44 protein-coding genes and 2 pseudogenes are annotated in these 41,557 nt (G+C 61.0%); 14 read left to right on the top strand and 32 right to left on the bottom strand.

Annotation, left to right across the window (positions count from 1 at the left end):
• The first annotated feature begins 70 nt into the window (after positions 1 to 70).
• From lspA to istB, 3 genes and pseudogenes are all read left to right on the top strand, one after another.
• The gene (lspA, locus tag CK944_RS16665) at positions 71 to 550 is read left to right on the top strand and encodes a signal peptidase II (RefSeq protein WP_103174200.1); all 480 of its coding nucleotides are present in this window, start codon (positions 71 to 73) and stop codon (positions 548 to 550) included.
• 228 nt (positions 551 to 778) lie between these two features.
• Positions 779 to 1,618 (top strand): annotated as a pseudogene (gene istA / locus CK944_RS16660) (IS21 family transposase); the annotation flags it as partial.
• Positions 1,618 to 2,418, top strand: coding sequence for an IS21-like element helper ATPase IstB (gene istB, locus CK944_RS16655; RefSeq protein WP_103174199.1), 801 nt, complete (start codon positions 1,618 to 1,620; stop codon positions 2,416 to 2,418). The pseudogene istA and the gene istB, both read left to right, overlap by 1 nt.
• Positions 2,419 to 2,631: 213 nt before the next feature.
• Here istB and CK944_RS16650 read toward each other — a convergent pair whose 3' ends face one another.
• From CK944_RS16650 to CK944_RS16625, 6 genes are all read right to left on the bottom strand, one after another.
• Complete coding sequence (locus tag CK944_RS16650) at positions 2,632 to 3,066, bottom strand: YqaA family protein (RefSeq protein WP_103174198.1); 435 nt, start codon at positions 3,064 to 3,066, stop codon at positions 2,632 to 2,634.
• Positions 3,059 to 3,340, bottom strand: coding sequence for a chromate resistance protein ChrB domain-containing protein (locus CK944_RS16645; protein WP_239986120.1), 282 nt, complete (start codon positions 3,338 to 3,340; stop codon positions 3,059 to 3,061). The genes CK944_RS16650 and CK944_RS16645 overlap by 8 nt, the downstream gene beginning before the upstream one ends.
• Positions 3,341 to 3,402: 62 nt before the next feature.
• Entirely contained in the window at positions 3,403 to 4,368 is a 966-nt protein-coding gene (dmeF, locus tag CK944_RS16640; RefSeq protein ID WP_103174197.1) for a CDF family Co(II)/Ni(II) efflux transporter DmeF, read from the bottom strand.
• Positions 4,365 to 4,643, bottom strand: coding sequence for a metal/formaldehyde-sensitive transcriptional repressor (locus tag CK944_RS16635; RefSeq protein ID WP_103174196.1), 279 nt, complete (start codon positions 4,641 to 4,643; stop codon positions 4,365 to 4,367). The genes dmeF (CK944_RS16640) and CK944_RS16635 overlap by 4 nt, the downstream gene beginning before the upstream one ends.
• A 296-nt stretch (positions 4,644 to 4,939) precedes the next feature.
• Positions 4,940 to 5,326 carry a four-helix bundle copper-binding protein gene (locus CK944_RS16630; RefSeq protein ID WP_205049079.1) on the bottom strand — a complete coding sequence of 129 codons (387 nt, stop codon included), beginning with the start codon at positions 5,324 to 5,326 and terminating at the stop codon, positions 4,940 to 4,942.
• A gap of 103 nt (positions 5,327 to 5,429) precedes the next feature.
• A complete protein-coding gene (locus CK944_RS16625; RefSeq protein WP_103174205.1) occupies positions 5,430 to 5,702 on the bottom strand; it encodes a metal-sensitive transcriptional regulator in 273 nt (90 codons plus the stop codon).
• 172 nt (positions 5,703 to 5,874) lie between these two features.
• Between CK944_RS16625 and CK944_RS16620 the strand changes: the two genes are divergently transcribed.
• Positions 5,875 to 6,432, top strand: a complete 558-nt coding sequence (locus CK944_RS16620; RefSeq protein ID WP_158248033.1) for a cytochrome c — start codon at positions 5,875 to 5,877, stop codon at positions 6,430 to 6,432.
• A 22-nt stretch (positions 6,433 to 6,454) separates the two neighbouring features.
• Positions 6,455 to 7,318: a DUF305 domain-containing protein gene (locus CK944_RS16615; RefSeq protein ID WP_103174193.1), complete on the top strand. Its 864-nt coding sequence runs from the start codon at positions 6,455 to 6,457 to the stop codon at positions 7,316 to 7,318.
• 111 nt (positions 7,319 to 7,429) lie between these two features.
• Here the strand turns inward: CK944_RS16615 and CK944_RS16610 are convergent, their stop codons facing one another.
• The 3 genes from CK944_RS16610 to CK944_RS16600 all read right to left on the bottom strand — a co-directional run bounded on the left by CK944_RS16610 (position 7,430) and on the right by CK944_RS16600 (position 9,792).
• Positions 7,430 to 8,194, bottom strand: a complete 765-nt coding sequence (locus CK944_RS16610) for a DsbA family protein (protein ID WP_103174192.1) — start codon at positions 8,192 to 8,194, stop codon at positions 7,430 to 7,432.
• 309 nt (positions 8,195 to 8,503) lie between these two features.
• The gene (locus CK944_RS16605) at positions 8,504 to 9,061 is read right to left on the bottom strand and encodes a cytochrome c (protein WP_239986119.1); all 558 of its coding nucleotides are present in this window, start codon (positions 9,059 to 9,061) and stop codon (positions 8,504 to 8,506) included.
• A 71-nt stretch (positions 9,062 to 9,132) separates the two neighbouring features.
• Entirely contained in the window at positions 9,133 to 9,792 is a 660-nt protein-coding gene (locus CK944_RS16600) for a L,D-transpeptidase (RefSeq protein WP_103174190.1), read from the bottom strand.
• 210 nt (positions 9,793 to 10,002) lie between these two features.
• On the opposite strand from CK944_RS16600, the gene CK944_RS16595 reads away from it, so the two are divergent.
• Positions 10,003 to 10,266, top strand: coding sequence for a hypothetical protein (locus CK944_RS16595; RefSeq protein WP_103174189.1), 264 nt, complete (start codon positions 10,003 to 10,005; stop codon positions 10,264 to 10,266).
• A 45-nt stretch (positions 10,267 to 10,311) separates the two neighbouring features.
• On the opposite strand, the gene CK944_RS16590 is transcribed toward CK944_RS16595, so the two are convergent.
• From CK944_RS16590 to CK944_RS22945, 11 genes are all read right to left on the bottom strand, one after another.
• Complete coding sequence (locus tag CK944_RS16590; protein ID WP_103174188.1) at positions 10,312 to 10,977, bottom strand: L,D-transpeptidase; 666 nt, start codon at positions 10,975 to 10,977, stop codon at positions 10,312 to 10,314.
• A gap of 328 nt (positions 10,978 to 11,305) precedes the next feature.
• Positions 11,306 to 11,845, bottom strand: a complete 540-nt coding sequence (locus tag CK944_RS16585) for a murein L,D-transpeptidase family protein (protein ID WP_103174187.1) — start codon at positions 11,843 to 11,845, stop codon at positions 11,306 to 11,308.
• 30 nt (positions 11,846 to 11,875) lie between these two features.
• Complete coding sequence (locus CK944_RS16580) at positions 11,876 to 12,355, bottom strand: DUF411 domain-containing protein (protein ID WP_103174186.1); 480 nt, start codon at positions 12,353 to 12,355, stop codon at positions 11,876 to 11,878.
• Positions 12,356 to 12,385: 30 nt separating this feature from the next.
• Positions 12,386 to 14,716, bottom strand: coding sequence for a heavy metal translocating P-type ATPase (locus CK944_RS16575; RefSeq protein WP_103174185.1), 2,331 nt, complete (start codon positions 14,714 to 14,716; stop codon positions 12,386 to 12,388).
• 143 nt (positions 14,717 to 14,859) lie between these two features.
• Positions 14,860 to 15,348 (bottom strand): DUF305 domain-containing protein, encoded by a 489-nt coding sequence (locus CK944_RS16570; protein ID WP_103174184.1) that lies wholly within the window; start codon positions 15,346 to 15,348, stop codon positions 14,860 to 14,862.
• 46 nt (positions 15,349 to 15,394) lie between these two features.
• On the bottom strand, positions 15,395 to 15,676 hold the full coding sequence (locus CK944_RS22950) for a hypothetical protein (RefSeq protein WP_146038687.1): 282 nt from the start codon (positions 15,674 to 15,676) through the stop codon (positions 15,395 to 15,397).
• A gap of 26 nt (positions 15,677 to 15,702) precedes the next feature.
• Positions 15,703 to 15,984 (bottom strand): copper-binding protein, encoded by a 282-nt coding sequence (locus CK944_RS24295; RefSeq protein WP_103174183.1) that lies wholly within the window; start codon positions 15,982 to 15,984, stop codon positions 15,703 to 15,705.
• An 18-nt stretch (positions 15,985 to 16,002) separates the two neighbouring features.
• Positions 16,003 to 16,530 (bottom strand): cupredoxin family protein, encoded by a 528-nt coding sequence (locus CK944_RS24290; protein ID WP_305790800.1) that lies wholly within the window; start codon positions 16,528 to 16,530, stop codon positions 16,003 to 16,005.
• Positions 16,508 to 17,875 carry a multicopper oxidase family protein gene (locus tag CK944_RS16555; protein WP_103174181.1) on the bottom strand — a complete coding sequence of 456 codons (1,368 nt, stop codon included), beginning with the start codon at positions 17,873 to 17,875 and terminating at the stop codon, positions 16,508 to 16,510. Before CK944_RS16555 ends, CK944_RS24290 begins: the two co-directional genes overlap by 23 nt.
• On the bottom strand, positions 17,872 to 19,290 hold the full coding sequence (locus CK944_RS16550; RefSeq protein WP_103174180.1) for a TolC family protein: 1,419 nt from the start codon (positions 19,288 to 19,290) through the stop codon (positions 17,872 to 17,874). The genes CK944_RS16555 and CK944_RS16550 overlap by 4 nt, the downstream gene beginning before the upstream one ends.
• Before the next feature lie 283 nt (positions 19,291 to 19,573).
• Positions 19,574 to 19,990 carry a hypothetical protein gene (locus CK944_RS22945; RefSeq protein WP_146038686.1) on the bottom strand — a complete coding sequence of 139 codons (417 nt, stop codon included), beginning with the start codon at positions 19,988 to 19,990 and terminating at the stop codon, positions 19,574 to 19,576.
• A 392-nt stretch (positions 19,991 to 20,382) separates the two neighbouring features.
• Here CK944_RS22945 and CK944_RS16540 point away from each other — a divergent pair, with 392 nt between their 5' ends.
• The 3 genes from CK944_RS16540 to CK944_RS16530 all read left to right on the top strand — a co-directional run bounded on the left by CK944_RS16540 (position 20,383) and on the right by CK944_RS16530 (position 22,873).
• Complete coding sequence (locus tag CK944_RS16540) at positions 20,383 to 20,736, top strand: hypothetical protein (RefSeq protein ID WP_158248032.1); 354 nt, start codon at positions 20,383 to 20,385, stop codon at positions 20,734 to 20,736.
• A gap of 134 nt (positions 20,737 to 20,870) precedes the next feature.
• The gene (locus CK944_RS16535; RefSeq protein WP_205049078.1) at positions 20,871 to 22,379 is read left to right on the top strand and encodes a DUF305 domain-containing protein; all 1,509 of its coding nucleotides are present in this window, start codon (positions 20,871 to 20,873) and stop codon (positions 22,377 to 22,379) included.
• Positions 22,380 to 22,453: 74 nt separating this feature from the next.
• Positions 22,454 to 22,873 (top strand): cytochrome c, encoded by a 420-nt coding sequence (locus CK944_RS16530; protein ID WP_103174176.1) that lies wholly within the window; start codon positions 22,454 to 22,456, stop codon positions 22,871 to 22,873.
• 53 nt (positions 22,874 to 22,926) lie between these two features.
• On the opposite strand, the gene CK944_RS16525 is transcribed toward CK944_RS16530, so the two are convergent.
• The gene (locus tag CK944_RS16525; RefSeq protein WP_103174175.1) at positions 22,927 to 23,382 is read right to left on the bottom strand and encodes a cytochrome c; all 456 of its coding nucleotides are present in this window, start codon (positions 23,380 to 23,382) and stop codon (positions 22,927 to 22,929) included.
• A gap of 252 nt (positions 23,383 to 23,634) precedes the next feature.
• On the opposite strand from CK944_RS16525, the gene CK944_RS16520 reads away from it, so the two are divergent.
• Together CK944_RS16520 and dmeF (CK944_RS16515) are read left to right on the top strand one after the other, a co-directional pair.
• Complete coding sequence (locus CK944_RS16520; protein ID WP_103174204.1) at positions 23,635 to 23,913, top strand: metal/formaldehyde-sensitive transcriptional repressor; 279 nt, start codon at positions 23,635 to 23,637, stop codon at positions 23,911 to 23,913.
• Positions 23,910 to 24,893 (top strand): annotated as a pseudogene (gene dmeF / locus CK944_RS16515) (CDF family Co(II)/Ni(II) efflux transporter DmeF). Before CK944_RS16520 ends, dmeF (CK944_RS16515) begins: the two are co-directional and overlap by 4 nt.
• Before the next feature lie 239 nt (positions 24,894 to 25,132).
• On the opposite strand, the gene CK944_RS16510 reads toward dmeF (CK944_RS16515), so the two are convergent.
• From CK944_RS16510 to CK944_RS16460, 11 genes are all read right to left on the bottom strand, one after another.
• Positions 25,133 to 26,662 (bottom strand): thymidine phosphorylase family protein, encoded by a 1,530-nt coding sequence (locus CK944_RS16510; RefSeq protein ID WP_103174174.1) that lies wholly within the window; start codon positions 26,660 to 26,662, stop codon positions 25,133 to 25,135.
• Entirely contained in the window at positions 26,659 to 28,017 is a 1,359-nt protein-coding gene (locus tag CK944_RS16505) for an MBL fold metallo-hydrolase RNA specificity domain-containing protein (protein ID WP_103174173.1), read from the bottom strand. Before CK944_RS16505 ends, CK944_RS16510 begins: the two co-directional genes overlap by 4 nt.
• A 7-nt stretch (positions 28,018 to 28,024) precedes the next feature.
• Positions 28,025 to 30,409 carry a xylulose 5-phosphate 3-epimerase gene (locus CK944_RS16500; protein ID WP_103174172.1) on the bottom strand — a complete coding sequence of 795 codons (2,385 nt, stop codon included), beginning with the start codon at positions 30,407 to 30,409 and terminating at the stop codon, positions 28,025 to 28,027.
• A gap of 85 nt (positions 30,410 to 30,494) precedes the next feature.
• Entirely contained in the window at positions 30,495 to 30,800 is a 306-nt protein-coding gene (locus CK944_RS16495) for a hypothetical protein (RefSeq protein WP_103174171.1), read from the bottom strand.
• Positions 30,801 to 30,877: 77 nt separating this feature from the next.
• On the bottom strand, positions 30,878 to 31,852 hold the full coding sequence (locus CK944_RS16490) for a ribose-phosphate pyrophosphokinase (RefSeq protein ID WP_239986117.1): 975 nt from the start codon (positions 31,850 to 31,852) through the stop codon (positions 30,878 to 30,880).
• Positions 31,849 to 33,963 (bottom strand): heavy metal translocating P-type ATPase, encoded by a 2,115-nt coding sequence (locus CK944_RS16485; RefSeq protein ID WP_103174169.1) that lies wholly within the window; start codon positions 33,961 to 33,963, stop codon positions 31,849 to 31,851. The genes CK944_RS16490 and CK944_RS16485 overlap by 4 nt, the downstream gene beginning before the upstream one ends.
• A 209-nt stretch (positions 33,964 to 34,172) precedes the next feature.
• The gene (locus tag CK944_RS16480) at positions 34,173 to 35,228 is read right to left on the bottom strand and encodes a type II glyceraldehyde-3-phosphate dehydrogenase (protein WP_103174168.1); all 1,056 of its coding nucleotides are present in this window, start codon (positions 35,226 to 35,228) and stop codon (positions 34,173 to 34,175) included.
• A 246-nt stretch (positions 35,229 to 35,474) separates the two neighbouring features.
• Complete coding sequence (locus CK944_RS16475; protein WP_103174167.1) at positions 35,475 to 36,122, bottom strand: isoprenylcysteine carboxylmethyltransferase family protein; 648 nt, start codon at positions 36,120 to 36,122, stop codon at positions 35,475 to 35,477.
• Positions 36,119 to 36,364 (bottom strand): DUF2933 domain-containing protein, encoded by a 246-nt coding sequence (locus tag CK944_RS16470; RefSeq protein WP_103174203.1) that lies wholly within the window; start codon positions 36,362 to 36,364, stop codon positions 36,119 to 36,121. The genes CK944_RS16475 and CK944_RS16470 overlap by 4 nt, the downstream gene beginning before the upstream one ends.
• A 177-nt stretch (positions 36,365 to 36,541) precedes the next feature.
• A complete protein-coding gene (locus tag CK944_RS16465; protein WP_103174166.1) occupies positions 36,542 to 38,017 on the bottom strand; it encodes a multicopper oxidase family protein in 1,476 nt (491 codons plus the stop codon).
• Positions 38,018 to 38,091: 74 nt separating this feature from the next.
• Positions 38,092 to 38,487: a hypothetical protein gene (locus CK944_RS16460; RefSeq protein ID WP_239986116.1), complete on the bottom strand. Its 396-nt coding sequence runs from the start codon at positions 38,485 to 38,487 to the stop codon at positions 38,092 to 38,094.
• A gap of 199 nt (positions 38,488 to 38,686) precedes the next feature.
• On the opposite strand from CK944_RS16460, the gene CK944_RS16455 reads away from it, so the two are divergent.
• The 3 genes from CK944_RS16455 to CK944_RS16445 all read left to right on the top strand — a co-directional run bounded on the left by CK944_RS16455 (position 38,687) and on the right by CK944_RS16445 (position 41,073).
• Positions 38,687 to 39,025: a cytochrome c gene (locus tag CK944_RS16455; RefSeq protein ID WP_103174165.1), complete on the top strand. Its 339-nt coding sequence runs from the start codon at positions 38,687 to 38,689 to the stop codon at positions 39,023 to 39,025.
• A gap of 339 nt (positions 39,026 to 39,364) precedes the next feature.
• Positions 39,365 to 39,538, top strand: a complete 174-nt coding sequence (locus tag CK944_RS16450; RefSeq protein ID WP_239986115.1) for a DUF305 domain-containing protein — start codon at positions 39,365 to 39,367, stop codon at positions 39,536 to 39,538.
• A 338-nt stretch (positions 39,539 to 39,876) separates the two neighbouring features.
• A complete protein-coding gene (locus tag CK944_RS16445) occupies positions 39,877 to 41,073 on the top strand; it encodes a hypothetical protein (RefSeq protein ID WP_205049076.1) in 1,197 nt (398 codons plus the stop codon).
• Positions 41,074 to 41,557: the final 484 nt, after the last annotated feature.

The following is a 41,557-nucleotide window of genomic DNA, read 5'->3' as shown; positions in this document are numbered from 1 at the left end:
GCCTGTTCCTGCAATCGGCGTGGGCGATCATCCGGGATGCGCGCTCTGACCTCAAACAGGCGGGCCGTGCATGAAAATGGTTTGGCCTATACTCATCATTGCCTTTGGAGCCGCGCTTGATCTTGCAGCAAAGCTATGGGCGCGCGCCTCCCTCGAACCCTATGGCGCAGCGACCGAATTTCTGCCCTTTGTCGCGCTGCGTCTGACCTTCAACCATGGGGTTTCGTTCAGCCTGCTTTCGTTCGAGGGTGAAGCTGCGCGACTCACAGTGCTGCTCGCTACGGCCGCGCTGACAGCGGCTTTCGCGCTCTGGGCTTTTAGATCGGAAGGCTTAGAGCGCATCGCCGGCTCTTTCGTCGTGGCAGGGGCGCTTGCCAATGTCATTGACCGTGCAGTGTATGGAACAGTGACCGACTATCTCGATCTGCACTTTGGGGCATGGCACCCCTTTGTGTTCAATCTTGCAGATGTATGGATCACGGCCGGGGCCATCTTGCTGTTTTTCTGCCAATTCGGCCGGAAGCAAAGCAGCGTTGCCGTGAGGAACTGATCTAAAACCACGTAAATCGTGCCCTTAATGCTCTCGCCGTGCGGCCCGCTCCAACTCCCATTCGCGCGCTTATGCGGGACGTCGGCTAGCAAGATGTTCCATCATATGCAGTCTACCAGTGCTGCGGAATAGACTCATGCTCCTCAGGGGAACGTAGACAAGCGTCTGAGCTTTGGTCCAGGCCGCGAAGATCATCAGCAGTAGCAATGCAAGAGGGGTTAATCACAGCGCTTGTGGATTGCTGAGGAGCGGCTCCGCGTGCATTTGTTTGTCGGCACCCTCGGCTACTCGCGCCGAATGCATATCCGTCCGTCGCTCCGCGAGCGGCAGATGGACTGGTTCGAGGGTATGGAGGAGACCTTTCTGCGCTTTGGAGGTGTGCCGACCCAGATCCTGTTTGACAACGCCAAGGCCTTGGTTGAGCACCATGACGCGGCGACACGCGAGGTCCGGTTCAACGGCCGGCTTCACGCTTTTGCCCGCTACTGGGGCTTCAAGCCGAAGGCCTGCGCTCCCTATCGAGCCCGCACAAAGGGTAAGGATGAACGTGGCGTTGGTTATGTGAAGCACAATGCGATCGCCGGCCGGCGCTTCCCGTCCTGGGGCGCGTTTGTTGCCCATCTCGACCGGTGGAATCGAGAGGTTGCCGATCAGCGTGTGCATGGCACAACCGGCGAATTGCCGATCGTGCGGTTTGCCGATGAGGCCGGTGCGCTTCGCCCCTTGGGCGGCCGTGCTCCGTTCGGTCAGTTGCGCGACCTGATCCGCAAGGTTCGTCCCGACTGCGCAATCGACCTTGATACCAACAGCTACTCGGTGCCCTGGCGCCTGGTTGGCGAGACCGTGCAGGTCATGGTCCTTGCGGGCCGTGTGATCGTGCGCCACGCCGGCGATGTGGTGGCCGATCATCCGGTCTGCGAGAGCCGCCACCAGCGGATCACCGACAAGGCGCATCTGATCGGGCTGATTGGTGGCGGGCCAATCCAGGAGGAAGCGCCGAGTGTCCAGACACCTGCCTTGCTGCGCCCGCTTGCCGAATATGAAGCGGTTGTCGGAGGAGGCTGGTGATGACAGCGGTCGATCACGAAACGCTGGTGGCAATGCTCGACCGGCTCAAGCTCACGGCAATCCGGGACCAGCTTGATACCCTGCTGGATGAAGCTGCACGGTCTGACATGACCTTGCGTGAGGCCCTGGCCTTTCTGGTTCAGCGCGAGATCGCCCGGCGCGACGAGCGGCGCATCTCCATGGCAAGCAAGCTCGCCCAGTTTCCGTTCGTGCGTGAACTCGCGGGCTTTGAGTTTGAAGCGCAGCCTTCCTTGGATCCGGGACAGATCCGCGAACTCGCAACTTGCCGGTGGATCGCGCATGGCGACACGACACTGCTTCTGGGGCCACCGGGGACCGGGAAAACGCATCTGGCGGTCGCCCTGGGACGAGAAGCAATCCGGCAGAACCATTCGGTGCAGTTTGTGACTGCGGCCACCCTCGTGGCAATGTTGGCCAAGGGTCATGACGACGGCCTTCTTGAAAAGCAGCTGACGCAACTCAGCCGGCCCAAGCTCCTGATCATTGACGAGTTGGGCTATCTGCCCTTCGAGGCCAACGCCGCCCATCTGTTCTTCCAACTGGTATCGCGCCGTTACGAGAAAGGCTCGATCCTGATCACGTCGAACCGTTCCGTCGGCGAGTGGGGCAGTGTGTTTGGCGACCCTGTGGTTGCAACGGCAATCCTTGACAGGCTGCTGCATCATTCAACGGTGATCACCATCCGCGGTGACAGCTACCGACTTCGCGAAAAGCGCAGGTCTGGTCTCCTGCAGAAGGCCGGGCCTGCGTTTGAAACCGACAAGGCCAACTATTCATGAAAGGGGGTCAATTCTTCATTTCGCCAAAGGGGTCAAATCTTCAGTTCGTTTGACAGGCGGAATGCGTTTGCCGTGTGATGGCTAGTCTATGCACTGGTGGGAGTTCGCCCTGTCCCGAGTTGGGCCTTAGCCGCCACTCAAGTCTGCCTGGATAAAGCGTACCCGGTCACCTTTCTGACGTTGGGCAGTGCCTGCGGTTCAATTGAACCCCGGTCAGGCAAACCCCAATGTTGCTGCCGACAGAACAAGGTAGCGCCCAATCTTTGCCACGCTGACGAGGAGCAGGAACGCCAAGAAGGGCTCGCGCAGCACTCCTGCAACGATCGTTAGCGGGTCGCCGATAATCGGCATCCAAGCCAGCAGTAGCGACCATCTGCCGTAGTGGCGATACCAGCCCTCTGCTCGTGTCAAAGAGGCCGGGCTCACCGGAAACCAGCGTCGGGATCGCAACCGTTCGATCCCTCGTCCAAGAAACCAGTTGACTATAGAGCCCAGCACATTGCCGACGCTCGCAACGGTCAACACCAGCCATGGCGGGTGGTCGGTCAGCAGAAGGCCAACTACCAGGATTTCGGATTGCGCGGGGAGCAATGTTGCTGCGGTGAAGGCTGCCACAAACAGGCCACCATAAACGGCAAGATCAATCATGATCCCCCATCAGGCGCGCCGGGCCGACCACTGCCGATGCAGGTCGTCGATGGGGAGGCCGAACTCCATCGACATCACGTCGAAGCTGCACAGCTTGACGCATTGACTGAAGACCCCCCAATGTCGAAAGGGATCCCGTTGTAACGCTCCGCCATGCCCTCCACCTTGGAGGGGCAACGAACAGGATCACCGCCCGCAGATCGACAAGGCGGCGGATGAGCCAGGGACAGGCAATGCGGTCGATCTTTAGCCGGGTGCGCGTGACCCAGACCATGCGTCCCTGCGCATCTCTGGTTGGCAGGGTCACAGGCAGCCCCTTCTATCGTTCTTCCCCACTCAGGCGGCTCGCTCGACTTCGATCGTCAGATGTGAGAGGTCGTGGATATGCGAGAGCTTGGCGCGATAAGCAGCGGGCTCCAACGGCTCACTAGACCGGATTGCGACGATTGCGCCTTGGTGACCCGGGCCAAGTTGCCAGACATGCAGATCGGTCACCTGATCCGAGCCTGTTTCCAATGCCGAGCGGATTTCTTCTGGTAAATCCTCTTCCTCCGGCACGTAGTCAAGCAGGACCCGGCCTGTGTCGCGGATCAGCCCCCAGGACCAGCGTGCGATCACTGCCGCGCCGACAATGCCCATCATGGGGTCCAGCCAGTTCCATCCATACATGCTGCCAAGTGTCAGTGCCGCGATCGCCAGCACAGAGGTCAAAGCATCGGCCAAGACGTGCAGATAGGCGGCACGCAGATTGTTGTCGGTCGCGTGACCATGGTGATGGCCATGCCCATGCTCATGATGCCCATGTCCATGATGGTGCCCGTGGCCATGATGGTGATGGCCGTGATCATCGCGCAGCAGCCAAGCGCAAAGAAGATTAACGAACAACCCAATCACCGCCACGGCAATGGCCTGCTGGAAGCTGATGGCAATCGGGCTGTAGAACCGCATCAGGCTTTCCCAGCCGATCAGCAGGGCGATCAGCGCCAGCACGACCGCACTCGCGAACCCCGCCAGATCCCCCATCTTGCCCGTGCCGAAGGTGAAGCGGGCATTGCGGGCGTTGCGCCGAGCATAGCGGTAAGCGAGCGCGGCAATCAGCATCGCTCCGGCATGGGTCGACATGTGCCAGCCGTCGGCAATCAGCGCCATCGAGCCAAAGATGCTGCCGGCGGTAATCTCGACCACCATCATCGCGGCCGTGATGGCAATGACCAGCCAGGTCCGGCGTTCGTTCCGCTCGTGATTGTCGCCGAGGTAGACATGCTCGTGCGGACTGTCCAGGCGCGATGGATGGATGTTCATTTGAGATAGGTCCTGATGATGTCGATCAATTCGCCTGCGGCCTCTCCGCGCACGGCATCCTCGTCCCGGTCCGGGTTCGAGACATGTTCGCGAATATGGTCCTCGATCAGCTCCGCCGTCAGGCCGCCGACCGCACCGCGGATGGAAGCAACCAGGTTCAGGACCTCGCCACAGGGCGCATCAGCCTCCAGGGATCGCTCGACAGCCTCAATTTGCCCTTTGAGGCGGCGGACGCGAGCCAGGAGTTTGGCTTTATGCTTTGCTGTATGACTCATACAATAGGGGGATACCCTATTTCAGGATGAGCGCAAGACTGTTTTCTGGGTTGCAGAAAGGCTTGGCGGTGTCGCAACGGCGAAACCTGGAGAGCGGATGGAATTTCCCCTGAGAAATCCTCTTTCGGACAGACCAACACCTCTACCAGTTGACGCGCCCATTCTTCCGGTGTCGGCGGGACTCGTTGAACCACCGCTTCTCGCTTGCCGATCATGAGGATCACGCTTTACCAGAAGGGCGATCTTCTTAAGCTTGGGAGAGCAGGCTGAAAAAGGTCAGCCCGCTTTCGTAAGACTTACTGCACTTCGTTTAGTGCGGCCTGGCAGGACTCGGCGCAGCGATTGCAGGACTTGGCACAGATGCGGCAGTGCTCGTGCATTTCCGCGTGCTGTTCGCACTCCTGAGCACATTTCTGACAAGCCAGCGCGCAGGCTTGGATGGCTGCCCGAAGAACCTCCACATTCGAGCCCGTGCGGCGCGAGGCCATGGCGCCGGTTGCGGCGCAGATATCGGCACAGTCAAGGTTCAGTCGAATGCACTGGCGAAGCTGATCGACCATCGGCTCGGCAAGGCAGGCGTCGGCGCAGGCTATGCAGGTCTGGGCGCAGCTGTAGCATTCCTCGATGCATTTCAGCAGGTTTTCCGCCGTGTTCCCCTGAACGTCAGGATGGGTACTGATCATGTCTCGAACATGCATGGTCTTTCTCCTTGCGGGTGGCAGGACCCTCCCAACATACAGGTGGGGGGTATTGTTCCCAGCTATTAGCGCGGCCGCGTAGCTACTCTTACCGACAAACCTTTCCGAAAACCTCGACAAGCTCTCGGAACTTCTGCCGCTGCACTTCCGTGTCTTGAGACATGATGGCTTCGTCTACACAGCCGTCTGCATGGTCCTGAAGGATCAGCAGTTCCACTTGCGAGAGCGCTGATCGGACCGCCATTGCCTGGTTCAAGATGTCGATGCAGTAGCGGTCTTCTTCAATCATGCGGGCTATGCCGCGAACCTGGCCTTCAAGACGAGCGAGCCGGTTGAGGGCTGCCTGCTTCCGATCCTTCATTCTCTCGCCATCCTTGCTGCTCTCACCCTGAACCTCAGGAATTTGGGAGAAGTTCCGACGGAACAATGGCCACAGCTTTTGGTTGGGGGGGCACAACCATACCCCCCAAGGGTACCTCTCGAAGCCACTCGTCGCCCTCATGACCAGCAGAGCATGCACGAGGAGGACGCACATGAAGAAGCCGCTCGTTATCGGCCTGATCAGCGGGATCATCGGGACGATACTGCTGGCCATTATTGTCTGGCTGATCGTCGTTTACACGGGCACCTACAACGTGGCGGCCACAGATCCTCATCAGGATGCAGTCCGATGGAGCTTTGAGACGACGCTTCACCGCTCGGTGGCCCAGCGGGCTGAGGCCGTGGTGCTGCCCGAGGAAGTTTCGGAGGATCTCCTTTCTCAAGGTGCAAGCCACTATGCAGAAAGCTGTGCGCACTGCCATGGGGATCTCGGCCAGGAGCCTGCGGTCTGGTCTCAGGGAATGCGGCCCGAGCCGCCGCATTTGGTCGAGGCGGCAACCGAGTGGAGCACCGAAGAAATCCACTGGATCGTGACGAACGGCATCAAGATGTCCGGGATGCCGGCCTTTGGACCTCATCACACCCTGCAGGAGATCGCCGGCATCGCAGCCATCGTCAGCATGCTCCCCGGCCTGTCGGCGCAGGACTACCAGTCGCTAACCGGCAACCAGACGTCCGCCGACGAAGCTGCCGGCTCCGGACACCATTGACTTCAACAAGCAGGAGACGAACTTGTCCTATATTCGCTTCGGCCTGATGATCCTCACCTCGACGGTGGTGATGTTCATCCTGATGTATCTGAACACATACGCTTGGGAGCACGTCTTCTTTTCGGAAACGCGCACCTACATGGCGATTATGATGGGTGCCGCGATGGCGATCATCATGCTGGCCTACATGCTGGGGATGTATTCCAACAGGGCGCTCAACATCGCGATCTTCGCCGGATCGGTGATTGTCTTTGCGCTTTCCCTCTGGCTCGTTCGCAGCCAGGTCACCGTGTTGGGCACAAGCTACATGCGTGCAATGATCCCGCACCATTCGATCGCCATCATGACGTCGGAGCGCGCGCAGATCCGCGATCCGCGCGTCCGCAAGCTTGCCGATGAGATCATCGAGGCGCAGCGGCGCGAAATCGCGGAGATGCGGTACCTCATCGGGGAAGTGTCAGAGGGCAACACCGTGGAGAACATCTACCGCGACCCGCCGGCCGAGCCGGGCACCGTGGAGGATGCGCTGGCCAACACGCTGATCTCCACCCTTGATCTTGCGCCCATGCCGGAAGCCGAAGCCGACCGGGTGCTTACAGCCGCTGACCGCTGCACCTTCAACCGCAGTCCGGAAGCCGATCCCGTCCTATGGGCTGCCGAGGACGGCAGCGGGGCGGCCATGAAGCTGAACGGCGTGCTTGTCAGTCTGGAAGCAAACGGCGACCCGCAGTCCGGCGCTGTAGAATTCTCGGCACCGGGCACAACCATCTCGGTGCTGTCGCTCGGCAACGAGGCGGACTGGCGCCAGAATGCCGAACTCGTCTTCCGGCTCGATCAGGGGTTCGAGGTCGGCTACCGCGGCTTTTACAGGTGCGGAGCAAGCTGACGACTGGAAAACCCGAATAGTACAGGAACGACGCTCACCTTGGTATTGGACACGATAGACCGGGCGAGAAGGGAACACCTAATCAACAAAAGAGCGGGTGTTTTTGTCCTATCAACATGGGAGCGGTAGGATTTTCTCGTCCTTCGCAATCTGACGTAGCACCGAAAGAGGGATTGCACCATTCAAGACGGTCCGACCAATCACAAGGCCAGGTGTGCCGAGAAAGCCGAAGAGATCGGCCAAAGCACGCGTTTGATCAAGTTCGGCCTGAACCTCGGGTGAGGCCATATCCGTCGCAAGCTGTTCGACATCCAGGCCAAGGTCAGACGCCACACGCAATATCGAAGACTGGTTGGCGACGAGCGGCGTTCGCATGAAGCGGCGCCGTAGGTCCTGCTGCTTGCCTTGCCGTGCGGCCGCGACCGAAGCGCGGGCGGCAAGTTCAGATGCCGGCCCAAAAATTGGAAGCTCATGCTGCACCAGTCGATAGGCGGCGCGGTCATCAGCCAGTAAGTCATCCAGATCCTGTTCAAGCGCACGGCAGAAGGGGCAGCGAAACTCGCTGAAATAAGCAATCGGAACGACACCGCTCGGAAGGTCGGTGCCAAAGAGGGCGGGGCAGGGGTCTGCGCGCATGGCCTCCATCCGCGCATGGCGCGCCTCAGCATCATCCGAGGGTCCGTCAAGGCCAATCAGCGCAATGGATGCGGAGGACGTTTGCCCCTCGGACTTCAGGCGCCGGAAGGGCGGCACGTCTTCGATCTCGACATAAGCAAGGCCGCGGCCTGTCAACTGCTCCCAGGGAAGCGCACGCAATCCATAGATTGCAGCGACAATGCCCCCAAAAACGAATACATCACGTCGCCGGATCGTCATGTCACAGCCACCTGAACTCCGGGCAGGACCCGCTCGTCGATCCGGATAGCACAGTCGTTCAGCACCTCCATGCCGCCGTTATGCACCGGTCGCCTAATCGTCCAAGGCTCAAGCCCGCCATGGACGGGGCAATAGGAAACCCTTCCCGTCACGGCAGAGGCAAAGCGCCTGCGCCCCGAGCGGTTTTCCGGGACCAACGGGCACGTCATCGCTGAGCTGCCCATGGCGTTGAAGTCGACACCGGAACAGGTTGTGATGCGAAAGCATTCTATGATCCGCAGAAAATAACTATTCTGAGTCCCGCGTCGCCTAGCCATCATTTTTACTGGCTTGAATAGCCTGAATTCGCCTGGGCCAAGTTGACTTGATGAACGCAAGTATGGTGCCAATGTCGTCATCGCTCAGGATCGAGCCAAAAGCAGGCATGCCGGATGTCATGCTCACCCCCATGTCATCTATGACTGCCTGACCTCCCCGGCGGATATAATCTTCCAGCATAGCGTCGTCGTGATGCCAGGTATGGCCATACCTGTCGTGCGGCGGGGCAGGAAGAATGCCGTTTTCATCCGCAATCTGCCAGTCGGGCTGCCCTTCGAGCTGGGCACCGTGGCATACTGCACAGTGTTCGGAATAAAGTTGAGCCCCCCGTTGCAGATCGACTGTCTTGCCATAACCCCACACCACCCAACCGCCTCCGGTAGCAAAGCCGACGACAAGCAGGCATATCGCCCATTTTGGGATGGCAGGCAGATAGCTTCGTCTCATGCGTGTCAAATTGTGCCCATTTGCGCAAAGATCAACCTTGAAAGCTGTTGTTGGAACGCCGCCCTGAACCTCCGTGCGGGCAGTTCCCATCTTGTCAGACACCGGCAAGCTCAAGAGAGATCATGCGTTTTCACATTCCCAACACGAGCTGTGGCGGCTGTGCAAGGAGGCTTCTAGAACACCGTCACCTGCGTTCCGACTTCTGCCACCTCGTAGAGCCGAGTAATATGTTCATTATACAGGCCGTAGCAGCCATTGGAGGATTTCCGACCGATTTTCCGCGTGTCATGAGTGCCATGAATCAAGTAGGCTGGCCATGATAGGTAAAGACCATACGGTCCTAAAGGATTGCTTGGATCTCCGCCTTCTACTCGCTGCGGCAGATTGGGATCCTTTTCCCGCATGCTAGGCGTTGGTGTCCAAGGCGGATTTTTTGCTTTTCTGACAATTTCAGTTTTGCCCCGGCGGGTTAGATCTTCAGTGACAGGGATAGAGCACGGGAAAGCCAGGTTGATTGATTCATCACCCGACCAGTAATGCACTGCACGCGAAGTCACATCTGCAAGGATCACTCCTTTACCCAAACTCGGGTAAAACTCGCTCCAGTGTCTCGCGCGAAACGACGACTGATTGCGCCGGGGATCCGCAGTTGGATCGACCTGATAGGCACTGAGATCGGGCGCACCACCGGATGGGCGCGCGCCATAGAGAGGCTGCCCAGTATTAGGGTCAGAACCCTGCGCCAGAAGGGCGCCGCCTGGCAGAACCGCCGCTGTGGCCAGAAGGCCACCTAGAAAACGGCGTCGGTCGCTACCTGTATCTTTCGGAATCATTTACTGCCTCGTTCTTTCTGATAATCTTATTCAGTAATTACAAAATGGTACCCGCTCCCGGGCATTTGGCCAAGGAGACGAAATGCCGCGTAGATCAAGATCATGTGCGTTCCAGCTGCGACCCCTGCTGTTGACAGCTGTCGAGCTTGTGCGCTGCGCTGTCGAGTGCAAGGAAGGCTCCAATAAGGCAAACCAGACAAGGAGACGTAAATGAAAAACAAATTCCTCATCATCTTGGCAGTGGTCCTGATCAATGCCGGTTGTACAGATATGACAGCCAGGACAGAGGTCGGATCCGATAATCTTCCCGCAGACCTCGTCGCACTGGTTGCCCCGGGGCAGGACGTTGCATCGGCCCGTCTTCTCCCAGAAGATAATTGCTATTGGTACGAGCATCATGGGCAGGTGGAAACAACACTTCTTCCGCTGACCACGACCGAGGGCCGTCCAATTTGCATGCAGTCGCAAACCTGAAGCTAGTCGGGTGTATGGCCAAGCCGCAATCAGCAAAGGTGTGGCCTAGCTCCGCGCAGTTACACTTTCCGCGACCGAATAGAGAAACGCAGTGGAGCCGATTTCCACCTTTGAATAGAGATCGTTGATATGCGCCATCACCATCCGCACGCAGCCAGAACTGGCGCTGGTGCCGATGCTTCTGGGAAAGGGGGTTCCGTGGATGCGTAAGTAAGTATCCTTGCGGCCGACATAGAGGTAGAGAGCTCGTGAGCCGAGGGCATTTTCGGGACCGGGCTCCATTCCCCCTTCGAACTGCGCATAGATCTCCGGCTCCCGATTGATCATGTTCTGCGTTGGCGTCCAATGAGGCCATTCGACCTTTCGCTCAATCGTATAAACCCCTGGTTCGTAGAGATCCCCTCGTCCGATGGCTACGCCATAGCGCATCGCAGTTCCCCCAGCCTCAATGTGGTAAAGATACTTCGCCACAGCATCCACATGGATGTCACCCGGTACCAAGCCGTCATTGGCCCTTACCCTTTGGGGTAAGAAACGTGGGTGCAAACCCCACGGATTGGACGTGCCCGGATTGTAACCGGCAGGCGTAATCTGTGCGTCCCAAGCAGCCTTTTGTTCTTCAGTCGGCCATGATGCCGCAAACGAAGGACCGGAGATAGTTGCCGAGAACAGCGCCATGCTTGTGGAAATGAAGTGTCGTCTTGTCAACATTTGTTACGCTCCTATTATTGTCTAGTGTCCTTCCGACCCATGCTTTCAACGCACCTGCTCAGCCCGCCATTCTGAAGTTTTGAGATCAAATCCGCTTGTGCTATCGCCAATGCGATTCAAGGTCGGCGGCCTGCCGCAGGCTATTGACTGACAGCACCAAGCTTCTTCGTACCAATGCCGTTTCGCTCAGGGGCAACGATGCGAACCAAGGAGACGTGAGCTGCAGGTGCAAAACTGTCACGCGCATTCGCAGAAAGCCATGAGCATAGTACGGCCGCAGCCCTGTATAACGGAACAGGGGCCGGGAGGGCTAATCTCGCTGTTTTGGTCATGCATAGATCATCACAGGAGTGCGGAGCTGCAGCATAGCGTAGACATCTTCGATCTCCTTATCGGTGAATGCGATACAGCCAACTGTCCAATCCCGATTTTTCGGCGCCAGCTTTCGGCCCTCTGGGCCACGGCCGTGGAACATGATGTCGCCGCCCGCATCGCGGCCGAACTGTGCGGCATAAGCCTTGTCCCGCTCATTTGGGTAGGAAATGCCCACAGACAGATGATAACGGCTGCGCGGGTTGAAGCGGTCCACAAAGTAAAGCCCTTCGGGAGTCTTCCCGTCCCCCTCGAACTGTTTGTGACCGACAGGCTGGATGCCCAGGCCAACATCATACGACTTCAGGACGGTCTTTCCGCTGAGCAGGTGCATTCTGCGTTGTGCCTTCTGGACCACCACCTGTGTAACAGGAGGGCCGAAGTAATGTTTGAACTCAGGAACGTCACCCGGGCGGTTGGACGATCCAGACCTTCCGCATGCGGCAAGAGCGGCAATCATCCCCAGGGAAAGGTGGCGGCGGCTAAAATTGGACATTGAGGTATATTCTTCAAAAGATTCAGAAAACTATGCAGCGGGGTAATGCGTGAAGACTTCGCTTGTCCCGTTCTTGCGAATAAGCACAACATCATAGGCCTCGCGTTCGCTTTCGGGTCCCATACCGGGTGAGCCGTATGGCATCCCAGGAACGGCTAGGCCGATGGCGTCAGGCCGGTCTTCCAGCAAGCGGCGGATGTCGGCCACCGGCACATGGCCTTCGAGCATGTAGCCCCCAATCCGTGCCGTATGGCAGGAAGCCATCGCCTCCGGGATGCCGTTGTCGGATTTGTAACGCATCAGCGCAGTTCCGGCGCTGAGCTCAATCGTGACCGCGAAACCTGCGGCTTCGACAATCTCGATCCAGGCCGCGCAGCACCCGCAGTTGGGGTCTTTCACCACAAGCATCTGATTGTCGATGCCGCGCGCTCTTGCCGGAAGGGCGGATAGGGCGAGCAACCCCGCGCCCGAAGTCAGGATTGTTCGGCGTGAAAGGTTCTCAAGGGTCATTTCATGTCCTTTCCAAGGTGGACGACTGGCTCAGAGCGCGACCCGCCTGAGCCGGAGGGCATTCGCGATGACGGAGACTGACGACAGGCTCATCGCCGCTGCTGCGATCATCGGCGACAGCAGCATGCCGGTCAGGGGATAAAGCAGTCCCGCCGCGATTGGCACACCGGCGGCGTTGTAGACGAACGCGAAGAACAGGTTCTGCTTGATGTTGCGTAGCGTGGCCTTGGCCAGGCGCCGGGCGCGGACTACGCCCATGAGATCCCCTCCGAGCAGCGTCAAGCCAGCGCTTTCGACCGCGACATCCGCCCCGGTGCCCATGGCGATGCCGACATCGGCGGCGGCAAGGGCAGGGGCGTCGTTTACGCCGTCGCCTGCCATGGCCACCACAGCACCATCCTTGCGCAAGGCATCGATGAGGTTCTTCTTGTCCTCGGGCAGGACGCCGGCGCGCACCTCATCGATGCCCAGCTTGGCGGCGACGGCCTCGGCGGTTCGCTGGTTGTCGCCCGTGGCCATGATGACACGCAGCCCAAGCTGGTGAAGGGTCCGGATCGCCTCGGCGGTCGAGGCCTTGATTGGGTCGGCAACGGCGACAATCCCGGCAAGCCGGCCGTCAACGGCAACGAACATGGCGGTCTTGCCTTCGCTGCGCAGTGCGTCGGCTCGTGCCTCGGCCAAGGCAGAGTCCAGTCCGAGGACCGCCATCATGGCCGCGTTCCCCAAGGCCGCGGTCCGCCCTTGGACTGTACCCTGCACCCCCTTGCCGGTAATGGCCTCGAAATCAGCGGCAGACTGCATCTTTACTCCACGCAACGCCGCGCCCTCGACAATGGCTTCGGCCAGCGGATGTTCAGACCCGCGCTCCAGGGCCGCAGCCACGGCAAGCAGTTCCTCTTCGCCCATGTCACCCAGGCTGATGACATCGGTGAGCTTTGGCCGCCCCTCGGTCAGGGTGCCGGTCTTGTCCACGATCAACGTATCGACCGCCGCCATACGCTCCAGAGCTTCCGCATCCTTGATCAGGACGCCCGCCTGTGCCCCGCGACCGGCCGCCGTGGTGATCGAGATCGGTGTGGCCAGACCAAGCGCGCAAGGGCAGGCGATGATCAGCACCGACACGGCGGCCGCGACCGCAAAGACCAGGGCTGGATCCGGTCCCCAGACCAGCCAAGCCACGAAGGACAGGACGGCAATGGCCACCACCGTTGGAACGAACACCGAGGACACCCTGTCGGCCAGTCCTTGGATCGGGGCGCGCGACCGCCGGGCGTTTGAAACCATCTCGACGATCTGCGCCAGGACGGTATCGGCGCCCACGCGCCGCGCCTCGATTACAAGGCTGCCGTTCTTGTTGATCGTGCCGCCCGTGACCGGATCGTCGGGGCCTTTCTCGACAGGAACCGGTTCACCGGTGATCATGCTTTCGTCCACGGAGGACCGACCGTCGATCACCGTGGCATCCACTGGCACACTGTCGCCGGGCCGCACGCGCAATCGGTCTCCTTCCATGACATTTTCCAGCGGGGCGTCGTATTCGGTCTCGTCGTCCAGAACCCGGCGCGCGGTCTTCGGGGCCAAGTCCAGAAGCGCCCGGATCGCATCGCCCGTGCGTTCGCGCGCCCGCAGTTCCAGCACCTGGCCCACGAAAATCAGCGCCACGATCACGACCGCGGCCTCGAAGTAGGTACCGACGCCGTGGCCCATCCGGTATTCTTCGGGGAAAAGCCCAGGTAGGAAGGTGGCGACGATGGAATACAGATAGGCCGCACCGACCCCGAGCGAGATCAGTGTCCACATGTTGGGCGAGCGGTTCTTGATCGACTCCCAGCCTCGTCGGAAAAACGGCGCGGCGGCCCATAGGACGATCGGCGTGGCCAGAGCGAACTCGATATAGGACGCCAGGCGATGTCCAATCCAATCCCGGACCGGAAGGTTGACCAGTTCGCCCATGGTGAGGACGATCAGGGGAATGGCCGCAGCGGCGCTGATCCACATCCGCCGGGTGAATTCCGCCAGTTCGGGGCTAGGGCCGCCGGTCGGCAGCATTGGCTCCAGGGCCATGCCGCAGATCGGGCAGTTTCCGGGGGCATCGCGGACGATCTGCGGATGCATCGGGCAGGTCCATGTCGTGCCGGTGGGCTGTGCGGCCTTGCGGCCCTGGGCGCGGCCACTGGCATAGAACCAGGGGTCCTCCTTGAAGGAAGCTTCGCATTTCGTCGAACAGAAGTGAAACGTCTTGCCGCCGAATTGGGCCTTGCGCGTCTCGGGGCCGACCGCGACGGTCATGCCGCAGACAGGGTCGATGGCGGTCAGCGCACCGTCCGGAATTGCCGCTGCGCTATGGTGCTGGTGTTCCATATCGGTCTTTCCTTGGTCTAGGGCGCGCGTTCCGGTCTCAATGTCATGGCGAAACCCTTGCGTGGTTCCCGCCTGGCAGGAACGGAAAATAGCAAGAAACGCCGGTGTGGCCGCGCGATCGGAACCGCGCGGCCGGCGCAATATCACTTGGCGTTTTCGCTGAGCCAGGTTGTCATCAGTTCAATTTCGCCAACCTGTGCCGTGATGATTTCTTCTGCAAGCGCGCGCATCTGCTCATTTTTCCCGTGTTCAAGCAGAACCTCGGCCATGTCGATGGCGCCCTGGTGATGAGCAATCATCCCACAGGCAAAGGCCACGTCGGCATCTTCATTCATCATGCCCTGGTGCATGGCCGGCATCGTGGCCATCATCTTGCGCATGTTGTCCTGAACATGCTCGGGCATGTCTTCCATTTTCATGCCCCCCATGCCCATCATCCCGGAGCCCATCCCATCGGCCTGATCGCTGGAGGCCATTGAGGAACCATGCATGCCGCTAGAGGGCATCTGGTCCGAACTAGTGGATGCAGCGCACTGTTCTGGGAGCTTAAATTCAGCTTCCTGTGCGAATAGGGGGTTCGAGACGGTGGTTACAGCGATCGCCAATGCGGCAAGCGTTTTAACGTAAGTCATGGGTCTTCTCCCAACTTAGATACGGGTTGTCAGGGTAAGCTGATATTCAGAAAACCGATACGTGCATGATCACGTCATCCGGCTTCAATCCTGCCCTGTTTAATTCCGTGTTGGACATGATCCGACCTGCAGGAACAGGAATTGTGTTTGTCAGGCTCGTCGAACTCGCAAAGGGCTCTGGTTTCTCCGCAGGATCATTTGCAGAAACACTCCTTTCCCCCCCTGTATCTGACTGAGAACCTCTCGTGCCGTGACTTGCTTCCTCCGCGTGAGCGAAACCTGCCACGATGCTGGCCACGGTCAGAGCGGCCACGAAGATATTTTTCATTTTGTTTGCCATAAGGTTAGAGGTCATTATTCGAGGATTTCGGTGATCGTCAGCTTGCCGTTCACGCGATCGGCAGCAAACTGGATGCTTTGGCCTTCGCTGAGCTTTTCAAGCATCTCCGGCTCTGCCACCTGAAACACCATTTTCATGGCCGGCATATCGAGGTTTTTCAGCTCCTCATGATCCACCGTCACCTTGTTCCATTTGGTGTCGATCTTGGTGACGGTTCCGTCCGTGATGTGGGTATCCGCGAAAGCGGCTCCAGCAGAAACAATCAAGGCAGCTGCGGTCAATTGGATCAGTTTCATGGTTTCGTCCTCGCTTTTTCAGGATTTGGTGACGTTCAAGGGGCCGTGCATGCCGGCCTCGTAATGGCCCAGCATCAGGCAGGCGAATTCGAATTCACCTGCATTCGTAAAGGTCCAGAGGATCTCTCCGGTCTCGCCCGGCTGCAGGCGGACTGCATTCGGGTCGTCGTGTTCCATTTCAGGAAACTTGGCCATCAGTTCCTTGTGCTCGGCATTGGCTTCGACCGTATCCATGACGAACTCATGCTCCAGTTCACCCTTGTTGGTGATGACCAGACGGACAGTCTCGCCAGCTGCGAATGACAGTTCCTTGGGTTCGAAGACCATGGCGCCATCATCGGTTTCCCGCATGGACACCTCGACGGTCTTCATCTCACCGTCGGTTGCCGGGGCGCCCGCAGCGTAGTCATGACCGCCTTCATGGGTTCCTGCCGCCAGTGCAAAGGACGGGAAGAGGGCAACAGCAGTTACCAGCATCAACGATTTCATCAGATTTTCCTTGATTGTTGCTCGATAGTGAGGGTCAGCCCAACCGATTGCCGCCACGGGGCGTCAGGATGGTTCGGGGGCTGTCGTTGCTGGCATGTTCGGGCAACTCACCCGTCCATTCCCAGGCCTGCGTACCGGGAGGGTTCTCATACCAACCCGGATCCGAGTAATCGTCGGGCGCGATCCCCTCGCGCACCTTAACGACAGAAAACATGCCCCCCATTTCCAGGGGCCCGAACGGACCCCAACCGGTCATCATCGGGATCGTGTTTTCAGGGATCTCCATGGACATCTCGCCCATGTCCGCCATGCCTGCGGTCCCCATTGGCATATAACCTGGCTGGTGCTTGCGGATCATCTCCGTCACACGGGCCTTGTTGGCACCAATGAAGGTGGGCAGTTCATGGCCCATGGCGTTCATGGTGTGGTGCGACTTGTGGCAATGGAATGCCCAATCACCCACATGATCGGCGTTGAACTCATAGGCCCGCATGGATCCTACCGGAATGTCGATGGTGACTTCCGGCCAACGGGCCTCGGGCCGAACCCATCCACCGTCCGTGCATGTCACCTCGAAATCATAGCCGTGCATATGGATGGGGTGATTGGTCATGGTCAGGTTGCCCACACGTACCCGCACCCGGTCTCCCTTGCTGACGACCAACGGATCAATGTCCGGGAAAATTCGGCTGTTGAACGTCCAGAGATTGAAGTCCGTCATCTCGGCGACACGCGGGATGTAGGTGCCCGGATCGATGTCATAGGCCGCCAGCAGGATCCCGAAATCGCGGTCCACCGGCATGAAGGCCGGATCACGCGGGTGCACGATGAAGAGCCCCATCATGCCCATGGCCATCTGGACCATCTCGTCGGCATGGGGGTGGTACATGAACGTGCCCGACTTCACCAAGTCGAATTCATAGACATAGGTCTTGCCGACCGGGATGGAGGGATGGCTCAAGTTCCCCACCCCGTCCATGCCGGATGGCAGGATCAGCCCATGCCAGTGAACCGAGGTGTGTTCGGGCAGGCGGTTGGTAACATAGATGCGGACCCGTTCGCCCTCGATGGCTTCGATCGTGGGGCCTGTGGACTGGCCGTTATAGCCCCAAAGGCGAGCCACCATCCCGTCGGCCATGATCCGTTCGACGGGTTCGGCGACAAGGTGGAATTCCTTGACGTTCCCGTTCATCCGGTAGGGCAGCGACCAGCCGTTCAGCGTGACGATGGGGTTGTATTCGATGCCTGTCGTCGGGCGCGGCGGTATCTGGGTATAGGGACTATCGGTACTCGCCGCTTCCGGCAGATCGCGAAACCGCGTTTGTGCCATCCCCGCACTTACGGTCAGTGCGGCCGCACCGGCACCGATCCCCGCGCCCAGCATTGCTCTGCGGTTCATCATTCCTCTTCCCCTTCCTCGCTTGCGCTTCCACCTGTCGCCCCGCCCCAAATCGCTGCGGTCGCATCGGCTTCGGCCAACCAGTAATTGCGCTTTGCCTCGGCAGCGCTCAGCTCCGACTCCAGCTGCTCACGAGCGTCGTTCAGCAATTCAAAGGTCGAGGTCAGCATGCCGTTGTAGCTGAGAAGCGCCTGTTCATTGATCTCGCGTCGCAGAGGCAGAACCTGGTCTCGCCAATGGCGGGCGATCTGATAGTTTCCGGTGACTGCAGTATGGGCTGCACGGGCCTCAGAGCGGGCATCAACAGCCGCCTGGGCCAGACTATTGGCGGATCGCATGTATTCCAGGCTGCCACGGCGCGAGAGCAGCCCGCCGGTGTCATAGACCGGGATCTGGAACTCAATATCCACCACGGGGGAGCGCTCAGATTCTCCGCCTTCGCGTTCGATTTCCACGCCGGTGGCAAACCCTGCATCCGTAATCATCCGGGTCTGCCCGTCCAGACCATAGCGGCTGGCAATGGCCTGCAGCTCCAGGCGTCCGGCAGCCAGATCGACGCGATTGGCCAGAGCCGATCGTTCGATGTCCGCTCGGCCCGGCGCCCCTCCGGGCAGTGCTGGCAGGCGATCAGGAACAAAGAAGTCGGTCCCGCTGCCCCACAGGCCCATCAGCCGGACCAGCTTTTCCTTGGCAAGCTGTGCTTCCAGCTTGGCTGCCGCTTGCTCTGCGGCCAGTTCGGCGGTGAAGGCATGCTCACGTGCCTGATCGGCGCGGCTCATCGCGCCTGTGGCTCCCAGTTCGGAGGCCAGTTCTGACGCCGCATTGGCGGTACTTTGAGACTGGCCAATCAAAGCTGCCGCTTCAAAGGCCCCGACGGCTTCGATCCAGCTGCGCCGCGTTTCATGTGCCAAGGCCAGGGTTTCGCCCGCTGCCGCCAATTGAGCCTGCCGGAAGCGAAGTTCGGCCGCCCTTGTCCGGGGCTTCTGGGTGGCAATGTCAAGGATCGACGAAATGAGCGTTGCCTCGATCGAGCGGGTAACATCGCCGCCCGCCAACCCGGACACCGAAAGTCCTACCGAAGGAACCGGACCACGAGCGGTTTCCCAAAGGTCGGCCGCTGACAGCCCCAGTTCGGCATATCGCGCCTGAAGTCCAGGGTTGTTCAACAGCGCGATCTGGACCGCCTGATCGGCACTCAGCGTCTTGCGGTGAGCCATGGCACGAACCCGCTGAGCATTCGCTTCCCGTTCAGCAGGGCTTTGCAACCACACCGCATCGGCACCTGCGGCGCGGCGAGAGAGATCGGAGACCGGAGCAAATCCGGCTCGCTGGTCGCTGGCCTTCTTCATTGTCGCGACATCGGCACAAGCCGACAGCATCAGAACGGCGGCCAGGGAGAAAAACACGAACTTTCTCATTCGCCACCCCCGGTCAGATCGGAGTTCAGGGTGGTCCAGTCCGCAGGTTCCCTGACCTGCCGCGCTGTATAATTGACCGTTGGTCCTACCGGAGCGATTGAAACGGGGCCTGCGGCATCTGCCGCGGGAGGAGAAGACATATCCAGGGGTGGAAGCGGCGCACACGCGGCTGCCAACAGCGGCAAAGCCGCCGTGAAGATCGGTTTCATGAGGTTTGGGTTCCGCTTGAGATCAGAATGATGGGGGCTGCGACCTGGTCAGGCCACAACAAGCATCGTTCGGATCAGCCTCGCGGAGGGCGGCGGAGACCTTCCGGGACCGTAAGTTCGACCAATGATTCCGGCTGGATCACGGCCAAGGTCTGCCCGACGTCAGTGGCCGGCATGACATTGTTGAAAGGGGGGAGCGCCGTCGAAGGACAGGCGTGCGCTTTGCAATGAGAAGCATGAGCGTCCTTGGACGCATCATTATCTTCAGCATGTCCTTGGTGCTGATGAGCGGCGCTTTCAGTGTCGGTCGCGATGTCATCATGACCAGGATTATCCTGGTTCAATGCGGCCAGCTGGTTGGTGAAGGTATCGGAAACTGCCCGTGCCGATGTAATCTCACATTCCAGTGCCATCGCCGCCTTGGCTGACGATATAGCGAAGCTGGCCGAGACAATCGTCACGACAAACACGGTAACAAGCTGGCGCAGCAAGCTCGACATTCTTACCCGAATAAATCCGCGGAGCCGTCGCAACAACAGAATTTTGGTTTGGCTGACAGGAACGTTATCGCTGATAGCCGGGAATGGGTCCGCCGGATGCAACGTGGTCGCGGCACTTTGTCGCTCCCATCTTCCACTTGACTGTCTTTGGCCTGATATGAGGAGTAGAAAGGGCGCAGCAACATGAGGCACAGGGTGCTGACCAACCACGATCAACTGCCGGGGGCGTCTGAAGGGTATCCATGCGCTCTTGTTCGCGGTCGTGCAGGGGGTTTGACACGAATGCCGGGCCCTGAAATCGGATTATCCTTATGAGTGCTGAGGCTGGATCTCTCAGGCTAAGCCTGCAGGACTGGCTGCGGAAGGCCGCCACTGCCATCCTGATGGTAGCCTTTGCCGTCCTGATCCTGCAGACAACGGCGCATGCCGGGATGGGCGCGCACATACGCCATGACCACTTGGCAATGGCGGCGGCAGATCACCATTGCCAACCTTCTGACGCGGCTGCGGGCGAGTTTGGACTTTCCTCCTCGGATCACTGCGGTGCCGATGCGGACAGGCTGGATGCCTATGGCGACAACTGCGACCAGCTCTGCACCCTCTCTATCGTTCTGCCTCGTCAAACGCTGACCGATCCGTTTGTCGGCGGAGACTTCCTGTTCAAAATCTGGTCGGACCCTCTCGGTCGGACAGGTTGGGGGCTCCTGCGGCCGCCGCGTTCCTTCGCGGCTGCATAAAGGCGCCGGCGGGACGCATGTCTCGCGGCTGCTTCAGCCCATCGGCTGAGATCGCTGTCCCCTGAAATCCAGATTTCGGAAGGAGCCGTGCGTCCATGCGTGACGCCGCTCCTCCAGAGCACAGGAATAAATCAATGAAACGAACTGCAATTGCCCTTTCCTTGGGTCTGGCAGCGGTGCTACCCGCTGCTGCCCTCGCCCAGGGCGAGCATGGAACTCACCATCCTGCCGAGCAGCAAGGGCAGGTTGCTGCGCCAACCGCACCGGCAATGCCGATGGAGAGCATGAACGGTCCATCCTCGACCATGATGCAGGGAATGTCTGCCGAATGCGTGACTGCCATGCAGAAGATGATGCAGGCCATTATGGCTACGTCTTCGCCTGTTGCGGCAACCCCGGTCAGCAAGGACGCCCCCGCTTTCACGCAGGCCTATATCGAGGCCATGGACGCGATGCATGCGCCCATGGCGCAGGGCGTCATGGCCGATGATCCGGACATCGCCTTTGTTCGCGGCATGATCCCGCATCATCAGGGTGCGATCGAGATGGCCCGCGTTGTGCAGCAGCACGGCGACGATCCGCAGACAAAGGTTTGGGCAGCCCAGGTTATCGAGGCCCAGGAGCGCGAGATTGCCGAAATGGAGAACTGGCTGTCCGAGAATGGCAGCTCGGCATCGTTCGATCTCGGTCGGACAGGCGGCACCGTCTATTCTGCCAACGAAGGCGGCAGCACGATCAGCGCCCTCGATCTGGCCACCGGAACCGTCAACGACGTAGCTATACCCGTGGCACCCCACAATGTGGACCTTACGCCTGACGGGAGCCTTCTTCTGGCGGTGGGTACGCCGGCCTCCGGCAATGATGACTCGGAGGGGCATGGGCACGACGGAGATGCGGCAGGTCTTCTGGTGATACTCGATTTGCGCGATCTGGCGAAACCGGCTACGACAGTCGAGATCGGCTCACATCCTGCCCATGTCGTGGCCGACCGGAATGGCCGCGCCTTTGCCTCGGTGTCGGGCAGCAACGAAATTGCGGTCGTTGACCTGGCACAAGGCAAGGTCGTTGCCCGCATCGGCACCGGCGCCTATCCGCATGGCCTTCGGCTCAGCCCTGACGGTGCCGAGCTTTACGTGGCCAATGTCGAGGATGGGTCGGTTTCGGTCATCGACACGCAAGGCCTCAACGAGGCGGCGCGTATTTCGGTCGGTGCGGCCCCGGTGCAGGTCGGCTTCACCCCTGACGGCACGCGCGCCTATGTCTCGCTGCGAGATGAAGATCGCGTGGCGGTGATTGATACCGCGTCGCGCGAGGTCGAAGGCAAGATCGACGTCGGACCGGGTCCGATCCAGCTCATGGCCACGCCGGACGGAAAGTATGTCTATGTTGCGAACCAGGGCTCTGAGGCAGCCCCGAATGATACCGTGTCGGTGATCAACACTGAGAGCGGCCAAGTCACGAAGACGGTGAAGACCGGCCTTGGCGCGCATGGCGTATGGGTATCGTCTGACGGAGCTTTCGTGTTCGTGACAAACATCAGCGATGACAGCGTCTCGATCATCGATGCCCAGCGGCAAGAGGTGGTGGCGACCGTGCCGGTCGGCGATGGCCCGAACGGCATCGTGCATGGACATTCACGCTAACGCCTTGCGGCAGGTGGCGCCGGAATTTCCGGCGCCACTGAGTTCTTCATCACGAGATCACCACAGGAAATGACATGAGGACGTTCTGGATTGGGGCGGTTGCCGTTCTGGTCGCGGGTGGCGCCTGGTGGCTGTCGGATCGCCCCGACAGCCAGCCTTTGGCGGAAAACGGCCAAGCGCTTGCCGTCGTGACGATACCGGCCACCTTGTCGACCGAGGCCCGGGCCGGCCAGCAGGCGTTTGTGGAAAACTGCGCTTCCTGCCACGGCACCAACGCCGAAGGAAAGGCAGGGCTCGCGCCGCCGCTCATCCACAAGATCTACGAGCCTGGCCACCACAGCGACATGGCGTTTGTAATGGCTGCGCGCAGCGGCGTGCGCGCGCATCATTGGACCTTTGGAAACATGGCGCCGGTGCCGGATGTTACCGATGCGGAGCTGGCCCAGATCATCAGGTTCGTCCGGGAGGTTCAGGTGGCGAACGGCATCATGTGAAAAAAGGCATACTTGCGGCAGGCCCATCTCTGGGACTGCCTCCAGGAGGGCACTCAGCCACCACTCCGCTCTGTCTGGACAGCCTGTATCCGCGCAGGCCAGTTGGACTTGATAAAGGCGAGGATGGCGGCGATGTCGTCATCCTCCAGAACGGCGCCAAACGCCGGCATGCCGGATGTCATGCGAACGCCCATGTCATCCAGGACGGCTTGACCGCCCCGGCGGATATAGTCAGTCAGCATCGCGTCGTCGTGGTGCCAGGTGTGGCCCGTCTCGTCATGAGGTGGGGCGGGCAGAACCCCGTCTTCCCCCATGATCTGCCAGTCAGGTCGACCTTCCAGCTGAGTTCCGTGGCATGCCGCGCAATGTGCGGCATAAAGCTCGGACCCCCGCTGCAGCCCTTGATGTCTGCTGTAAGTCCATGCTGTCCAGACAGCCGCACAGACGAATGCCAAGGCAAGCAGCCATTTCACCCAAACAGCAAAAGCAGGCGAGGCGTTTATCGGCATCTCTGGAGAATTGCTCGCGTGTGATCAAAGGTCAACCTCCGCACCCGCCTCCATTGACGGCCAAAGAGATGCGAGGCGTTGACGAGCAGCATCGTAACCGAGCTTGGCAAGATGTTCCATGACACGCAGCTGCGCCTGATTGCCAAAGATGAAAGGCTTTCCGTTCGAGGTTCCATTAACGACGGGCTGATCAGGTCAAGTCTGCAGCATTCGGACTTGCGTTGTAGCTTAAATAGGGTATCCCCCTATACTATGAGTCATACAACAAAGCACAAGGCCAAGCTCCTGGCCCGCGTCCGCCGCCTTAAAGGACAAATTGAGGCCGTTGAGCGTTCCTTGGAAGCTGACGCTCCCTGCGGCGAGGTCCTGAACCTGGTCGCCTCCATCCGTGGCGCGGTCGGCGGCCTGACCGCAGAGCTGATCGAGGATCATATTCGCGTGCATGTCTCGAACCCGGATCGGGATGAGGACGTCGCACGCGGGCAGGCCGCCGGCGAACTGATCGACATCATCAGGACCTATCTCAAATGAACATTCAAGCCTCGCGCCTAGCGAGTCCGCACGAGCATGTTTACCTCGGTGACAATCACGAGCGTAACGAACGCCGGACCTGGCTGGTCATCATCATCACGGCCGCAATGATGGTGGTCGAGATCACTGCCGGCAGTATCTTCGGCTCGATGGCGCTGATCGCCGACGGCTGGCACATGTCAACCCATGCCGGGGCGATGCTGATTGCCGCACTCGCTTACCGCTATGCCCGTCGCAACGCCCGCAATCCCCGCTTCACCTTTGGCACGGGCAAGATGGGGGATCTGGCAGGCTTTGCGAGTGCGGTCGTGCTGGCACTGATCGCACTGCTGATCGGCTGGGAAAGCCTGATGCGGTTCTACAGCCCGATTGCCATCAGCTTCGGCCAAGCCATTGCCGTGGCCGTGATCGGACTGCTCGTTAACCTTCTTTGTGCTTGGTTGCTTCGCGATGATCATGGCCATCACCATCATGGACACAGGCACAGTCACGGCCATGCTCATGGGCACGGGCATGATCATCATGTCCATGAGCACGGCCATCAGCAGGGGCATGTGACCGACAACAATCTGCGGGCCGCCTATCTCCACGTTCTGGCCGACGCGCTGACCTCCGTGCTGGCCATTGCGGCGTTAACGCTGGGCAGCCTCTATGGCTGGAATTGGCTCGATCCGACCATGGGTATTGTCGGCGCCTTGGTGATCGCTCGCTGGTCCTGGGGGCTGATCCGCGATACCGGCCGGGTGCTGCTCGACTACATGCCCGACGACGAGGATTTGCCAGACGAGATCCGGGCTGCAATCGAGACGGGGACCGATCAGGTGACAGATCTGCATGTCTGGTAACTTGGTCCCGGTCATCACGGTGCGATTATTGCGCTCCGTTCCTCAGACCCGCAGGAACCCGCAGCTTACCGCGCTCGCCTGTCACATATCCACGATCTGTCGCACCTGACGATTGAAGTCGAGCGGGTAGCCTAAGAGAGAAAGCATGGTGAGGACCATAAGGGCCTCCCTTCGGCGCTCCAGTGTCCGCAGTATATGCTGCCGGTCGTCACCATCAGCCGCAGCGAACATGCGGCACACGTAGAGCGTTCTCAGGGATTTCCGAGTTTGCAGGGGTTCTCGGACGCGCCCGGACATGCGATTTTCAGGCTCAGGCTAGATGTGGCGGGGCATGAGAGAGACGCGCTACGCCTCGATGTTGACCAGGGACCAACTTATGCCTCGATCTCAATTATGTCGGCGGCCTGCGCAGCGTAATCGATCGCGTATGCCAGTTCGCCGGGCGTCTCCGCGTGGAGGTGGAGAAGCGGCTGTCCACTGTCCACCCGATCACCCAAGCCAACCTTCATGTGGATGCCGGCTGCCTTGGCTTCCGGTGCGCCTGCAAGCTTGGCAAGTCGGGAAAGCTTGCGGTTGTTGATTTGAACAACCCGTCCAGCATGTGGTGCTTCCAGCGGATGGACATGGACCGCCTTGGGTGGAATGCGCATCCCGCCCTGAGCCTCGCAGATCGCCTCGAACTTCTTCCAGGCACGTCCGTCGGCCAGTGTTTCGAGCGCGAGCGCCAAACCTTTCCCGGTCTCGGCTTTCCCGCCGATCTCGAGTGCTGCGCCTGCCAATATGGCGGCGCGCATGCGTAGATCATCCGGCGCGCCAGGCGCATCCTGCAGAACGGCCAGCACGTCGAACGCTTCGAGCGCGGGACCGATGCCTCTACCGACCGGCTGCGACCCATCGGTTTGCAGGCATTTCGCACTCACGCCGAACCGGGAGGCGATTGCCATAATCCGCGTGGAAAGGTGAGATGCCGCAGCTTCGCTGCGCACCTTGGCGGTGGGTCCAACGGGGATATCTATGACGACATGGGTGGCTCCCGCGGCGATTTTCTTGGAGAGGACGGAGGCAATGAGCTGGCCCTCCATATCGACGTCGAGTTCGCGTTCAACGCGTACGAAGATGTCGTCAGCCGGGCTAAGATGGACCGCTCCGCCCCAGACGATGCACCCTCCTTCGGCGTCGACCACGCGCTTCATGGCAGCGATGTCGAGGTCGACGGGAGCGAGGGCCTCCATCGTATCGGCGGTGCCTGCGGGCGAGGTGATGGCTCGTGATGATGTTTTTGGCATCACAAGCCCATTGGCTGCGACGATCGCCACGACGATGGGAGTAGTCCGGTTCCCCGGCAGGCCGCCTACACAATGTTTGTCGACGACAACAGGGGCATCCCATTGCAAGCGATCGCCGACCCCAATCATTGCCCCGGTTAGGTAGGCGGTCTCGTTCTCGTCGAGCGGCAAAGCCGCACTCGCCGTCAGGAACGCAGCCAGTTGAACATCCGTGTAACGGCCGGCGACCACGTCCTGCACGATCCCCGTGAAGGCAGCCGCGTCGAGCCGGTTGCCATAGATGCGTCGACGAACGCTTGCCAGCGACTCGAGCGCGGGTGCATGCGTGACTCGGGCCTCTGCGCCCTCGGCGATCCCCAGCATCTCCCAGGCCGTTTCGGAAAGCCCGACTTCATCGAGGGCCAGTTGCCCATCGCCCTCCACCTGGAAGAGCGTTGCCTGCAGTTCCCGGCCACCGCCGGAAACGAGGACCTGCGAGCGCGCAGAAAGCCCTTCTGCGCGGCAAACATGACAGTCGGTCCGCATGACGACAACCGGCTGGTGTTGGGTGTGCAATCGCAGACGCCGAACACGAAGCGTTGCCTGCTCTGGTCCGGGAGAAGAGTGGAGCGTGGTCATAGATCGAACACCTGATCCTGGCGGGACACAGTGGCATTCCAGCCGAGTTCGCGGTCGATCCGGATCCTCAGTGCCTCGGATGCCGTGTCCTCACCGTGAACGATGAAGACGCGTGACGGCTCGCGCCGAAACTCCAGAAGCCAGCGCATCAACTCGTTGCTGTCGGCATGGGCCGAGAGCACCGACAGATTTTTGACCTCCGCCCTGACCGGTATCCAATGACCGTGGATCTTGATCTCCTGCGCGCCCTGAACCATTGCGCGGCCCCGGGTTCCGGCAGACTGGAATCCGGAAAACAGGATCGTGTTTTTCGGATCGCCCGCGAAGGATTTAAGGTGATGAAGCACGCGGCCACCAGTCGCCATGCCGCTGGCAGAGATCACGACTTTGGGCCAGACGTTGGCAGTGATCGCCTTTGAGGCTTCGACGTCACGGGTATAAGTGGCGACTGCACAGATCGCCGTGCATTCATCATGAGTCAAGCGATGATCCTCGCTGTGTGCGTGAAGCAGGTCCGTGGCGTTGATTGCCATCGGACTATCGAGATAGATCGGCACCGCCTGGAGCCTGCCTGCCGCGCGAAGCTTCCAGAGATGATAAAGGATAGATTGCGCACGACCCACTGCGAAGGCGGGGATGACTACAGTGCCCCCGCGGCCGGCAGTTCGCTCGATAACCTCGCCCAGCACTTCGGTTGTGTCGGCGGGATCGTGAATGCGGTTGCCGTAGGTTGATTCGACGACAATGTAGTCAGCGTCGGCTACGGGAGCCGGATCGGGCAGTACTGGATCGCCATACCGCCCGAGATCGCCCGAGAACGCGATGCGTCGGCCGCCCCATTCGATATCGGCGCTGGCCGCACCGAGAATGTGGCCGGCACGGCGGAACGTCAGGATCGCGCCAACGGGAAGCTGAAATGGCTGGTCGAATGGAACAACTGTAAAAAGTTCCATCGCCCGTTCCACATCTCCCACACCGTAAAGCGGTAGCGCCGGCTTGTGCTTGGAGAAGCCCTTGCGATTGGCGTATTCGGCATCCTTCTCGTTGAGAAATCCGCTATCCTTGAGGATCAACTCGGCCACGTCACGCGTCGCCGCGGTGGCATAGATCCGACCCTTGAATCCATCGCGCACCAGTCGCGGGAGATAGCCCGAATGGTCGAGGTGGGCATGGGTGAGCACCACGGCATCGATGCTGGACGGCGGCACTGACAGCGGCGTCCAGTTCAACTCGCGCAGGTTCTTGAGCCCCTGGAAGAGGCCGCAATCAATCAGGATGCGCTTGTCGCCGTTGGTGAGGAGGTGTTTGGAGCCAGTGACGGTACTTGCGCCGCCGAGAGAGGTTAGCGTCAGCATGATGACCTCAGATGTTGAATGCGGTGATGTTAGCGGGATCCCCGCGGCCTTCCACGGCGTCCTGTTCATCCGGAGCAAGGAGGTCATCCCTGCTCCAGCCGGTGAGTGGAACAGCGGCGTCGATCAGATGCGCCCAGGTGCAGCGATTGGCGAATAGCATCCCTGGCACGTCCAGTGTGCCGCCCCGGCTGATGTAGCCGCGCGCAGCCGTCGTCCGCGGGCCGGAATCCAGTCGCCGGAGCAAGCCGAGCATGGGTTCTGGCCGCGTATGGGAAACGATCAGGCGCGGAATGCCCGGTGGAAACAGGGCAGCCAGGTTCTCGTCGCTCGCTGTGAAAGCGGCCTCAATGGGATCACGGGGCGTGCGGAAGCGGCCTGGTTCAGAGATCGCCGTCACGAGCACGTGGCGACCATGGCCCCTGAGCCGATGGGCCGCCTTCAGGGCCTCCTCGAGCTGATAGGCGCCGATCGCCACGATTTGCAGCTCGGCTCCTTCCGTCTCGTCCTGCACATGGGCAGCACCATCAGTGACGAAACGGGTGGCGGCCTCAGCATCGAAGCGGTGCGGCATGTCGCGCTTGGAGACGATCAGGCACCCCACCTGACCGCGGCCCGCGTAGATGGATCGGAGCGCAGCCATGGCGCTGTTCGCATCCACCGGGAAAAGCACCCGCGAGGTGTCGGACATCTCGCCCAGCAGCGCCTCGCCAATGGTCGGGTCCTGGTGTGACTGTTCGTTCTTCGCGTTCTCCCAGGTATGGGAGGTGACGACCAGCGGCACCGAAATCCAGCCCGGCTTCTGGCCGGCTTCGCGCTGCCGCCGGGAAAAGACGATCTCCTGCCGCATACCACCAAGCATCTTCATGGCGAAGGCTTCGTAGCTGACGATCAGATTGATCCCATCCTTGTTGGCCAGCGCCGCGCCCGCAACCGCTTCCTCATTGAGTGCAGTGATGACCGCACCGTCGATGGCATCGGCAACGCCGGGCTCAGTGGTATTCACCCGGTGGCGCAACCGGTCGAGTGTTGCTCCCATGTGGTTGGAGCGCAGCTCGTCGGGATTGCCCACACGCGGGCGGAGTCCAGGGTTGGCGTTCACGACGCGGACAAACCAGCGGTCGAGCGCATGCATGGCGCAATCGGGCGGATCGCCTGAGACCATCCAGTCCGGCTCGGGCAGGTTCGGTGCGGCCGGGCTGCGCAATGCGAGCGCATGCCGGCTTTCCGGCTCTCGTCCCTGCTTGCGATAGACGGTGATTTCCGCGGCAGCGCTTTCGATTTCCCCGGCGGGAACGAACAGCGCTCGCGCCGCCTCGTTGAAGGCGTCTCTCGCCAGCTGGTCCTGTGCGGGATTGCCGCCGAGAGGTAGGTTGTGCGCCGCGTTGGTGTCGGCGCCTGGAAAGCCGAAGCCCTTGACCGTCTCGGCAATGACATAGGGAATAGGCGCCGGGTAGGTGCGGGCAGGATCGGACGCGAAACGTTCAAGTCGCCTTTCAGCCTCAATGATCGCACAGGCGAAGGCCGTAGGATCACGGCCATCGATGATGAAGGGATCGAAGCCGTTGAGCTTCAGGTGGTCGGTGAGCCAGTCCGCACCGCCCTGCTGCGCAATCTGGGCACGTTCCTCTATGCGCCGGCCGTTGAGGATCATGACTGGAATTGGGAGGCCAGAATCTTCAGCGCGCCACCACCGGGGCGTCCAGTCCGAGCCGCGCTGCTCTTCGAAGGCCCCGTCGCTCAGGAAGGCGACGAGGCTTTCGCCGGGCAGCGGCGCATGGACGTACTGAACTTCGGCGAAGCCGAGATAGCCACCCTCCGAGATGGCACCGGCGGTGTTCGGACCGGCATGACTGCCGAGCGGGACTGCCGCAGCGCCGTGGGCGTCGATGGCATAGGAGTAGAAATCGGCGGCAAGCTGCGAGAGACCCCTCTCGCTCCGATCATAGCGGCCCCTCTGCGCAGGAGAAACATCCCCCGTCAACGCGTTGACCGCCTCGATCGCGGCGACAGAATGGCCTTGTCCCATCATCCATGAACGGGTTTTCGCGCTGATCGCGTTGGCGGCGAGATAGCCCACGAAGGCCGGCACCATGTTCAGGGATCCGCCGGTGTGGCCCTCGGGCGTCTTCTTGAACGCGTCGGCAGGCAGCGGTGCGCCGGAAAGGTCGACACGTTGGGCATAGGTCATGTGGGCAACAGTCCACATTGCGGCGGAGGACAGGCGGTCGGCAGCCGCGAGCAGCCTGTAGAACGCATCGACGTCGGGTATCTGCCCGCATTCAACGAGCAGGTACCCGAGTTGCTGAGCACGTTCCCTAGTCTCCGGCGCGTGCCTGATCACACCGTAACCCTCTGCCCAGGCAACATAATCAGTTGATAGCTCACGGTTCATTGAAAGGACCTTCCCTGGAGATCGAATGTGCCGGGTTCCCGTACGGCGGAAACCCGGCGGGGACGGGGATTGGGAACCCCGCTGCCTAGAAAAACACCCTGTCGGCGAGCAGGATGCTCAATCCCACCAGCATGGCCCAGCACAGCCAGTAAAGCACCTTCATCCATGGTGCCTCCAGTCGGCCGAGATCCCGCTGGATGGCATGCTTGTCGTACATGCCCCAGCCATGCATCAGGACTCCTGCGAAAAGCACGGGCACGGCAAGGTCGGCCGCGTACGGCGCCGCCAGAACTCCCAGACCACCCCCAAGCAGGCCGGCCCCGAAGGACGATGCCAGTTCCGCCCGCTTGAGCCGGGATCCCGCTTTGGCCGTAACGTTGTGCTGTTCCATTGTACTGCTCCTGCGAGGGGGGCGCTTCACCGTCCGGCCGTCCACGGGCGTGGATCGCTGCCGGGAAAGAAGTCCGCCTATTCCACATCGTCTGGCGGTTCCGGCGGTCGTCGATGCCGAATGAGATCGGCCTCATCGCCGGACGCAGACGCAATCGCCCTGGCGACCAGGGAGGCGAGCCCGACGGCATTGCTTTCGTGGGGTACGGAGTCTGTCGAGACGATGCGGTCACAAAGGGTTGTGAGGCGTTGAAAGGAATCGTCCGCGAATATTCCATGCACCACAGCAACCATGGGCCGGACAAAGCCTTGCAGCGGAAGCATGCGGGCGGCCTCAATCAGTGTACGGCCTGACGACGCTATATCGTCGGCAAGCACCGGCTGCAGGCCGCGCCATTCGGAAAGGTCCGATAGCTCAACCTCAACATTGCGGTCGCCGTGGCGCACCTTGCGCAGCACAGCGTGCGGCGCACCGATGCGTGCCGCGATCGCCGAGACCCATTGTTCGCTTTCCTTGTCAGGGCCGATGATCAGGGGTTTGTCGACTTCGGCGGCGATCCAGTCCGCCAGCAGCGGCGCAGCATGCAGTGTATCTGTGGGGATCGTGTAGAGAGGCGACAACGCCGCATAGCGATGGAGATGCGGATCTACAGTCACCAACCGGTCGAAGCTCGCCGAGACAAGCCGCGCGAAGCTCCTGGATGTCACCGCCTCTCCCGGCTGAAAGCGACGATCCTGCCGCATGTAGGAAAGGTAGGGGGCGATCAGGTTGACCTGACGGGCGCCCAGATCTCGCGCTGCATCGGCCGCGAAGATCAACCGCAGAAATCCGTCGTCGGGACGCGCCAGTGTGCAAACCAGGTCGACTACCTTGTCCTTCACCTCAGAAAGGATGCGGACGTAAGTCTCGCCGTCAGGAAAACGCCGCGTTTCCAGCGCGCCCAGTTCCCATCCTCCTTCGTCAGCGAGACGGCGCGCGAAGGTTTCGTTACCCGGCAACGGAAGGATCACTCGCATGGCGGGAGCTTCCAGGTATGCGCTTCTTGTCGTCATGTGTGCCTCCTGTAAGAGCGCAGGAACTGAGCGTTGATGGCGACGATGATGGTGCTGGCCGACATGAATACGGCCGCAACAGCAGGGGTCATCATGAAGCCGGTCCCGAAGGTAATGCCGGCCGCCATCGGGATGGCGATCGCATTGTAGCCGGTCGCCCAAGCGAGGTTCTGAATCATTTTGCGATAGGTGGCCCGGGACAGACCGAGGATAGCGCCCACGTCGCGTGGGTCGCTGCGCACCAGAACCACATCGGCAGATTCGACGGCAACATCGGTGCCCGCGCCGATGGCGATCCCGAGATCGGCCACCACGAGCGCAGGCGCATCATTCACCCCGTCGCCGACCATGGCAACGGAGAGCCCTCGCGCTTGGAGCTCCTCGATCTTTTGGGATTTCTGATCCGGCAGCACTTCGGCGAAGTATTCGGTGATTCCGAGTTCCTCGGAGACCGTTTTTGCGACGCCCTCGGCGTCGCCGGTGAGCATGATCGAGCTGATCCCGAGGGATTTGAGTTCGGCAATGGCATCCTTCGATTCCGGGCGAACGATATCAGCCAGCGCAAAGAGTGCCCGCGGCGTACCGTCGCGGACGAGCACGACAACAGTCTTGCCCTGTCCTTCCAGATGCTTGAGGCTGTTATGGGCAATGGCGTTGCCCTGCCGTGCCAGGTGCCCAGGGCTGACGATACGCACATCTTGGCCGTCCACCTTGGCCACGATGCCTTCGCCGGTGATGTTGCTAACGTCAGTTGCCTTGGGAATGACCAGGCTTCGTTCCTTCGCCTCGGCCACGATGCCGTGAGCGATGGGGTGCTCGGACTGGCTCTCGGCGGCTGCGGCAAAGCTGAGTTCCTCGTTTTCATCGCCATCGGCGAGCAATACGATGTCGCTGACACCGAAACGACCCTCAGTTAATGTGCCGGTCTTGTCGAACACGACCGCGCTGAGATTGCGCGCCCGCTCAAAGGCTGCGCGGTCGCGGATCAGCAGCCCGTTGCCGGCCGACAGCGACGTGCTGACCGCGACCACCAACGGGACAGCAAGGCCGAGGGCGTGAGGGCAGGCAACGACCATGACCGTCACCATGCGTTCGATGGCAAATTCGAGGGGCGCGTCGAGGAAAAGCCACCAGACGAACAGCGTGCCGAATCCCACAATGAGTGCTATGTAGGTCAGCCAGGCGGCCGCACGGTTGGCGACATCCTGTGTCCGCGATCGCGTCGCCTGCGCCTTTTTTACCAGTTCGATGACCTGCGACAGATAGGTGGCGCCGCCTGTCGCCGTTACATTGATGGTAACGGCGCTGGCCCCGTTTATCGCACCGCCGATGGCGGCGGCACCGACCCCCTTGGTCACGGGCCGCGATTCGCCCGTGAGCATGGCCTCGTTGAAACCGGACGAACCCTCGATGATCTGGCCGTCCACTGGAACCTTTGCACCGGGCCGTACGATGACCTTGTCACCGGGCTGAAGGGTTGAGATTGGCACCTCCTCCGACGATCCGTCAGCCTTGATCCGCGTGGCTGAATCCGGAAGGAGCCGCACCAGTTCCTCGAGCGCGCGGGATGCTCCCATGACCGAACGCATCTCGATCCAGTGACCGAGCAGCATAATCGCGATGAGAGTCACCAGTTCCCAGTAAAGTTCTTGGCCCGGAAAGCCGAACGTGACGGTGACCGAAAAGAAATAGGCAGCCGAGATCGCAATCGAGATCAGGGTCATCATGCCGGGCTGGCGTTTGCGCAGCTCGGAGGTAAAGCCCGTCAGAAACGGCCATCCGCCATAAAGATACGCAATGGTTGAGAGCACGAAGATGACGTAGCGGTCGCCAGGGAACGCCAGAGTCTCTGCGATGCCAAGCCAATGCTGGATCATCGGCGAAAGCAACAGGATCGGCGGCGTCAGCGCCAGAACCAGCCAGAAGCGGCGCCGGTAGTTCGCCACCATCGCGCCGTGGTCGTGACCGCCGTGCCCGGCATGCTCGGAATGGCTGGAGCCGGTGGCGGCAATAATCTGCGAGTCGCCGCGTTGGCCTTCACCATCGCGAGGCGCGCTCGCATGCGCCTGATGGTTCTGATGGCCATGGTGGTGGGAGTGTGGAGAGCTCATCAGTTGCTCCTGTCCTTACTTGTGCGGCAGAGCCGCGAGATGACGTTGCTCTTGCGTATCAGTGTGATGCTGGCGGTGCGGCGACTGGCCGGGCCGTGTTGCCGCGAGCGATCCCAGGCCCTGAAACAGGTGCTATCCGGTTGAGGCCATCTCATCGTGAAGTACGCGATGCGCGTCCGCGACAGGAACGGGGCGAGGGCCGACATCGATCAGCCTCGCCCCAGTGCATCGGCTATCGCGCCGATGCCGAGCGAGCGGTCCGTGGCAGCGACCGAGCGCTCGGCGTGGCGCTCCTGCCCGGTCAGGGCGCGGATGGCGTCGATCGTTTCGGGGATTACGATCGCCTGGTTGTCGACCATGTAGGCGTAGAAGAGCTCGTCGCCTTCGACCCTCAGCATGTCAGCCCAGAGCGCCACCTCGTAGAGGTTGTCGTGGGGGCGCCCGAGGTCGGCCATCATCTCCTTGACGGCGTTGATCGCCGAAAGGCCGTCGCCGATCTCGACGAGCGCGATCCGCGAGGAGGCGCGGAACGAGTTGAGCACCTCGTCCTTGCTCGCGGCGCGGGTCAGCTGCACGGTCCAGTAGTGCAGATGCGCCAGCGTTTGCGGCACCTTCACCGCCATCGTCAGGACGTCCAGCTCGGGGTCGACGCTTTGCGCGTCAGGTCCTTGATGGCTCGGGATTTCGGGTTCGGGCACCAGCGTGTTCATGATGCCGCCGAGATGGCTCTCCCACGGGTCGGTGGCCCGCCGCAGCAAAGTCCCGCGGGCCTTCCGGAGCAGCCCGGCGCGCTTGAGCGCCGTCAGCGTTCGGACCGTCGATGTCGTGTTGCACGAGACGACGCGGGTACAGTCGCGGCCGATCGCGCTCTCATAGTTCGCGTCAGCGACGAAGGAATGGCCGGTGACCTCGTGCTTCTCGCCGCCCTGGAGGATGAACTTGGCGTTCTTCTGCCGGTAGACTGCAACATTCCTTGCGGCCACGTTTTTCGGCGTGCAGTCGACGACCACGTCTGCGGTTTCCAGCAGATCGCCAAGAGCGCCCGCGAGGTCGAGCCCCGCCTTTCGCATCGGATCAAGCCGTTCTTCCGTGGCGGCGAAGATGGCGTAGCCCTTGGCCCCTGCCACTCGAATGCGCCAGTCGGATGCGATATCGGCGATGCCGGCCAGCTCCATATCGTCTTGGAGGGCAATTGCGTCAGCGACCCGTTTGCCAATCACTCCGTAGCCGTTGACAGCGACGCGCGTTCTCGCTTGCTGGGTCATGATCTTTACTCCTTTGCTCTGTTGGTTCGCCGCGCCCGGCTTCGCGGACAGGCTCTGGGGACGGCGTGGGGCGAAAGGCCCGAATGTTCCGCGGCCGGACGGTGGTTTGCTGTAAGAGGATGCCGTTGGACGGAACGATAGCAGTCGCGATCTCTCCGAGCCCGAAGCCGGGAAGGCCGGCGCCGAATGCAAAATCGACACGCTCGCTCGCGTGAGGGGCCGGCGGCAGGAGATCGGCGTGGCCCCTCATGTCCGCTCCATCCGGCGCCGACGCGGCACAAACGCCGGCACCGTCGCGGCGTAACGCCGCCAGGCGGCGCCGAACTCCACCTCTGCCTGCTGTTCCTCACTGCGGGCCAGGCGCACGTACATCGCGACCAGGACCGGGAACATGGCGAGGGTCAGCAGCGTCGGCCATTGCAGCAGGAAGCCGAGCAGGACGAGGACGAAGCCCGCGTATTGCGGATGCCGGATGTGCCCATAGGGGCCGCCGGTGGCGAGCGTGCCGGACCGCTGCGCCGTGTAGAGGACGCGCCACGCTGCCCCGATCAGCATGAAGCCCGCCCCGATCAACACGAAACTCATAAGGTGGAAGGGTCCGAAGTGCGGGTTGGCCTTCCAGCCGAACAGCATCTCGAGCAGGTGTCCGGCGTCATGCGACAGCCAGTCGACGCCGGGATAGCGGGTCTGAAGCCAACCGGAGAGCAGATAGAGCGTCAGCGGAAAGCCGTACATCTCCGTGAAGAGCGCGACAATGAACGCGCTGAACGCGCCGAACGAGCGCCAGTCGCGCGCGGTCTGCGGCTTGAAGAAGCTGAACGCGAACAGGACGAAGATCGCCGAGTTGACGATGACGAGTACCCACAGGCCGTAGGCAGAACCTGTTTCGGTCATTTCTCGTCTCCGCGGCCTGACCCGCCGCCATGACCGTGACCGCCGCGATGCATGAACAGATGCATCACAAAACAACCGACGAGCAGCAGAACGAGGCTCGCATTGCCGGCGAACAGGTGGATCCGATGCTCGTACGCGAGCAAAAACGCCGCCACTGCGAGGAATGCGACGAGGGTGAAGCCGGTTCGGCTTCTCCAGAAGCTGCCGCTCGGCTGCGGCTCATGTTTGCCATGATTATCCATCGCGGCTTTCCCCTTTTGGGTCCGTATTTCGGCAGCCGGAGTGGCTGCCATATCCTTGCATCGCGTTCGAGCGGCTTCGCGTTGATGCATAGGCGCCTTGCGACATCAGCATGCTTGTGCCTCCTTCTTGCCCATGTCAGGACGCCGAGGATCCGGCGTCCTCTGCCGTCGCCTGACCTATGCGCCGACCACGAATTCGGTCATCATTCCCGTCGCAAGATGCGGCATGTGGTGGCAATGAAGCATCCAGCGCGCAGCCTCGCCGGCGTCGAGCGCGATATCGACCATCGACATCGGAGGCACGTAAACCGTATCCCGCCGCGGACCTGAGACCGCACGTCCATTCAGCCCAACGATCTGGAACACATGCCCGTGCAGATGCATCGGGTGGCCCATCATCGACATGTTGTGGAACGACAGAACGACCCGTTCGCCGCTTCGCCCGGCGACCGGCCGGTGCTGGCCCCAGACGGCGCCGTCGATCGTCCACACGTAGGGCTGCATTGAGCCCCCGAGCATGACCACCTGGCTGCGATCGACGGGCCGTTCCGGCAAGGCGTCGAGGGCGACCAGGCGTGATTCCTGGGCAAGGTCGGCGTCGAAGGCAGGTGCGTCGGTGTCTGCCAATCCGGGCATGCGCCGCACTTCTGCCCCTTGCGTGGCGAGGACAAGGCCGGTGCGCTCTCGTGCGCCTTCGCGCAAGGCGAGAATCGGCCAGGCGCCGCCCTTGTTCGGCAGATCGATTTCCAGATCCAGGCGTTGGCCCATGGCCAGCCCGAACCGGCTGCCCGAGATGGGCTGAACGGCATGTCCGTCTACCGCGACGAGCCGGCTCTTTGGTGTTCCGGTCTCGATCCAGAATACGGTGGCTGCGGCGGCATTGATGACCCGCAGTCGGATACGGCCGCCGCGCTCGACCTGCACCACCTCGGGGTCGGACAGGGTGCGGTCATTGGCGAGATAGGCGTCCCAATCATAGTCGTTGAGGTCCATGGCCATGCCGCCCATCGCCATGTTCCCCATCGGCATGCCTCCCGAGGCTCCGTGGTCCATGCCCGGCATCGCGCTCCTGTCTGCCATGGGCATGCTAGGTGCTGCGCCGTGCCCGCCGCCATGGCCGTCACTGATCTCGGCCAGAACCTCCTCGGGGTGCTTGAACGAAAAATCGTGCAGGAACAGCACGACCTCCTGCCGGTCGCCGATCAGGTCGTCCGGCGACCGAACGATCAGCGGCGCGGCAAGAAGCTGCATCTCCTGGATCGGCACATGGCTGTGCATCCAGAATGTGCCTGGCAGCGCCTCGAAATCGTAGGAACGGGTCTCGCCCGGCGCAAGAAGGGGCAACGGCATATCCGGCACGCCGTCCTGTGCGTTGGGCGGGATCTGGCCGTGCCAATGGATGATGGTACCCACGTCGAGATCGTTGGTCAGGTCGACCCGGAACCTCTGTCCGGGGTCGAGAACCAGACCCTGGCCGCGCGGCCCGGAAAGGCCGAGGACAGTGGCCGCGCGTCCGTCGATGTCGAGCGTGCGGGTTGCGGCAGACAAGGCAAGAGGCGCTGCCACCTGCGCCATGACGGCGCGAGGAAGATGAGCGGTGGCGAATGCCGCCGCACTTGCGGCAAGAAAGCCGCGTCGTGAAAGGGGGTTCATTGGTGTCTCCTCGGGACATTCCTGTCCCGCTCGTCAAAGGCAATGGAACGCGGCCGGCCTTGGCCGCGATGCAATCAGACGAGACGGAGTTCTGGAGGGCGTTCGTTCGTACCAGGCGCCAGGCTGGCAGGGATCGTCGTGGAAGGCAGGTCCTGGCTGGCAAACCCGTAGCCGCGTATGGCGTTCCCGCTGGGCGACGGCACGAAGACCGACAGACCCGCGCAAAGGATTTCACATGCTCCAGCATGGTCTGGTGCGCAGGGTTGTTCTTGCTCACAGGAAAGCTGGGTGTCCGCCGTCTGCATCAACTCACTGACACTAACAGCATGATGGGGCTCGGCGTCCAAACCAGCAGCTTGCGCGGAAGTCACCGTCGTCATGACGACGATCGCGAACATGGCAAGCATGGTGACGAGCCGGGCAAACATACCGTAAGTATAGATGCTGCTTTCGAAAATGTCCAGTGCCACCGGCAACTCGCTTCAGGTAGACCCCGAATCCAGCGTGAAGCCGACCGACGTTTCGTTGTCTGCGGAGATACAATTCTTGGGACCAAACTTTCGTAATCGCGTCCTGATCGCATCGCTCACTGGGGCTGCAATCTTGGAGGTTTTCGCTGGGTGACACAGTTTCAGACCTGCGTACACCGTCGCGGCGTCTCTAGATGTCATCGAAGAGGGCCGGCAACTCTACGCTGAACAGTGTGCGGCCTGCCACGGTGTACAGTTCGAGGGGCAACCGGTCTGGAAGACACCCCTTCGGTCCGGGCGTCTCCCTGCACCACCGCACGATGCAAGCGGCCACACGTGGCACCATCCCGACAACACCCTGTTGCGGATCGTGGAGGAAGGCACCGCCGCGATCGTGGGGAACGGCTACAAGAGCGACCTGCCAGGGTTTGCCGATGTCTTCGGCGATGCCGAGATCCGCGCCATGCTCGCCTATATCCAAAATACGTGGCCGGAGCACGAACGCACCTACCAGGAGAACGTATCGCAAGCACGCTGAGGCGGCCGTGTCGGTTTGGGGCACGTTCTGATCATATGATCCGCAGACCGAACTGGCATGAGCGTTGCAGTTTCCACTCCATAAGGCTCGCTCCACGACCGTCCAGGCCGCTTCCGCTGAAGCCCACAAGGGAAAAATGCAAACGAAGATCACCGCCGTTCTAGCTGTGATCGCGCCGCTGGCATCCGCTCGCACCGTCCATGCCCAGACGCAGGGAGGTGCCGCGGGCAAGTGGCACGGCTCCTGAATGTCCGCCGAAGCTGCCGACATGAGCAGCATAGGCAACATGGGCGACCATCGGGCAATGATGATGGAGGCATGAGGGCGCCGCACGGGTTCATGATGAACGAGGATCCTGACCTTGCCTTAGCTTGTGGCATGATCCTCCATCACCAGGGTGCAGTCAGCATGGCCAAGGCCGAACTCGAGCATGGGGACGACGAAGAGAAACGCGCCCTCGTCGAAGAGATCTTCGCGGCGCAGGAGCGTGAGACCGAACAGCTCACCACCTGAATAGAGGCTCAGCGCCAGTAACGTCAGGGGGGATGGCCGGCGACCGGGTCAATGGCTTAACTCACCACTCGAAAGGGGCCAGACACCCATACTGCGCGGAAACCTTGGTGTTCTCCGTTGAAGCTACCAAATAGAAGTGGGATACTGGGATCGGCATGATTGAAGAAGCCTTTGGGACCAATGTTGGTGGGATCGTCAATTGTTTACCTGGCGTGTGAAGCACGCCCGATCTTGGCGCTGCTTCGGGCAGTCCATTGATGAACGGTCCTGGCTCCAGATCCCCCGATCGAGTTCATGACATCACGGACCGACTCAACAGGAACTGCTTCTGCATTACATTGGACACTCCAACGCTGCGCGAAGCCCTGGACCAAGAGGCTGGAGACCCGGCGTTTTTCGAGACGTTTATCCGCCCCAAGGCGCACCTGTTCTCGCACGTGCCGGTGTTTCTTTCAGCCGCCACCGTGGACGAGATGCGCGAGATCGCAGTGGCTGTCGAGACCACCGCACAACTCGCGGCATATAAAGCCGCAGTCCTCTCCTGGGCGCCGGAAATCGCTCGGGTAGATCACGGCCCGCTTGGGGTGCTGATGGGCTACGACTTTCATCTTGGCGAAGACGGTCCCCGGTTGATCGAGATCAATACCAACGCCGGCGGAGCTTTTCTCAATGCCTTCCTTGCAAGGGCGCAGCGCGCATGCTGCGCCGAAATGGATTTCCCCGCCACGTCACAAAGCTTCGAGGATGCGGCCTTTGGCATGTTCCAGAACGAATGGATTCGGCAGCGGGGAACGGGCGCGCCACAACGCATCGCCATCGTCGATGACAGTCCACCGGAACAGTATCTCTACCCTGAGTTCCTCCTCGCGCGGCAAGTTTTAGTGGGACGAGGCATCGACGCGGTCATCGCCGACGCCGGCCATCTTCGCTATGAGGATGGTCGGCTCAGCGTCGATGGTAAGACAATCGATCTCGTTTACAACCGGGTCACCGATTTCGCCCTGGATCAGCCTGAGCACAAGGCATTGCAGGAAGCCTACCGTGATGGCGCGGTTGTCGTAACGCCGAACCCGCACAACCACGCGCTCCTTGCCGACAAGCGCAACCTTTCGCTTCTTTCGAACTCCTCGACAATTGATGCATGGGGAGTCGACCCGGGAATTCGGGCCGGGCTTGCAGCCGTTCCACGCACCGTCCTGGTGGATCCCGACAATGCTGATGCACTTTGGAAATCTCGCAAGGACCTGTTCTTCAAGCCAACCGGCGGACATGGCGGCAAGGCGGTATATCGGGGCGACAAGCTGACGAAAGGAGTCTGGGCGGAGATCGCAGGGGGCGAATACGTTGCCCAGACGCTGGTCCGCCCCAGCGAGCGCATGATCAAGATCGACGAGATTCAACAGACGCGCAAGATGGACGTGCGACTGTATACCTATGATGGCCAAGTGCTTCTGGTGGCCGCGCGCCTTTATCAGGGTCAGACCACGAACTTCAGGACGCCAGGGGGCGGGTTCGCGCCGGTGTTCGTGATCTAGGACTACAGTTGCCGCGCAAGGCAATTGGGACCAAAAGCAGGCAGGGCTCTTCGCGTCTGCGGCAGTAAGAGGCTGTCTTCATCAACCATGCCCCAAGGCCACCAACGCTGTGGTGTAGGTTCATGGTCCTCAGGGGGAACGCAGACTAACGTCCGCGCTTTAGCGTGGGCGGCAAGGATCATGATCAGTAGCAACGCAAGAGGGGTAATCACAGCACTTGCTCCGTGCGTCGCCGCTCGCTCAGGCCGATCAAGCTTCCCATCAAGTTGAGCTGGCCTTGCTGGAAAGCGCGGGTCATGCCCCGTAGGTAGCCTCCTGTTGCAACCAAGTTGAAATGTCCTCGGCTGCGCAAAGTAGGAGTGTCTCACCGAGGGTGGGCAAGCATGGCCGGGCAGGGCGGAGACATCCGCCATCGCAGCCCTGACCGGCCATGCGTTCAGAGCCGCAGCTTTCGACGTTCGTTTGGCGAGTAGAAGGCGCGCAC

The sequence above is a fragment of the Paracoccus sp. SY genome (genome assembly GCF_002901215.1).
Classification (GTDB): domain Bacteria; phylum Pseudomonadota; class Alphaproteobacteria; order Rhodobacterales; family Rhodobacteraceae; genus Paracoccus; species Paracoccus acridae.
Note: the sequence above shows the minus strand (reverse complement) of the source record. Positions and strands in the feature narration are given on the sequence as shown.

Bases quoted from the DNA above. Each gene is read 5' to 3' on its own strand.
- lspA (WP_103174200.1), top strand. From the start codon at position 71: ATGAAAATGGTTTGGCCTATACTCATCATTGCCTTTGGAGCCGCGCTT.
- istB (WP_103174199.1), top strand. From the start codon at position 1,618: ATGACAGCGGTCGATCACGAAACGCTGGTGGCAATGCTCGACCGGCTC.
- CK944_RS16650 (WP_103174198.1), bottom strand. From the start codon at position 3,066: ATGATTGATCTTGCCGTTTATGGTGGCCTGTTTGTGGCAGCCTTCACC.
- CK944_RS16645 (WP_239986120.1), bottom strand. From the start codon at position 3,340: ATGGTCTGGGTCACGCGCACCCGGCTAAAGATCGACCGCATTGCCTGT.
- dmeF (WP_103174197.1), bottom strand. From the start codon at position 4,368: ATGAACATCCATCCATCGCGCCTGGACAGTCCGCACGAGCATGTCTAC.
- CK944_RS16635 (WP_103174196.1), bottom strand. From the start codon at position 4,643: ATGAGTCATACAGCAAAGCATAAAGCCAAACTCCTGGCTCGCGTCCGC.
- CK944_RS16630 (WP_205049079.1), bottom strand. From the start codon at position 5,326: ATGATCAGTACCCATCCTGACGTTCAGGGGAACACGGCGGAAAACCTG.
- CK944_RS16625 (WP_103174205.1), bottom strand. From the start codon at position 5,702: ATGAAGGATCGGAAGCAGGCAGCCCTCAACCGGCTCGCTCGTCTTGAA.
- CK944_RS16620 (WP_158248033.1), top strand. From the start codon at position 5,875: ATGAAGAAGCCGCTCGTTATCGGCCTGATCAGCGGGATCATCGGGACG.
- CK944_RS16610 (WP_103174192.1), bottom strand. From the start codon at position 8,194: ATGACGATCCGGCGACGTGATGTATTCGTTTTTGGGGGCATTGTCGCT.
- CK944_RS16600 (WP_103174190.1), bottom strand. From the start codon at position 9,792: ATGATTCCGAAAGATACAGGTAGCGACCGACGCCGTTTTCTAGGTGGC.
- CK944_RS16595 (WP_103174189.1), top strand. From the start codon at position 10,003: ATGAAAAACAAATTCCTCATCATCTTGGCAGTGGTCCTGATCAATGCC.
- CK944_RS16590 (WP_103174188.1), bottom strand. From the start codon at position 10,977: ATGTTGACAAGACGACACTTCATTTCCACAAGCATGGCGCTGTTCTCG.
- CK944_RS16585 (WP_103174187.1), bottom strand. From the start codon at position 11,845: ATGTCCAATTTTAGCCGCCGCCACCTTTCCCTGGGGATGATTGCCGCT.
- CK944_RS16580 (WP_103174186.1), bottom strand. From the start codon at position 12,355: ATGACCCTTGAGAACCTTTCACGCCGAACAATCCTGACTTCGGGCGCG.
- CK944_RS16575 (WP_103174185.1), bottom strand. From the start codon at position 14,716: ATGGAACACCAGCACCATAGCGCAGCGGCAATTCCGGACGGTGCGCTG.
- CK944_RS16570 (WP_103174184.1), bottom strand. From the start codon at position 15,348: ATGACTTACGTTAAAACGCTTGCCGCATTGGCGATCGCTGTAACCACC.
- CK944_RS22950 (WP_146038687.1), bottom strand. From the start codon at position 15,676: ATGAAAAATATCTTCGTGGCCGCTCTGACCGTGGCCAGCATCGTGGCA.
- CK944_RS24295 (WP_103174183.1), bottom strand. From the start codon at position 15,984: ATGAAACTGATCCAATTGACCGCAGCTGCCTTGATTGTTTCTGCTGGA.
- CK944_RS16555 (WP_103174181.1), bottom strand. From the start codon at position 17,875: ATGATGAACCGCAGAGCAATGCTGGGCGCGGGGATCGGTGCCGGTGCG.
- CK944_RS16550 (WP_103174180.1), bottom strand. From the start codon at position 19,290: ATGAGAAAGTTCGTGTTTTTCTCCCTGGCCGCCGTTCTGATGCTGTCG.
- CK944_RS16540 (WP_158248032.1), top strand. From the start codon at position 20,383: ATGGTAGCCTTTGCCGTCCTGATCCTGCAGACAACGGCGCATGCCGGG.
- CK944_RS16535 (WP_205049078.1), top strand. From the start codon at position 20,871: ATGAAACGAACTGCAATTGCCCTTTCCTTGGGTCTGGCAGCGGTGCTA.
- CK944_RS16530 (WP_103174176.1), top strand. From the start codon at position 22,454: ATGAGGACGTTCTGGATTGGGGCGGTTGCCGTTCTGGTCGCGGGTGGC.
- CK944_RS16525 (WP_103174175.1), bottom strand. From the start codon at position 23,382: ATGCCGATAAACGCCTCGCCTGCTTTTGCTGTTTGGGTGAAATGGCTG.
- CK944_RS16520 (WP_103174204.1), top strand. From the start codon at position 23,635: ATGAGTCATACAACAAAGCACAAGGCCAAGCTCCTGGCCCGCGTCCGC.
- CK944_RS16510 (WP_103174174.1), bottom strand. From the start codon at position 26,662: ATGACCACGCTCCACTCTTCTCCCGGACCAGAGCAGGCAACGCTTCGT.
- CK944_RS16505 (WP_103174173.1), bottom strand. From the start codon at position 28,017: ATGCTGACGCTAACCTCTCTCGGCGGCGCAAGTACCGTCACTGGCTCC.
- CK944_RS16500 (WP_103174172.1), bottom strand. From the start codon at position 30,409: ATGAACCGTGAGCTATCAACTGATTATGTTGCCTGGGCAGAGGGTTAC.
- CK944_RS16495 (WP_103174171.1), bottom strand. From the start codon at position 30,800: ATGGAACAGCACAACGTTACGGCCAAAGCGGGATCCCGGCTCAAGCGG.
- CK944_RS16490 (WP_239986117.1), bottom strand. From the start codon at position 31,852: ATGACGACAAGAAGCGCATACCTGGAAGCTCCCGCCATGCGAGTGATC.
- CK944_RS16485 (WP_103174169.1), bottom strand. From the start codon at position 33,963: ATGAGCTCTCCACACTCCCACCACCATGGCCATCAGAACCATCAGGCG.
- CK944_RS16480 (WP_103174168.1), bottom strand. From the start codon at position 35,228: ATGACCCAGCAAGCGAGAACGCGCGTCGCTGTCAACGGCTACGGAGTG.
- CK944_RS16475 (WP_103174167.1), bottom strand. From the start codon at position 36,122: ATGACCGAAACAGGTTCTGCCTACGGCCTGTGGGTACTCGTCATCGTC.
- CK944_RS16470 (WP_103174203.1), bottom strand. From the start codon at position 36,364: ATGGATAATCATGGCAAACATGAGCCGCAGCCGAGCGGCAGCTTCTGG.
- CK944_RS16465 (WP_103174166.1), bottom strand. From the start codon at position 38,017: ATGAACCCCCTTTCACGACGCGGCTTTCTTGCCGCAAGTGCGGCGGCA.
- CK944_RS16450 (WP_239986115.1), top strand. From the start codon at position 39,365: ATGATGAACGAGGATCCTGACCTTGCCTTAGCTTGTGGCATGATCCTC.